General features: G+C 68.8%; 55 protein-coding genes (2 of these 55 running past the window's edge). 24 read left to right on the forward strand and 31 right to left on the reverse strand.

Annotation, left to right across the window (positions count from 1 at the left end):
• Together ACYR7D_RS10440 and ACYR7D_RS10445 are read left to right on the forward strand one after the other, a co-directional pair.
• Positions 1–914: the 3' portion of an MFS transporter gene (locus tag ACYR7D_RS10440; protein WP_459549404.1), read on the forward strand. It extends 349 nt beyond the left edge of the window; 914 of the gene's 1,263 nt are visible here — the last part of the coding sequence; the start codon falls outside the window, past its left edge; its stop codon occupies positions 912–914.
• Positions 907–2,196, forward strand: a complete 1,290-nt coding sequence (locus tag ACYR7D_RS10445) for an ATP-grasp domain-containing protein (protein WP_459549405.1) — start codon at positions 907–909, stop codon at positions 2,194–2,196. Before ACYR7D_RS10440 ends, ACYR7D_RS10445 begins: the two co-directional genes overlap by 8 nt.
• An 85-nt stretch (positions 2,197–2,281) precedes the next feature.
• On the opposite strand, the gene ACYR7D_RS10450 is transcribed toward ACYR7D_RS10445, so the two are convergent.
• From ACYR7D_RS10450 to ACYR7D_RS10480, 7 genes are all read right to left on the reverse strand, one after another.
• Positions 2,282–3,580 carry a D-alanyl-D-alanine carboxypeptidase family protein gene (locus ACYR7D_RS10450; RefSeq protein WP_459549406.1) on the reverse strand — a complete coding sequence of 433 codons (1,299 nt, stop codon included), beginning with the start codon at positions 3,578–3,580 and terminating at the stop codon, positions 2,282–2,284.
• Between the two features lie 87 nt (positions 3,581–3,667).
• On the reverse strand, positions 3,668–4,765 hold the full coding sequence (locus tag ACYR7D_RS10455) for an adenosine deaminase (RefSeq protein ID WP_459549407.1): 1,098 nt from the start codon (positions 4,763–4,765) through the stop codon (positions 3,668–3,670).
• Between the two features lie 73 nt (positions 4,766–4,838).
• On the reverse strand, positions 4,839–6,266 hold the full coding sequence (locus ACYR7D_RS10460; RefSeq protein ID WP_459549408.1) for a thymidine phosphorylase: 1,428 nt from the start codon (positions 6,264–6,266) through the stop codon (positions 4,839–4,841).
• A 75-nt stretch (positions 6,267–6,341) separates the two neighbouring features.
• Positions 6,342–6,491 carry a hypothetical protein gene (locus ACYR7D_RS10465; RefSeq protein WP_459549409.1) on the reverse strand — a complete coding sequence of 50 codons (150 nt, stop codon included), beginning with the start codon at positions 6,489–6,491 and terminating at the stop codon, positions 6,342–6,344.
• Between the two features lie 549 nt (positions 6,492–7,040).
• Positions 7,041–7,463, reverse strand: coding sequence for an Hsp20/alpha crystallin family protein (locus ACYR7D_RS10470; protein ID WP_459549410.1), 423 nt, complete (start codon positions 7,461–7,463; stop codon positions 7,041–7,043).
• Between the two features lie 197 nt (positions 7,464–7,660).
• Complete coding sequence (locus ACYR7D_RS10475; RefSeq protein WP_459549411.1) at positions 7,661–8,662, reverse strand: LLM class flavin-dependent oxidoreductase; 1,002 nt, start codon at positions 8,660–8,662, stop codon at positions 7,661–7,663.
• Positions 8,663–8,727: 65 nt separating this feature from the next.
• Positions 8,728–9,123 (reverse strand): cytidine deaminase, encoded by a 396-nt coding sequence (locus ACYR7D_RS10480; protein ID WP_459549412.1) that lies wholly within the window; start codon positions 9,121–9,123, stop codon positions 8,728–8,730.
• A 657-nt stretch (positions 9,124–9,780) separates the two neighbouring features.
• On the opposite strand from ACYR7D_RS10480, the gene sdhC reads away from it, so the two are divergent.
• The 7 genes from sdhC (at position 9,781) to ACYR7D_RS10515 (ending at position 15,962) form a co-directional block, all read left to right on the forward strand.
• Complete coding sequence (gene sdhC, locus ACYR7D_RS10485; protein ID WP_459549413.1) at positions 9,781–10,179, forward strand: succinate dehydrogenase, cytochrome b556 subunit; 399 nt, start codon at positions 9,781–9,783, stop codon at positions 10,177–10,179.
• A gap of 4 nt (positions 10,180–10,183) precedes the next feature.
• Positions 10,184–10,615: a succinate dehydrogenase hydrophobic membrane anchor subunit gene (locus tag ACYR7D_RS10490; protein WP_459549414.1), complete on the forward strand. Its 432-nt coding sequence runs from the start codon at positions 10,184–10,186 to the stop codon at positions 10,613–10,615.
• A gap of 16 nt (positions 10,616–10,631) precedes the next feature.
• The gene (gene sdhA, locus ACYR7D_RS10495; RefSeq protein ID WP_459549415.1) at positions 10,632–12,488 is read left to right on the forward strand and encodes a succinate dehydrogenase flavoprotein subunit; all 1,857 of its coding nucleotides are present in this window, start codon (positions 10,632–10,634) and stop codon (positions 12,486–12,488) included.
• Entirely contained in the window at positions 12,488–13,267 is a 780-nt protein-coding gene (locus ACYR7D_RS10500) for a succinate dehydrogenase iron-sulfur subunit (protein ID WP_459549416.1), read from the forward strand. Before sdhA ends, ACYR7D_RS10500 begins: the two co-directional genes overlap by 1 nt.
• A gap of 138 nt (positions 13,268–13,405) precedes the next feature.
• Positions 13,406–14,317, forward strand: coding sequence for a metal ABC transporter substrate-binding protein (locus ACYR7D_RS10505; RefSeq protein ID WP_459549417.1), 912 nt, complete (start codon positions 13,406–13,408; stop codon positions 14,315–14,317).
• Positions 14,314–15,048, forward strand: a complete 735-nt coding sequence (locus ACYR7D_RS10510) for a metal ABC transporter ATP-binding protein (protein WP_459549418.1) — start codon at positions 14,314–14,316, stop codon at positions 15,046–15,048. The genes ACYR7D_RS10505 and ACYR7D_RS10510 overlap by 4 nt, the downstream gene beginning before the upstream one ends.
• Before the next feature lie 5 nt (positions 15,049–15,053).
• Positions 15,054–15,962: a metal ABC transporter permease gene (locus ACYR7D_RS10515; protein ID WP_459550111.1), complete on the forward strand. Its 909-nt coding sequence runs from the start codon at positions 15,054–15,056 to the stop codon at positions 15,960–15,962.
• Between the two features lie 9 nt (positions 15,963–15,971).
• Here the strand turns inward: ACYR7D_RS10515 and ACYR7D_RS10520 are convergent, their stop codons facing one another.
• The 7 genes from ACYR7D_RS10520 to ACYR7D_RS10550 all read right to left on the reverse strand — a co-directional run bounded on the left by ACYR7D_RS10520 (position 15,972) and on the right by ACYR7D_RS10550 (position 20,708).
• Positions 15,972–16,643 carry a JAB domain-containing protein gene (locus tag ACYR7D_RS10520; protein ID WP_459549419.1) on the reverse strand — a complete coding sequence of 224 codons (672 nt, stop codon included), beginning with the start codon at positions 16,641–16,643 and terminating at the stop codon, positions 15,972–15,974.
• Positions 16,644–16,744: 101 nt separating this feature from the next.
• Entirely contained in the window at positions 16,745–16,942 is a 198-nt protein-coding gene (locus ACYR7D_RS10525) for a type II toxin-antitoxin system VapB family antitoxin (RefSeq protein ID WP_459549420.1), read from the reverse strand.
• Between the two features lie 192 nt (positions 16,943–17,134).
• Complete coding sequence (locus tag ACYR7D_RS10530) at positions 17,135–18,382, reverse strand: primosomal protein (protein ID WP_459549421.1); 1,248 nt, start codon at positions 18,380–18,382, stop codon at positions 17,135–17,137.
• Between the two features lie 92 nt (positions 18,383–18,474).
• The gene (locus ACYR7D_RS10535; RefSeq protein WP_459549422.1) at positions 18,475–18,822 is read right to left on the reverse strand and encodes a YbaB/EbfC family nucleoid-associated protein; all 348 of its coding nucleotides are present in this window, start codon (positions 18,820–18,822) and stop codon (positions 18,475–18,477) included.
• A gap of 67 nt (positions 18,823–18,889) precedes the next feature.
• The gene (locus tag ACYR7D_RS10540; RefSeq protein ID WP_459549423.1) at positions 18,890–19,240 is read right to left on the reverse strand and encodes a hypothetical protein; all 351 of its coding nucleotides are present in this window, start codon (positions 19,238–19,240) and stop codon (positions 18,890–18,892) included.
• A 55-nt stretch (positions 19,241–19,295) separates the two neighbouring features.
• Complete coding sequence (locus tag ACYR7D_RS10545; RefSeq protein WP_459549424.1) at positions 19,296–20,390, reverse strand: C40 family peptidase; 1,095 nt, start codon at positions 20,388–20,390, stop codon at positions 19,296–19,298.
• 3 nt (positions 20,391–20,393) lie between these two features.
• Complete coding sequence (locus tag ACYR7D_RS10550; RefSeq protein ID WP_459549425.1) at positions 20,394–20,708, reverse strand: type VII secretion target; 315 nt, start codon at positions 20,706–20,708, stop codon at positions 20,394–20,396.
• 150 nt (positions 20,709–20,858) lie between these two features.
• Between ACYR7D_RS10550 and upp the strand changes: the two genes are divergently transcribed.
• On the forward strand, positions 20,859–21,482 hold the full coding sequence (upp, locus tag ACYR7D_RS10555; RefSeq protein WP_459549426.1) for a uracil phosphoribosyltransferase: 624 nt from the start codon (positions 20,859–20,861) through the stop codon (positions 21,480–21,482).
• A 15-nt stretch (positions 21,483–21,497) separates the two neighbouring features.
• On the opposite strand, the gene ACYR7D_RS10560 is transcribed toward upp, so the two are convergent.
• Complete coding sequence (locus ACYR7D_RS10560; RefSeq protein WP_459549427.1) at positions 21,498–22,997, reverse strand: phospho-sugar mutase; 1,500 nt, start codon at positions 22,995–22,997, stop codon at positions 21,498–21,500.
• The gene (locus tag ACYR7D_RS10565; RefSeq protein WP_459549428.1) at positions 22,998–23,777 is read right to left on the reverse strand and encodes a purine-nucleoside phosphorylase; all 780 of its coding nucleotides are present in this window, start codon (positions 23,775–23,777) and stop codon (positions 22,998–23,000) included.
• Positions 23,778–23,807: 30 nt separating this feature from the next.
• Between ACYR7D_RS10565 and ACYR7D_RS10570 the strand changes: the two genes are divergently transcribed.
• Positions 23,808–24,131 carry a hypothetical protein gene (locus tag ACYR7D_RS10570; RefSeq protein ID WP_459549429.1) on the forward strand — a complete coding sequence of 108 codons (324 nt, stop codon included), beginning with the start codon at positions 23,808–23,810 and terminating at the stop codon, positions 24,129–24,131.
• A gap of 195 nt (positions 24,132–24,326) precedes the next feature.
• Positions 24,327–25,502, forward strand: coding sequence for a M20 family metallopeptidase (locus ACYR7D_RS10575; RefSeq protein WP_459550112.1), 1,176 nt, complete (start codon positions 24,327–24,329; stop codon positions 25,500–25,502).
• Positions 25,503–25,541: 39 nt separating this feature from the next.
• Here the strand turns inward: ACYR7D_RS10575 and ACYR7D_RS10580 are convergent, their stop codons facing one another.
• Positions 25,542–26,021, reverse strand: a complete 480-nt coding sequence (locus tag ACYR7D_RS10580) for a gamma-glutamylcyclotransferase (protein WP_459549430.1) — start codon at positions 26,019–26,021, stop codon at positions 25,542–25,544.
• A 187-nt stretch (positions 26,022–26,208) separates the two neighbouring features.
• Here ACYR7D_RS10580 and ACYR7D_RS10585 point away from each other — a divergent pair, with 187 nt between their 5' ends.
• The 4 genes from ACYR7D_RS10585 to ACYR7D_RS10600 all read left to right on the forward strand — a co-directional run bounded on the left by ACYR7D_RS10585 (position 26,209) and on the right by ACYR7D_RS10600 (position 31,345).
• On the forward strand, positions 26,209–27,612 hold the full coding sequence (locus ACYR7D_RS10585; RefSeq protein ID WP_459549431.1) for an NAD(P)H-quinone dehydrogenase: 1,404 nt from the start codon (positions 26,209–26,211) through the stop codon (positions 27,610–27,612).
• A 304-nt stretch (positions 27,613–27,916) separates the two neighbouring features.
• Complete coding sequence (locus ACYR7D_RS10590) at positions 27,917–28,951, forward strand: hypothetical protein (RefSeq protein WP_459549432.1); 1,035 nt, start codon at positions 27,917–27,919, stop codon at positions 28,949–28,951.
• A 73-nt stretch (positions 28,952–29,024) separates the two neighbouring features.
• A complete protein-coding gene (locus ACYR7D_RS10595; protein ID WP_459549433.1) occupies positions 29,025–30,050 on the forward strand; it encodes a hypothetical protein in 1,026 nt (341 codons plus the stop codon).
• A 71-nt stretch (positions 30,051–30,121) separates the two neighbouring features.
• On the forward strand, positions 30,122–31,345 hold the full coding sequence (locus ACYR7D_RS10600; RefSeq protein ID WP_459549434.1) for an aminotransferase-like domain-containing protein: 1,224 nt from the start codon (positions 30,122–30,124) through the stop codon (positions 31,343–31,345).
• Here ACYR7D_RS10600 and glpK read toward each other — a convergent pair.
• A complete protein-coding gene (gene glpK / locus ACYR7D_RS10605; protein WP_459549435.1) occupies positions 31,327–32,823 on the reverse strand; it encodes a glycerol kinase GlpK in 1,497 nt (498 codons plus the stop codon). The two genes, ACYR7D_RS10600 and glpK, sit on opposite strands and share 19 nt — an antisense overlap.
• A gap of 206 nt (positions 32,824–33,029) precedes the next feature.
• Here glpK and glpD point away from each other — a divergent pair, with 206 nt between their 5' ends.
• Positions 33,030–34,766: a glycerol-3-phosphate dehydrogenase gene (gene glpD / locus ACYR7D_RS10610; RefSeq protein WP_459549436.1), complete on the forward strand. Its 1,737-nt coding sequence runs from the start codon at positions 33,030–33,032 to the stop codon at positions 34,764–34,766.
• Between the two features lie 8 nt (positions 34,767–34,774).
• On the opposite strand, the gene ACYR7D_RS10615 is transcribed toward glpD, so the two are convergent.
• The 5 genes from ACYR7D_RS10615 to ACYR7D_RS10635 form a co-directional block, all read right to left on the reverse strand.
• The gene (locus tag ACYR7D_RS10615; protein WP_459549437.1) at positions 34,775–34,969 is read right to left on the reverse strand and encodes a hypothetical protein; all 195 of its coding nucleotides are present in this window, start codon (positions 34,967–34,969) and stop codon (positions 34,775–34,777) included.
• Between the two features lie 113 nt (positions 34,970–35,082).
• Positions 35,083–35,862 (reverse strand): DNA-formamidopyrimidine glycosylase family protein, encoded by a 780-nt coding sequence (locus tag ACYR7D_RS10620; RefSeq protein ID WP_459549438.1) that lies wholly within the window; start codon positions 35,860–35,862, stop codon positions 35,083–35,085.
• A 33-nt stretch (positions 35,863–35,895) separates the two neighbouring features.
• Entirely contained in the window at positions 35,896–40,461 is a 4,566-nt protein-coding gene (locus ACYR7D_RS10625) for an ATP-dependent helicase (protein ID WP_459549439.1), read from the reverse strand.
• A gap of 81 nt (positions 40,462–40,542) precedes the next feature.
• Positions 40,543–40,791, reverse strand: coding sequence for a type II toxin-antitoxin system VapB family antitoxin (gene vapB / locus ACYR7D_RS10630; protein ID WP_459549440.1), 249 nt, complete (start codon positions 40,789–40,791; stop codon positions 40,543–40,545).
• Between the two features lie 363 nt (positions 40,792–41,154).
• Positions 41,155–42,921: a serine/threonine-protein kinase gene (locus ACYR7D_RS10635; RefSeq protein WP_459549441.1), complete on the reverse strand. Its 1,767-nt coding sequence runs from the start codon at positions 42,919–42,921 to the stop codon at positions 41,155–41,157.
• 210 nt (positions 42,922–43,131) lie between these two features.
• On the opposite strand from ACYR7D_RS10635, the gene ACYR7D_RS10640 reads away from it, so the two are divergent.
• Complete coding sequence (locus ACYR7D_RS10640; protein ID WP_459549442.1) at positions 43,132–43,476, forward strand: hypothetical protein; 345 nt, start codon at positions 43,132–43,134, stop codon at positions 43,474–43,476.
• Positions 43,477–43,488: 12 nt separating this feature from the next.
• On the opposite strand, the gene lat is transcribed toward ACYR7D_RS10640, so the two are convergent.
• Together lat and ACYR7D_RS10650 are read right to left on the reverse strand one after the other, a co-directional pair.
• A complete protein-coding gene (gene lat / locus ACYR7D_RS10645; protein ID WP_459549443.1) occupies positions 43,489–44,847 on the reverse strand; it encodes an L-lysine 6-transaminase in 1,359 nt (452 codons plus the stop codon).
• 85 nt (positions 44,848–44,932) lie between these two features.
• Positions 44,933–45,385 (reverse strand): Lrp/AsnC family transcriptional regulator, encoded by a 453-nt coding sequence (locus ACYR7D_RS10650; protein ID WP_459549444.1) that lies wholly within the window; start codon positions 45,383–45,385, stop codon positions 44,933–44,935.
• Positions 45,386–45,566: 181 nt separating this feature from the next.
• Here ACYR7D_RS10650 and amaB point away from each other — a divergent pair, with 181 nt between their 5' ends.
• Positions 45,567–47,033, forward strand: coding sequence for an L-piperidine-6-carboxylate dehydrogenase (gene amaB / locus ACYR7D_RS10655; protein ID WP_459550113.1), 1,467 nt, complete (start codon positions 45,567–45,569; stop codon positions 47,031–47,033).
• 146 nt (positions 47,034–47,179) lie between these two features.
• On the opposite strand, the gene ACYR7D_RS10660 is transcribed toward amaB, so the two are convergent.
• The 3 genes from ACYR7D_RS10660 to ACYR7D_RS10670 all read right to left on the reverse strand — a co-directional run bounded on the left by ACYR7D_RS10660 (position 47,180) and on the right by ACYR7D_RS10670 (position 50,716).
• Positions 47,180–47,545: a hypothetical protein gene (locus ACYR7D_RS10660; RefSeq protein ID WP_459549445.1), complete on the reverse strand. Its 366-nt coding sequence runs from the start codon at positions 47,543–47,545 to the stop codon at positions 47,180–47,182.
• Positions 47,546–47,750: 205 nt separating this feature from the next.
• Entirely contained in the window at positions 47,751–49,538 is a 1,788-nt protein-coding gene (locus ACYR7D_RS10665) for an acetyl/propionyl/methylcrotonyl-CoA carboxylase subunit alpha (RefSeq protein ID WP_459549446.1), read from the reverse strand.
• 317 nt (positions 49,539–49,855) lie between these two features.
• Positions 49,856–50,716, reverse strand: coding sequence for a sulfurtransferase (locus ACYR7D_RS10670; protein WP_459549447.1), 861 nt, complete (start codon positions 50,714–50,716; stop codon positions 49,856–49,858).
• A 168-nt stretch (positions 50,717–50,884) separates the two neighbouring features.
• On the opposite strand from ACYR7D_RS10670, the gene ACYR7D_RS10675 reads away from it, so the two are divergent.
• Positions 50,885–51,856, forward strand: a complete 972-nt coding sequence (locus ACYR7D_RS10675; RefSeq protein ID WP_459549448.1) for a helix-turn-helix transcriptional regulator — start codon at positions 50,885–50,887, stop codon at positions 51,854–51,856.
• Here the strand turns inward: ACYR7D_RS10675 and ACYR7D_RS10680 are convergent.
• The 3 genes from ACYR7D_RS10680 to ACYR7D_RS10690 form a co-directional block, all read right to left on the reverse strand.
• On the reverse strand, positions 51,785–52,429 hold the full coding sequence (locus ACYR7D_RS10680) for a Maf family protein (protein ID WP_459549449.1): 645 nt from the start codon (positions 52,427–52,429) through the stop codon (positions 51,785–51,787). The genes ACYR7D_RS10675 and ACYR7D_RS10680 overlap by 72 nt on opposite strands.
• A gap of 25 nt (positions 52,430–52,454) precedes the next feature.
• Complete coding sequence (locus ACYR7D_RS10685; RefSeq protein ID WP_459549450.1) at positions 52,455–52,787, reverse strand: acyl-CoA carboxylase subunit epsilon; 333 nt, start codon at positions 52,785–52,787, stop codon at positions 52,455–52,457.
• A 111-nt stretch (positions 52,788–52,898) separates the two neighbouring features.
• Positions 52,899–54,539, reverse strand: a complete 1,641-nt coding sequence (locus ACYR7D_RS10690) for an acyl-CoA carboxylase subunit beta (RefSeq protein ID WP_459549451.1) — start codon at positions 54,537–54,539, stop codon at positions 52,899–52,901.
• 259 nt (positions 54,540–54,798) lie between these two features.
• Between ACYR7D_RS10690 and ACYR7D_RS10695 the strand changes: the two genes are divergently transcribed.
• The 4 genes from ACYR7D_RS10695 to ACYR7D_RS10710 all read left to right on the forward strand — a co-directional run.
• Positions 54,799–54,978, forward strand: a complete 180-nt coding sequence (locus ACYR7D_RS10695; RefSeq protein WP_459549452.1) for a hypothetical protein — start codon at positions 54,799–54,801, stop codon at positions 54,976–54,978.
• A 63-nt stretch (positions 54,979–55,041) separates the two neighbouring features.
• Positions 55,042–55,839, forward strand: coding sequence for a biotin--[acetyl-CoA-carboxylase] ligase (locus ACYR7D_RS10700; RefSeq protein ID WP_459549453.1), 798 nt, complete (start codon positions 55,042–55,044; stop codon positions 55,837–55,839).
• A gap of 63 nt (positions 55,840–55,902) precedes the next feature.
• Positions 55,903–56,415 carry a PH domain-containing protein gene (locus ACYR7D_RS10705; protein ID WP_459549454.1) on the forward strand — a complete coding sequence of 171 codons (513 nt, stop codon included), beginning with the start codon at positions 55,903–55,905 and terminating at the stop codon, positions 56,413–56,415.
• Positions 56,416–56,486: 71 nt separating this feature from the next.
• Positions 56,487–56,690 carry the 5' end (the start) of a response regulator transcription factor gene (locus tag ACYR7D_RS10710; protein ID WP_459549455.1) on the forward strand. It continues 474 nt past the right edge of the window, so 204 of the gene's 678 nt are visible here — the first part of the coding sequence; its start codon is at positions 56,487–56,489; its stop codon lies beyond the right edge, outside the window.

A 56,690-nucleotide genomic window follows, 5' to 3' on the forward strand; every position in this document is an offset into this window, starting at 1 on the left:
TGGTGACGTCTCTCAGCGTGGCGGTAACGCAATCCTTTTCCGGACCTGCGGCGGCTCTGGTCACCGGTTCGAGCTATGCGGGCAACGCCGTAACGGTCGTCGCCTTTCACCGTATTTTTCTCAGCAGCGGTGTCACGGTCGCGCCGATCGCGGTGGCGGCATTGGGCGAGAACAATTTCTCGTTGCTGTTCACTCTCTCCGCGGTGGGTTCGCTCGCGACCGCGATCCTGCTGATGTCCCAGCGCTCCCGGCTGCGCGCGACCGAGCGTCTCGCGGCGGCACGGGAGCGGAAAACCGCCGCGACGGCCTTCGCCTTCGGCTCCCCGGCGGATACCGGATACGACGCCTCCCGTACGGCACGTCTCTGGACGATCGTCGGCGTGTTCGGGATCGCCATGGCCGTCTATGTCCAGAGCACGAGCGGAATCCCCCTGGCCGTCGACCAGGTCCCGAACGGCGCGCAACTCTACAGTGTTCTGCTCGTCGTGAATTCCGTTTTCATCATTGCTTTCGAGTTACCGCTCAACTCCATGATGACCAAGGTCAGATGGAACTACGCGCTGGGACTCGGCATCTTCGTCACCGGACTCGGACTCGCCGTATGCGGGGCCGGAACGAGCTGGGGCGTATGTATTTTCGGATTCGTGCTGTTCTCACTGGGGGAAGCCGTTTTCATCCCTCAGGCGAGCGCATCGATAGCCGAGATCTCCACGCATGCGGAGAATCCCCGGTTCCAGGGATACCTGTCGGCGGCCCAGTCGATCGGTTTCGCGGTCGGACCGGGGCTGGGTGCTTTCGGTGTGCTGTACGACAGCGCGCTGTACTGGACGCTCGTCATCCAGGTCTCCTTCGCCGCCGGGTCCATAGCGGTAATAGCAGGAATGAACAAGGATAGGAGTCCGGTCCGTGCCTGATGATTCGGTTCTGATCGTCGATCCGGTGAGCTCGGGGAAGCTGTACGCACCCGTGCTGGAGGAGTACGGGATCAGCACGATCCTGTTGGATACCGACCACGCTCTGGTATCGGGTTTCCGTAGCGCGCCCACTCCCGGCGCGGTGAATTTCGAAGCGGATCTGGGGGCATCCTACGAGTCGCTTCTCCGAATGTGTGCGGAACGGTCGGTGAAATATGTCGTCGCCGGATCCGAGCCCGGCGTCGAATTAAGCGACCGCCTACGCACCGATATTCCGGAATGCCCGGCCAACGATCCGGCTTCGCCTCCGCGGAGATGGGATAAGCAGTACATGTTCGAGGCGCTGGCAGCCGCCGGTGTTCCCAGCCTGACGACCCGGTCCGTCGCCGCCGGCCACAACGACGTTCCGGCGGATGCGATCGCCGAACTGAGCCGGGGCCGGAAGCTGGTCGTCAAACCCGCCCGGGGAGCTGCCTCCGTAGATGTCCGGCTGGTCGCGAACCCTGCCGAACTGACCGAGGCCGTCTCCGCGATCACCGAGGCCTCCGGGTTTTTCGGTGGCCGGTCGGCCGCGTTGATCCAGCAGATGTACCCCGCTCCGCGGGTGGAATACGCCGTGGACACCTTCTCCGAGGCCGGTGACCACGAACTTCTCTGCGTCACCGTCTACGACAAACGGGTCTCCGAGTCCGGGGATTTCGTCTACGAGCGGGGGCGGTGGATCGACCACGACGATCCGGTGGTGAGCGAGCTGGCCGATTACGCCCGGCAGGTGCTCGATGCCCTGGGGGTGCGGATCGGACCCGCGCATATGGAGATCATGTCCGGCCCGCTGGGTCCCCGCCTGATCGATTTCGGTGCCCGGGCGCACGGTATCGGTCATCCGCGGCAGACCTTTCTGCTCACCGGTAGCTCGCAGGTCCACCGGGAATGCGAGTACATCGCGGAGCTGTTCGGGGTGCGTGCGCCACTCGCGCATCGGCCCGGCGGCTATACGTTGTCCCGGCACGGCGCCCTGGTGCTGTTCAGTATCGATCGCCGGGCCCGATATCTCGGCGGCGCGGACGTGGAACTGGCGGAGTTGCCGGGGGTACTGGAGGTCCGGATGGCGGCTCGGCCGGATGAGACGTACCCGGCCACCCGATCCATGATGGATTCGGTGGCCCTGGGTCTCGCGTTCGTCGCGGCGGACAGCGCCGACGAACTGGATTTCCGGTGCGCCGAGGTCCGCAAGAGAGCCGGTGACTTCTTCGTCGCCGACCCGCAGAGCGGATGTGGGTGAGCGCCTCCGGCTCGGGTTCGACCCACCGACCGACTCCGGCGGACGCCCGGCCGGTTTCCCGGCCGGCGTCCCTGGAGAACGGGTCTCAGCGCCCCCGCGTGCGGATATGCCAGGTGCCCACCAGCAGAATCGGCACCAGGACCAGTCCGGCCACCATGAGCAACATCCACAGCTCGTCGAATTCGCCGCTGCCGCGCGGCTGTGCCGAATAGGCGACGGCATCCGATGGGGGAGTCGCCAACTCCGGTGCGCCGGATACGGATTCGGCGCGGTCGCCGGGGATATCGCCGACCTTCGCGGTGGGATCGAGAGCGAAACCGTAGTCGAGCAGCCGGGCCGCCTGCTCCCACGGCCGGATCGGCAGGACGTCGGCCTGCAGCAGAGTGACCGCGAGACGGCGTCCGTCGCGTTCCGCGGCGGCGACGAAGGTCTGCCGGGCATCGTCGGTGAAACCGGTTTTCCCGCCGAGCGCGCCCGGGTAGTTGTAGAGCAGGCCGTTGTCGTTGGCGATCGGGAACCCCGGATGGTCCTGGTCGCCGGGTATGCGCGGATCCGCGGGGTATCCGGGGAAGTCCATCTGTTCGGTACCGATCATCTCCGCGAACAGCGGTATCGACATGGCTTCCCGGAACAGCAGCGACAGATCGTAGGCCGAGGTGCTCATACCGGGGCCGTCCAGGCCGGAGGGCGTGGCCGCGCGGGTGTCGTAGGCGTACAGCGATTTCGCGAGATCGTTCATCTTCGCGACCGCGGCCTCGTCGCCACCGAGCTGGGCGGCGATGGCATGTGCGGCATCGTTGCCGGAGGCCATGATCAAGGCGTGCAGTAGCTGACGGTTGGTGTAGCGGCCGCCCGGACCGATCCCCACCCGGGTGCCCTCCACATCGGCATCGGCCTGGGTGCCGATGACGACCTTCTCCAGATCGAGGGTGCGCAACGCGAGCGTCGCCAGCAGGACCTTGATGGTGCTGGCCGGGCGGTAGCGTCCGTGCGGATCCTTGGTGGCCAGCACCGCGCCGGTGTCCAGATCCGACACCATCCACGCGGTCGCGGAGATATCCGCCGGTACCGCGGGCGCGCCCGTCGGCAGCACCACCCCACACTCGCCGAGGCGTTTACCGCCGATCGGGGAGTCCGGGACCGGTAGCGGCTGGGGTGTGGGTTCGCCCGGCCGGGGGACCTCGGAGGAGTCGATGGCCGGTGGCGGCTGGATCTTCTGCGGGCAATCGTCGGTGACGGGGGTGGCGAACGAGGCCGTGGTGGGTGGCGGGGGCTGCGCGATCGCGGGCCCGCATACGGTGATCGGTCCGGCCGCGAGCAGCGCGGCGGTGAGCACCGAGCCGAAACGACGGGCGGTGCGTTGGTGTAGCTCCCTGTTGTACATCGACGGTGAGCCTAGAATCTTCCGGTTCGCGATGCGCGCCATGGGCTCCCATCGACGGCTCCCGGCCGGCGCCGCCGGGTTCCCGGCTCACCCCAGGAGCACCGCGTACCCCGGTTTGATGATGTCGTCGATGATCCGCAGACGCTCCGGGAACGAGATGAAGGCCGATTTCATGGCGTTGATGGTGAAACGCTCCAGATCGCTCCAGCCGTACCCGAAGGTCTGGTGCAGTTTCAGCATCTCCCGGCTCATGGTGGTATCGCTCATCAGCCGGTTGTCGGTGTTCACGGTGACGCGGAATCGCAGCCGCGCCAGCAGGTCGAAGGGGTGCTTGTCCAGTGAGGGCACCGCTCCGGTCTGCACATTGGACGACGGGCACAACTCCAGCGGCACCCGGGTGTCCCGGACGTATCCGGCGAGCCGGCCCAGCCGAGCTTCCTCGATCGAGCCGGGCACCTCGATATCGTCGACGATGCGAACGCCGTGACCCAGCCGGTCGCAACCACAGAAAGCCAGCGCCTCGTGGATGGAGGGCAGTCCGAAGGCCTCGCCCGCATGAATCGTGAAATGCGCGTTGTTGGCCCGCATGTACTCGAACGCGTCCAGGTGCCGGGTGGGTGGGTGTCCGGCCTCGGCGCCCGCTATATCGAAACCGCACACTCCCTGGTCCCGGAACCGGACCGCCAGTTCGGCGATCTCCCGGGAACGGGCGGCATGGCGCATGGCGGTGAGCAGGCAGCGCACCACGATGGGCCGGCCGTCCGCCGCGGCGGACGCCGCGCCCTCGGCGAATCCGGCCAGGACGTGTTCGACCACTTCGTCCAGGGAAAGGTCCTGTTCCAGGTGCTGTTCGGGCGCGAATCGCACCTCGGCGTAGACGACGCCGTCATCGGCCAGATCCTCCGCGCATTCCCGCGCCACCCGGCGCAGGCCCTCCGGGGTCTGCATCACCGCGACGGTATGGGTGAAGGTCTGCAGATAGCGTTCCAGCGATCCGCTGTCGGCGGCCTCCCGGAACCATCGTGCCAGCGAATCGGCATCGTCGGCGGGGAGCTGGTCGTATCCGCAGTAATGGGCGAGTTCGAGCACCGTGGCGGGGCGCAGACCACCGTCGAGGTGATCGTGCAGCAGAGCCTTGGGCGCCTGGCGCAACGAGGCGAGGTCCAGCGGCATCGGTCCGGTCATACTCCGACGGTATCGCTGAATTTCCGGCGGGTCAGCCGGACGCCTCGAAAGCTTCCTGCTCTTCCGTATCCGCTCACTCCGATTTCCCTCCGGGGTCAGCGACCGGATGCGGACGGAGATGCCCGGCCCCCGGGTGCCCGGCCGGGTATCCGGGCCCCCGTTGTGCCTGCCGCGATGGTGACGTGTGCGTGTGGGTGTGCCGCCGCTCGGCGGCGATCCGGCCCAGGATCAGCGGACCGGGTGCGGGTTCGTTTTCGATGCCGTTGGTGATGGTGAACGCGCCGTGCAGCGCCTCGAAGGCGCGCGGGAAGGCCTCGGGAGTATCGGTGTGCAGGGTGAACAGGGGACGGCCCGCGGTGACCGGCTCACCCGGGCGTGCGTGCCATTCGATACCGGCCGCGGACTGCACCGGGTCGCCCTGCCGGGCCCGGCCGGCGCCCAGCCGCCAGGCGGCGATACCGACGGCGCGCGCGTCGAGACCGGTCAGGGTGCCGGACGCGGGTGCGGACAGGGTCTCGGTGTACGCGGCCGTGGGCAGCGGTGCGTCGGGGTTGCCGCCCTGGGCCTGGATCATCGCCCGCCAGTGGTCCATGGCCCGGCCGTCGGTGAGGGCGTCGACGGGGTCGGTGTCCAACCCGGCCAGACCGGCCATTTCGCGGGCCAACGCCACCGTCAGTTCCACCACATCGTCCGGACCGCCGCCGGCCAGCACTTCCACGGCCTCGGCGACCTCGAGCGCATTGCCCGCGGTACGACCCAGCGGGGTATCCATCGCGGTCAGCAAGGCCACCGTATCCACCCCCGCGTCCGTGCCCAGTTCGACCATGGCGGTGGCGAGATCGTAGGCCTCGTCGCGGGTGCGCATGAAGGCGCCGGAACCGACCTTCACATCGAGGACGAGGGCGGCGGTTCCCTCGGCGATCTTCTTGCTCATGATCGAGCTGGCGATCAGTGGGATGGATTCGACGGTACCGGTGGTGTCACGCAGGGCGTAGAGGCGTTTGTCGGCGGGCGCGAGGTCCGCGCCGGCGGCGCAGATCACCGCTGCGGCGGCCGGATCGCGGAGGATCTCCCGTATCCGCTGCAGCCCGAGGTCGGATCGCCAGCCCGGGATCGACTCCAGCTTGTCCAAGGTTCCCCCGGTATGGCCCAGTCCCCGGCCGGACAGCTGGGGTACGGCCGCTCCGCAGGCGGCGACCAGCGGGGCCAGCGTGAGAGTGATCTTGTCGCCGACACCACCGGTGGAGTGTTTGTCGACGGTCGGCCGGGGCAGATCGGTGAAGTCCAGCCGTCGCCCCGATTCGATCATGGCGCGGGTCCAGCGCGCGGTTTCGCGCCGGTTCATCCCGCGCAGCACGATCGCCATGGCCAGCGCGGCCATCTGCTCGTCGGCCATCTCGCCACTGGTGAAAGCGCTGATGGCCCAGTCGATCTGCTCGTCGGAGAGTTCGCCGCCGTCTCGTTTGGCGGTGATGATCGAGATCGCGTCGTGTGCCGTCACATAGCCCAGTGTCGCAGTGAAGGGGTGCGGCGTCCCGCGGGTCGCTCGGTCCGGTGGTGCGCCGGGAGGAATGGACTATTCGGTGGCGCGAGGTAGCAGGGCCCCGTCCATGACCTCGGTCCACCAGTCGTGCAGGGGGCTGGGGTCGGGCCACCGCAGGTCGGCGGCGTGGTGGTCGGTGACCGCGGTGGGGTCCGGTGTGATGGTCGCTGTTTCGCTCGTCATGGAAACGATCTCCTGTGCCCGAGGCGGGGGCACCCGGATGCGAACGCGACCGGCCGCGAGCACGGTCGCGGCGATGTGCCCACCCTCGAAGATCATCGGCGGGAATGCGGGAGCGGCGGGTGGGCCCGGCGGGAACTGCGTCGACCGGGCCCATCCGTCTCGGAGAGATTCGGAGAATGCGATGAACCACTTGCTGATGGGAGAACAGGCATCACCTCGCTTTCTTCGCTGCCGCGGGATGGCCGGCGACCGTGGTGCCGCCGGGCGGGCCGCGTTCGCGGGGCCGCCCCGGAGCCGGTCGGCGCCCCCGCGTCCGGGGCGGTTCTCGCCGAACGCCGGGCAACGGCCGCCGAGGGCCACCGATCGGATACCACCGTGGCGGTCTCGGCCGCCGGGCGGCGCGCAGAATGGCATCCACCTCTGCGAACAGCTCTTCGAGATCCGGGTCGAGGAGGAGTAGCCGGGCGTCGAGATCCGGCAACTCGCCGACGGCGATTCCGGTCGCTACGGTCATGTGCCGGCCCCCTGTGTCAGCGCCGGTGGGGACGATCAGGCGGTGATGGCCTGACGTTCGTGGTCGTGGCGAGCGATCTCGATCTTGCGCGGCTTGGCCTTCTCCGAGATCGGGATCCTCAGGCGCAGCACGCCGTCCCGGTAGTCGGCACGGATCGCGTCGGTATCGAGGTTGTCGCCCAGGAACAATTGGCGGCTGAACACCCCGCGGGTGCGCTCGGCGGCGATCATCGACCGGCCCGAGTCCAGCTCCGGCCGCGACGCGCGCACGGTTACCACGTTGCGTTCGACATCCAGATCCAGGGAGTCCGGATCGATCCCGGGCAGGTCCAGTTCGACGTAGAACTCGTCCCCCTCGCGCCAGGCGTCCATCGGCATCACTGCCGGACGAGCGGGCGTGCCGAACACTTGCTGAGTCAGGCGATCCAGATCGCGGAAGGGATCGGTGCGCATCAGCATGGTCGCCACCTCCTGTTCACTCCATTCTCTAATCGAAGGGAATCAGATAACTTATGTCATCTGACATAGATAATTTTTAGCACTCTTCCCATGAGAGTGCAAGGCCCGGCAGGAGAAAATCTGTCCATCACAGGTGTGGGGTGGCCGCGCTGCGCGCCGCCACCCCGCATGGGTGTATCCGCTCTGTTCGAGAGCCCCTAATCTCGAAGGGCGCGCAGGGTCTCGAGCCGGTGCTCCACCGTGGGACCCGTGGGCGCCACGATGATCTCGTCGGCGCCGGTTTCCTTCACGAGCTCGTCCAGCCGGTCCAGCACCTGCTCGCGGGTGCCCACCGCCTGCTGGGCGTTGCGCTCGTCGACGAATGCGTTCTCCCCTTCCGACCAGGGATGCTCCTCCGCCTCGGCCAGCGTCGGGATGCGCTCGGGTAGCCGGCCGGTGCGCATCCGTAGCTGGACCAGGCTCTGTGGAAGGGTCCGCCGCCGCGCCTCCTCGGCGGTATCGGCGACCACCGTCGCCACCGCCAGCATCGAATGCGGTTCGCGCAACACCTCCGAAGGCCGGAATTCGCGCCGGTACAGCTCGAACACCAGCGGGGTGGTCCGCCCGCCGGCGAAATGGTGGGCGAAGGCGAACGGCAAACCCATCATGGCGGCCAGCCGGGCACTGAAATCGCTGGACCCGAGCAGCCACATCTCCGGCACGTCACCCTCGCCGGGGATGGCCCGGATACGGTCGCCCTGCCCGCCGCGCAGCGGCGGTATGGTCCCGAAATAGGCCAGCAGTTCCACCACCTGCTTGGGGAAATCCTCCACGGCTTCGGCGGTGGCGCCGCGCCGGATGGTCGCCGAGATGAGCGGATCGGTGCCCGCCGCCCGCCCCAGGCCCAGGTCGATGCGGTCGCCGTACAACGCGACCAGGGTGCCGAACTGTTCGGCCACCACCAGGGCGGCGTGGTTGGGCAGCATCACCCCGCCCGACCCCACCCGGATCCGCTCGGTGGCCGCGGCCACGGCGGCGATCAGCACCGGCGGCGCCGAACTCGCGATTCCCGGCATACCGTGGTGCTCCGCGACCCAGAACCGCTGGAACCCCAGGCGCTCGGCTTCGCGAGCCACGGTGAGGGTGTCGGCGAGCGCCTGCCGGTGCGATCCGTCGGCGGCGACGGCGGCGAGGTCGAGGACGGAGAGGGGAACTGTCATACTCCGACCAACGGATACTCCCGCACCGGGATTCCATCGAGGTGGTAGCCGGTGTGCCGCACCGATCAGGTGCGACCGGCGGCCAGATCGTCCGGGCCGAAGGCGTCACGCAGTAGTTCGCCCAGGGGGATGGGGCCGCCGGGGTGGTCGATCAGCAGTTCCTTGCCGCCGAACTCGTAGAGCACCTGCCGGCAGCGGCCGCAGGGAAGCAGGACCCGGCCCCGGGAATCGCAGACCGATACCGCGGTCAATCGCCCGCCGCCCCGCAACCGGTGGTTGCCCACCAGGACGCATTCCGCGCACAGGCCGAGTCCGTAGGAAACGTTCTCCACATTGCAGCCGGTGGAGATCGTCTCCCCGTCCCAGCCGGCCGCGCCCACCGGGAACCGTGAATAGGGCGCGTAGGCCTGCCGCATCGCCTCGTGAGCGCTGGCGCGCAGCGTGTTCCAGTCGATATCCATTACCTGCTCCCGCCGTCGGGTCCGGGTTCCGGGTGGGCCGCGACGTTCGGGGCCGTCCGGCGTGGTTTTTGATGGTACGGCCGTGCCGGGTGCGGTGACGGTGTGATCCGGTCGGCGGTGCCGGTGGGGGGGAAGCCACTTCCACCCGAGCGATTTCTCGATTACTCTGGAGTAACTTGCGTTCGTGGACTGAGATATTTTGCACACTGCTGTCGCGCACAAGGGTGACCCCGTCATTGAGAGGTCCTGTGCCGGCCGGAAAGCGCGGAGCGCCTCCCGGCGGTGAGCGGAAATTGTCGGATCACTTGTCCGGCAAGGGTTACCAGCGATTTCGCCGACCCCGGGGTGTGCTTCCGGGAGGGGTTCACGAGGGCATGGCGGAGCCGTCGCGCCACCCGTGACGGCCCGACAAAGGTAAACCTAACCTGCTGGAATGCGACGCAACGCACGGCACGCCGAATTAGTTCCCCTCTTGTCGGAGGATTAGAGTCCAGAACAGATCGGTTCAGGTTCGGCGGCGGCGAGCCCATCGACAGCGGCCCCGGAGTCGGCCCCTGTCGGCCGCGGGCTGGTTCGCCACCGGATATCCGGCTCCGCTACACCGGTGCCGGGATCTGTGACCGGGTCCATCAACGATGTTGGAGGCACCGAAACTCTATGGCCACGATAGAAGCTCCGGCTCAGCCGAAGCGCAAAACGCTGTACCGAGGCGACCCCGGAATGTGGTCCTGGGCCCTGCACCGGATCACCGGTGTCACGGTTTTCTTCTTCCTTTTCGTGCACGTCCTGGACACCGCGCTGGTACGGGTCAGCCCGGAAACGTACGACGAGGCGATCGAGATCTACAAGACCCCGATCGTCGCCCTCATGGAGATGGGCCTGGTCTTCTGCGTGTTGTTCCACGCGCTCAACGGCGTGCGGGTGATTCTGGTGGACTTCTGGTCCAAGGGCCCGCGGTATCAGAAGCAGATGCTCTGGGGCATCCTCGGCCTCCTGGTGGTGCTCCTGATTCCCGCGATCGGCCGCATGTTCTACCTACTGCTGACGGAGCACTGAGACCATGACCGCACCCGTTCTCGGCAAGAGCCACGACCGTCCGGCGAGCCTGGATCTGCCTCGCTCCCCCCGCGCGCGCACGGGCGGCAACTTCGAGAAATACGCCTGGCTGTTCATGCGCTTCTCCGGTGTCGCGCTGATCCTGCTGGTCCTCGGCCATATGGCGATCATGCTGCTGCTCGACGGCGGTGTGAAGCGTCTGAATTTCGCCTTCGTCGCCGGTCGCTGGGCCAGTCCGTTCTGGCAGATCTGGGACCTGACCATGCTGTGGCTGGCGCAGCTGCACGGTGGGAACGGCCTGCGCGTCGTGATCGCCGACTACGCCCGCAAGGATTCGACCCGGTTCTGGCTGAACACGCTGCTGGTGCTGTCGATGATCCTGGTCATGGGCGTGGGCACCTACGTCATCTTCACCTTCGACCCCAATATCAGTTAGGAACGGGCCACCTCGCATGAGTGAGCGCAGCGAACGAATCGACGCTATCGGTGAGCGCAGCGAAGGAAGCGCCGCCGCTGGTGAGAGCAGTGAACGAAGCGGTTCGGTGGAGGCCCGGCCTGTTCAGGAGCACCGCTACGACGTCGTGATCGTCGGCGCCGGTGGCGCGGGTATGCGGGCGGCCATCGAGGCCGGCCCCCGGGCGCGTACCGCTGTGCTGACCAAGCTGTACCCCACCCGCAGCCACACCGGCGCGGCCCAGGGCGGTATGTGCGCGGCCCTGGCCAATGTCGAAGAGGACAACTGGGAGTGGCACACCTTCGACACGGTCAAGGGCGGCGACTACCTGGTGGACCAGGATGCCGCGGAGATCATGGCCAAAGAGGCCATCGACGCGGTCCTCGACCTGGAGAAGATGGGCCTGCCGTTCAACCGGACACCCGAGGGCAAGATCGACCAGCGCCGCTTCGGCGGACACACCCGTGACCACGGTAAGGCGCCGGTGCGTCGCGCCTGCTACGCCGCCGACCGTACCGGTCATATGATCCTGCAGACGCTGTACCAGAACTGCGTCAAGCACGATGTGGAGTTCTTCAACGAGTTCTACGTGCTGGACCTGGTGCTGACCGAAACCGACCACGGCCCCGTCGCCACCGGTGTGGTCGCCTACGAGCTGGCCACCGGCGAGCTGCACGTCTTCCACGCCAAGGCCGTCGTCTTCGCCACCGGCGGGTCGGGCCGGATGTACAAGACCACCTCCAACGCGCACACGCTCACCGGTGACGGTATGGCGATCGTGTTCCGCAAGGGCCTGCCGCTCGAGGATATGGAATTCCACCAGTTCCACCCGACGGGCCTGGCCGGGCTGGGCATCCTCATCTCCGAGGCCGTGCGCGGTGAGGGCGGAATCCTGCGCAATGTGGACGGCGAGCGGTTCATGGAACGCTACGCGCCCACCATCAAAGACCTCGCGCCCCGCGATATCGTCGCCCGCTCGATGGTGCTCGAGGTGCTGGAGGGCCGCGGTGCCGGCCCGAACAAGGATTACGTCTACATCGACGTGACCCACCTCGGTGAGGACGTGCTCGAGGAGAAGCTGCCCGATATCACCGAGTTCGCCCGCACCTACCTCGGTGTGGACCCGGTGAAGGAGCTGGTACCGGTCTTCCCGACCTGCCACTACGTGATGGGCGGTATCCCCACCCGGATCCAGGGCGAGGTGCTGCGGAACAACACCGATATCGTGCCCGGACTGTACGCCGCCGGGGAGTGTGCCTGCGTTTCCGTGCACGGCGCGAACCGGCTCGGCACCAACTCGCTGCTCGATATCAATGTGTTCGGCCGCCGCGCCGGTATCGCCGCCGCCGAGTACGCTCAGCGCGCCGATTTCGTCGATATGCCGGAGAAGCCGGCGCAGATGGTGCAGGATTGGCTGGCGCTGATCCTGTCGGAGCACGGCAACGAGCGTGTCGCCGATATCCGCACCGAACTGCAGCGGTCGATGGACAACAACGCCTCGGTGTTCCGCACCGAGGACACCCTCAAGCAGGCCCTCACCGATATCCACGCGCTCAAGGAGCGGTACGCCCGCATCACCGTGCAGGACAAGGGCAAACGCTACAACAGCGATCTGCTCGAGGCCGTGGAACTCGGCTTCCTGCTGGAACTGGCCGAAGTCACCGTGGTCGGCGCGCTCAACCGCAAGGAATCGCGCGGCGGTCATGCTCGCGAGGACTACCCCGATCGCGACGATGTGAACTTCATGCGGCACACGATGGCGTACAAGGAAGGCGAGGATCTGCTGTCGGACATCCGGCTCGACTTCAAGCCGGTGGTGCAGACCCGTTACGAGCCGATGGAGCGTAAGTACTGATGACCGCTGTAGCCGAGAATTCCGCAGCGTCGGCCGCGAACCCGGCGCCGGTGCCCGAGGGTTCGACCATGATCACCGTCAAGGTGGCCCGGTTCAATCCCGAGGACGGCCAGGGGCAGCGCTGGGAATCGTTCCAGGTGCCGGCCCTGCCGACGGACCGTTTCCTGAACCTTCTGATCTACATCAAGTCCTACTTGGACGGCACGCTCACCTTCCGTCGCTCCTGCGCGCACGGTGTGTGCGGTTCGGACGCGATGCGGATCAACGGCGTGAACCGGCTGGCCTGCAAGGTCCTGATGAAGGACATGCTGCCCAAGAACGGCAAGCCGGTCACGATCACCGTCGAGCCCATCCGCGGCCTTCCGGTGGAGAAGGACCTGGTCGTGGACATGGAACCGTTCTTCGACGCGTTCCGGGCGGTGAAACCGTACCTGATCACCTCGGGTAACGAGCCGACCTTCGAGCGGATTCAGAGCCAGGCCGATCGGGCCCGGTTCGACGACACCACCAAATGCATTCTGTGTGCCTGCTGCACCACCTCCTGCCCGGTGTACTGGCACGACGGCAGCTACTTCGGCCCGGCCGCGATCGTGAACGCGCACCGCTTCATCTTCGACAGCCGGGACGAGGGTGCTCGGGAACGGTTGGACATCCTCAACGAGGTGGACGGGGTGTGGCGGTGCCGCACCACCTTCAACTGCACGGACGCGTGCCCTCGTGGTATCGAGGTCACCCAGGCCATTCAGGAAGTGAAACGCGCGCTGCTGTTCGCTCGCTGAGTACCGCTTCCTGCGCAACCGCTCCCGTGCTCGTGCACGGGAGCGGTTTTGTTTTACCGGCCATCCGGTTTTCATAACGCGAACTTGATTATTCGGGTAGCCGAACTTACCATTCGACATGAAAGGCGGTGGTTCGGTATGCGGGTATTTCTCCGGACCGCCGCGATACTCGTGGCCGGTGCCCTCACGCTGAGCGGATGCGCATCGTTCCATCTACCGCGCAACGGCACACCGGTGGTCGTCACCACCTTCACCGTGCTCGCCGATATCGCGTCCAATGTGGCGGGCGAGCACCTCGAGGTGCAGTCGCTGACCAAACCCGGGGCGGAGATCCACGGTTACGAACCGACACCCGGCGATATCAAAAGGGCCGCCAAGGCCGATCTCGTCCTGGACAACGGTATGAACCTGGAGGCCTGGTTCGGCCAGTTCGTGGCCGATATCGAGGCAGAACACGTCACGGTGAGCGAGGGGGTGGCGGCGGTGCCGATCACCTCGGACGCCTACGCGGGAAAACCCAACCCGCACGCCTGGATGTCACCGCTGAACGTGCAGGTCTATGTGGACAATATGGTCGCCGCCTTCACTCGGCTCGCTCCCGAACACGGCGCGGCCTTCCGCCGCAACGGCGAGAACTACAAGGTCCGGCTCCAGCAGGTCCACGACGAACTGGTCGCCGCCCTACGAGAGCTACCGCGGCGTCAGCGGGCCCTGGTGACCTGTGAGGGCGCGTTCTCCTATCTGGCCCGCGACGCCGGACTCTCCGAGGCCTATATCTGGCCGGTGAACGCCGAACAACAGGCCACTCCGCAGCAGATCACCCGGGTGATCGAATACGTCCGCGACAATCAGGTGCCGGCGGTGTTCTGCGAATCCACCGTTTCCGACGCGCCGATGCAGCGGGTGGTGGAGGCCACCGGCGCACGGTTCGGCGGGGTGCTCTATGTGGATTCGTTATCCGCGGTCGACGGTCCGGTCCCCACCTATCTGGAGTTGATCCGGCACGATGCCGAGACCATAGCCGCAGCACTCACCGGGAGCAGGTCATGACAGTCCCCGCGATCGACATCGACGGTGTCACCGTCTACTACGGTGAGGTGCAGGCACTGGACCGTGTCCGGTTGACCGTGGACCCCGGCCGGGTGTGCGCGCTGATCGGTATGAACGGCTCCGGAAAATCCACACTGTTCAAAACCCTGATGGGCCTGGTGACCCCCGAGCGGGGCACAGTGCGGATCGACGGGGCCAAGCCGCTGGTGGCGCGCCGGACCGGAGTGCTCGGTTACGTCCCCCAGAACGAGGCCGTCGACTGGTCGTTCCCCCTCTCCGTCCGCGATGTGGTGACCACCGGGCGGTACGGGCGGATGGGCTTCACCCGCCGCGCGAGCCGCGCCGACCGGGCCGCGGTCGACGAGGCGCTGGAGCGGGTCGACCTGGCCGAGCTGGCGGACCGGCAGATCGGCCGGCTCTCGGGTGGCCAGCGCAAACGCGCCTTCGTCGCCCGCGGTATCGCTCAAGGCGCGAGAATTCTGCTGCTCGACGAGCCGTTCGCCGGAGTGGACAAACGTTCCGAGGCCACCATCACCGGCCTGCTACGCGAACTGGCCGCCGCCGGCGCTACCGTGCTGATCTCCACCCACGATCTGCATGCCCTGCCCGGGCTCGCCGACGAGGCTGTTCTGCTCATGCGCCGGGTACTCGTACACGGCAGCCCCGAGGAGGCGTTGCGGCCGGAGAAGCTCGCGCTGGCCTTCGGACTCGATGTGATAGGGCAGCGGTGAGTGCCGTGGACCTGATCGAAATCCTGCTCGAGCCCCTGCGCTACGCATTCATGGTGCGGGCATTGACCGCCAGTATCGTCGCGGCGATCGTCTGCGGACTGCTGTCCTGCTGGCTGGTGCTGGTCGGATGGTCTCTGATGGGTGACGCGGTTTCACATGCGGTGCTGCCCGGCGTGGTCCTCGCCTATATCGCCGGAGTCCCTTTCGCGGTGGGCGCGGTGGTGTTCGGTTTCCTGGCCGTCGCGCTGATCGGCTTGGTCCGTGACACCAGCCGGGTCAAGGAGGACGCCGCCATCGGCATCGTGTTCACCACGCTGTTCGCCTTCGGCCTGGTCATGATCTCGGTGACGCCCAGCGATACCGATCTGAACCACATCATCTTCGGCAACCTGCTGGGGGTGAGCCAGGAGGAACTGATCCAGATCGCCGGGCTGGCCGCCGTGGTGTTCGTCGCGCTGGTGCTCAAACGGCGTGATTTCACCCTTTACGCTTTCGACCCCACCCACGCCTACGCACTCGGGCTCAATCCCCGCCTGCTGGGCGCGGCCCTGCTCGGCCTGCTGGCACTGACCTCGGTGGTGGCCCTGCAAGCGGTGGGCGTGATTCTCGTCGTGGCGATGCTGATCATCCCCGGCGCCACCGCGTACCTGCTCACCGACCGGTTCGGCCGGATGCTGGTGATCGCCCCGTCGCTCTCGGCCATCTGTGCCGCCACCGGGCTCTATGTGAGCTACTACGCCGATACGGCGCCCGGCGGGACCATCGTGCTGGCCCAGGGGGCGGCCTTCGCCGCAGTCTATCTCTTCGCGCCCCACCAGGGCCTGATCGGTTCCCGGCTGGGCGCCGCCCGCCGCCGGGCCCGCGATACCGACATCGCGGAACTCGCCGAGGACGCCGCCGAACCCCGCCCCTGACCGGCGGGGTCAGGGGTCGGTTTCCTCCAAGGGAGCCGCTCGGCACCAGCGCTCACCGGCGAGCACCACATGATCCAGGAACCGCAATCCGACGGTGCGGGCCGCCACCGCCAACAGTGAGCTGGCTCGGCGATCGTCCGGGCTCGGGGTCGGATCGCCGGAGGGATGATTGTGCGCGACAGCGAAGGCGCGGCCGTCGTGGCGCAGCACCGTGTTCAGGATCTCACGGACCGGTACGGCCACCTCGTCGATGGCGCCCTGCGCCACGAACACCCGCTGCCGCGGCCGGTTGCGCGCATCGCAGACCACTACCAGCAGCCGCTCCACCCGGGCCCCGGCGAACAACGGCCGGGCCGCCCGCGCCACATCGCCGGCTCGTAACAGCGGCTCGCGGGTCTCCGAGCCACCGCGGGCGCGGGCCGCGAGCTGAAAAGCGGCCACGATCGCGGCCGCCTTGGCCGTGCCCACTCCGCAGCGCCGGGCCAGCTCCTCCGGCCGGGCCACGGCCAGCCCGGTCACCCCACCGAACTCGGTGAGCAACCGGACGGCGAGTTCGACGGCGTTCTCGCCGCGCCGTCCCTGCCCCAGTAACAGGGCGAGCAGCTCCCCGTCGCTCAATGCCTCCGGACCCAAGGCACACAGACGTTCCCGTGGCCGCTGCGCCACGGGTAGATCGGTCATCGCTACCGGCATACCTCCCCCTCCGGACTCCGTGGTTCCGGATCATGCCAGCGGATACCGACAGTATTCGCGGTCCGGGTAACCTCGTTCGCGACAGACGGTCAGCCGTCGACGGTCGCCGGCTGCGGGGAGCGGTTCAGAGCCGACGCGGCGAGCCGCTCGAAATGCCGCAGCTGCCGTTCGTGCACCACGATCCGGCGCAGTGCCTCGTGAATGGTGGCCTTGTTCGTCGCCGTGCCCATAATGGCCCCGGCGGCCGCCAGCAGGTCCTGATCCAGATCGATCCGCACTGTCGGCATGCGTCCTCCTTCGTACATCCACGCTGATGCGGCGGTATCGTCTTCACCCCGGACGCGCCGGGTAGTAGGGCTGTATCGACAACACCGTCGGCCAGACAGTTTGCCCAGTCGATGCCGGTCCGACGGCGGAATACACCGCCGTGTGTCCACATCGAGACCTGGCCCGCCCGAACCCGGCGCTTCGGGCGGAGTTCAGCGCACGTTCAGCCGCGATTCGAAATTGCGTTCCAGTTCCCGCCAGGCCCGGGCCTCGGCGTCGAACGGCGGGTTGGGCGCCATGCGGGTGGGGTCCGGGTTGAGCAGATAGGAGACGTACCAGCCCAGCGGGGTGGATTTGGCCAGTGCCTGCTCCACCGCGTCGTCGTCGGCGTAGTCGGCGGCATCGGTGAAAAGCTCCAGCACCAGGTCGAGCTGCTCTGTATCCACCGCCTCCGGGCCCTCGGCCAGGTCGTCCGCCAGACCGGGCAGGACGTAGATGTTCTCCTCGGTCACCTCCACCTCGAGCGAACCGTCGACGGCCGCGGTCTGCACCTCGGCGAAGGTGCTCACCCGGGACAGATCGTGTTCGTGGTCGTCGGCCAGGTAGCGGGCGAGCGCACGCTCACTGGTGAACACCGAAATACTCTTCTTGGCGCCGAGGAAGATCGGCTCGTCGTCGAGATAGCAGCGCAGCGTGAAATATTCGCCGTCGGCGGTGACTATCTTGACCGGGTCGATCCCGACTTCCTCCCAGAAGGTGAGGTCCTCGTCCTCGTCCTCGTCGGCGTTCAGGTCGACCGGTTCGAAATCGCTGTCGTCGTCGGACTCGGCCACATCGTCGGCATCGACCTCGTTCTCCTCGGCGGCCAGCAACTCGGCCTCGGCCAGCGCGACCGCCTCGGCATCCACATCCGGTACGTGCACCACCGAATCGATGGCGTCCAGCACATCGTCCCAGTCCTCGGCGAGGGCCGCCCCGATCCGATCCCAGAGTTCGAGACCCTCGCGGCCCGCGAACATCTGTGTGCCCCCGGACAGCGCGCCGAGCGACGGGTGCGCACCGAAGAACTTCGTCACCGCTTCGAGTTCACAGACCTCGCCGATATTGCGCACCATGGCCAAGGTGTCTTCGAGTTCGGCGACGGTCTCCACATCCGGATCCCCGGCGGCCAGCTCCGGTACACCGACGAGATCGAACGAGTAGTTGTCCTCGGGTTCCAGTTCCGCCGCCGAGAGCCCGGCGACCACCTTCCAGGCCGGATGGTCGACGAGATCGTTGTCGGAGTCGGTACGGATGAAGGCGGCCAGCTCGGCCACGGACTCGAAGCCGTAGAGGGAATCCTCGTGTCCTAGGAATGCCTCCCACTCGTCGTCACCGTCACGCCAGCGCGGTGCCCACAGGGTGACGAGATCGCCGTCGGTCAGACCGAGCTCGATCGGGACGATGTCTCCAGAAGCCATGTGCGGAAGCCTAATGGTCACAGGGGGTGAAGGCCATCCGCAGCCCATCCCCGGTCCCGGCGCGACCGGGGATATCTCGGCCTGCCCCGCGCTCAGGCGCCGTCGGCCCCGCTTCCCATCGGATCCGCGACGCCCCGCGCCGGAGGTGCGAACGATTCGTTCAGTGCGGCAACCACCTTTGAGCGCTGGCCGCCGGCGTCCTCCGCGGCCTGGCGGCAGGCCGCGATGATGAGCTGCGCCGCCTCGGCCGGTGGCAGGGCGGTGATCGCCTCGGTGAGCCGCAACGCCACCAGGGCGCCGTCGCTGTCCACCTCCGCGCTGACCATCCCGTCCTCGGTGACGAACCGGCCGCGGACCTGCTTCAGGCCGTACAGCGCCGCTTCGAGCGCCTCCAGTTTCTGCGTGGCCCCGGCGACCAGGGCGTCCATCTCCGCGCTCATGCTGTGTGTCTCCTAGCTCCCGGTGGTGGGGCGCCGTACCGCACGGCCGGCCGTGTACCCCGGCGTCTCATACCGGCCGCATCCAGCTGGTCGGGCCGGTGTCGGCATCGTCGATGCGGTCCAGCTCGTCCACCGCCTGCTGCCGGGTCGGCAGGCCCAGTTGATCGAGTATCTCCGCGGGCATGCCGTTCTCGGCCAGCAGTTCTCGCCGCTTCGCCTTGGCCGCCACGGTGGAGCGGCGGGTCAGGCGCAGGATTTCGTCGGCGAGAGCCTGGGCGCCGTAACGGTATTCGCTGCGTTCGAAGGTGATCTCCACCGGCATGCCCTGGTCGGTGGCCCGCACCGACAGTGTGCCGGTGCGATTCCTGCTCGCCGCCACGGTGACGTTCGGCACCTCGGGAATCTGCTGCTCACTCATATTTCTGTCCAGTCGTCATGATCGGATACCGGAGCCGCCCCCCGGGCCGGCCGGTTCATTCCGTAGGCCGGTAGAACCCGTAGAACTCCATTCCGCTGTTCTCCGTGCGGATGGAACTGATCTGCACCGGATCGCCGGCCTCCACGAACTGCCCGTTGCCGATCACCATCGCCACGTGACCGTCCCAGATCGCCAGATCGCCGGGCATGAGATCACCGGGGGACACCGGGGTGGCGCCGTTGGCCTGTTCGTGGGCGAGCCGGGGTATCTCCACACCGGCCTCGCCGTAGGCGTACTTGGTCAGGCCGCTGCAGTCCAGCCCGGCGCCCGGAGTGTTGCCGCCCCAGACATACGGTGTGCCCAAGGTCCCCAGGGCGGCCTTCACCGCCGTGGCGGCCTTCTCGTTCGGTGCCTCCACCACACTCCCGTCGGGGAGGGTGATCTTCACACCTTCGCCCTCGCCCGCGGAGGTGGTGGTCCTGCTCTTGCTCGGAGTTCCGGTGGAGGTGCTCGTGGAGGTGCCGCTCGCAGCCGACATGGCGGTGCTCATCATCGAACCGGCCACTCCGGCGACATTGCTGAGACCGGAGGCCACCGTGGAGACCGCCTGCGTGCTCACCGGGGCGGCGTTCGCCGCGGTGGGGGTGGGTGGCGGCGGGGTGAGTTCGTTCATCGAGGCGGTGTGTGTCTGCAGTTCGTTCTGCACCCGCCCCACCACGCCCAGTGCCTGCCCCAGATGGTCTATCGCGGAACCGACCAGGAGCGACAACCCGGCCGGGGTGCCGAGCGTGGGCGCCGCGGCGGCCGCGGTGTTGACGAACGATTGCGCGATAGCGGTGAGATCCTTGTTCCCGGTCTCGACATGCGCCGCGGCCAGCCCCATCACCGTGGCCATTTCGTTGCCGCGGTCGGAGATGGTGGCGGCCGAGGTCTGCGCCCGCAGCGCCTTGGCGGTCGCCGCGTCCGCGCCGGTACCGTCCCACGCGGTGTTCACCTGGTTGATGCCGGAGCGGCCGAGCGCGTGCACCTGGTCGATGGCAGTGGACGCTGCCCGCAGCGAATCACCGGGCCCGCCACGGGCCAGTACTCCGGTGCCGAAGCTGGCGAGCAGATCGAGAATCGGCTTGGCCAGCAGGTTGATATCGATCACCGGTCACTCCCCGGCGGCGCCGCGCAGGGCGGCCGCGGTACCGGTATCGGCCTCGGCGTAACTCACCGCCGCCACCCCCGCGGCGCCGCTCATCGTGCCGAGCACCGCGGAGAGCTGGCCGATCGTGGCCACATGACCCGCGTGGGCGGCGGCGTAGGCCGCCAGGAAATCGCCGCCGATCAAGCCGAATATCGGACCGAGGACGGCGGGTGCGGCGCCCGCCGCGCCGGTTCCCGCCGCCGCGAGCTCGGAGGCCATCACACCCGTGGTGGTGCCGTAGGCCGCGATGCCCTCGGCATCGGCTGAGATGTTCACCATCAGAGGTTCCCCCATCGACTTCGTTAACGGGCAGAGTATGTCATCTACCGGATTCGACGCACCGGCTTCCCGGCCGGTTCCGCGAAATCGGATCCGCGGACACCCCCCGGCGAGACGGCACGCCCGCGGCACCGACCTTATCGTTCCCTCATGCGCACGCATACCCTGGACCATCCGCTCGTGGCGATACTGCTCACCACACTCCGCGACGAACGCACCCCCGACTCCGCTTTCCGGGCAGCGCTACGCGACCTGTCCCGGCTCCTGGTCTACGAGGCGCTACGCGACGCGCCGGTGCGGCATTTCGACATCACCACCCCCGTCGCCCCGACCCGCGGCGTCGGCCTGGCCCGTCCGCCTCTGCTCGTACCGGTACTGCGGGCCGGACTCGGGATGGTGGACGCGGCCACCGATCTGATCCCCCAATCCAAAGTGGGATTCGTCGGTGTCGCCCGCGACGAGCGAACCCACCGCCCGGTGCCCTACCTGGAATCATTGCCCGAGGACCTGTCGGAGACCCCGGTGATGGTGCTGGACCCGATGCTGGCCACCGGCGGATCCATGGTGCACACCCTCGAACTGCTGGCCGGTCGCGGCGCCACCGATATCACCGCGGTCTGTGTGGTGGCGGCACCGGAAGGCATCGCCGCGCTGGCGAATTCGGGGCACCCCGTACGGCTGGTGACCGCGGTGATCGACGACCGGCTCGACGACGACGCCTACATCGTGCCCGGCCTCGGCGACGCCGGTGACCGGCAGTTCGGGCCGCGGTGAACATGCCGTGTCGGGTCAGCCGGCCAGTCCGCGGCAGAAATCGCATACCCGCGAAAGCCGTTCCCGCGCCGCGGCTCCGGCCGCCACGAGCCCGTCCGGGCCGGATACCGGCTCGACCGTCTCGGCATAGCATTTCAGCTTCGGCTCGGTACCCGAGGGACGGATCACCAGGCGTACCCCCGCACCGGTGAAGACCAGGGCGTCGGTGCGCATCCGGCCGCGCACCGCGGACATATCGGTGTACTCCACCGCGATCCCGGCCAGTTCCCGCGGGGGAGCGGCGCGTAACGCGTTCACCACCTCGGCTGCTGCCCGCTGGTCGGGCAGGCGCAGCGAGACCTGGTCGCTCGCGTGCACACCGAAGCGGAGGGCGTAGTCGTCGAGTTCGTCGCCGAGCGTGCGGCCCTCCGCCCGTAGCCGGGCCACCGTATCCGCGGCCAGCACGGCCGCGGAGATACCGTCCTTGTCGCGTACCGCCGCGGGGTCCACGCAGTGACCGAGGGCCTCCTCGTACGCGTAGACCAGCCCGTCCCCGGCCCGGGCCAGCCATTTGAAACCGGTGAGGGTTTCGGCGTAGCGGGCGCCGCGGTCCGGGGCCAGCCGGGAGAGCAGGCGCGAGGAAACGAGAGTGGTGGCGACCAGCGAATCCGGCGGGGCGGTGCGCAGCACCTGATCGGCCAGCAACACACCGGTCTCGTCCCCGCGTAGCATCCGCCACCCGTCGGCCGTGGGTACGCCGAGCGCGCACCGGTCCGCGTCGGGGTCCAGCGCTATCGCGAGATCGGCGTCCACCCGTTCGGCCAGCCGCAGCAGCAGATCCGTGGCGCCGGGCTCCTCGGGGTTCGGGAAGGGCACCGTGGGGAAGTCGGGGTCGGGCGCGAACTGTTCGGCCACCGCGTGGAGATCGGTGAACCCGGCGGCGGTGAGGGCCTGTACGGCGGTCGCGCCGCCGACGCCGTGCAGCGGGGTGAACGCGATCCGGACCGCGGCGCGTTCCCCGGGTCCGCCGATGAGCTGGGGCAGCTGCGCGACCCGCGCCAGATACCGGGAGGGAATATCGCTGTCCGTGAGCGGAACCGGGGTGCGCGGGATCGGTTCGGTCACCGCCGCGATCAGCTTCTCGATCTCGGTGTCCGCCGGCGTCAGCAGCTGGGCGCCGCCGCTCAGGTACACCTTGTAGCCGTTATCGCCCGGTGGATTGTGGGAGGCGGTGATCTGCACCCCGGCCACCGCGTCCAGTTCGCGGACGGCGAAGGCGGTCACCGGCGTCGGCAGCGGTTCCGCAAGCCGGGTCACCGCGAAACCGGCCGCGGCCAGAACCTCGGTCGTGACCAGGGCGAACTCGTCCGATCCGTGCCGGGCGTCCCGGCCGACCACCACCCGGCCACCGCCCAGGCATCGCTCCCGCAACCACGCCGCCAGGCCCGCGGTGGCCCGCGCCACCGTGGTCGCGTTCATACCGTCCGGGCCGGGCGCCAGCGGCCCACGCAGCCCCGCCGTACCGAAGGTCAGCATCTACAGCTGCTCCAGCACACCGCGCAGCAATTTGCCCAGCCGCGGCGCCGCCGCATGGCCTTCGGCCAGGACATCGGCGTGCGCGAGCGGGGCGCCCGTCACCCCGGCCGCCAGATTGGTGACCAGCGAGATACCGAGCAGCCGGACCCCCAGGGCGCGAGCCGCGATGGCCTCCAGCACCGTGGACATACCCACCAGATCGGCGCCGATGGTGGCCAGCATGCGGATTTCGGACGGCGTCTCGTACTGCGGTCCGGTCAGGCCCGCGTAGACGCCCTCGGTGAGGTCGGGGTCCACCCGGCGGGCGAGCAGGCGCAGTCCGGGATCCCAGGCGTCCACCATGTTCACGAACTCGGGCCCGGTCAACGGCGTCGTACCGGTGAGATTGAGATGATCCCGCACCAGGACCGCCTCGCCGACCCGCAGGCCGGGCCGGATCCCGCCCGCGGCGTTGGTGAGGATCACCGTGTCCACCCCCGCGGCCACGGCCGTGCGCACGGGATGCACCACATCCGCGGCGGAGTGTCCCTCGTACAGGTGCTGGCGTCCCATGAGGACGAGCGTGTCCGTGCCCGCCACCGGCACCGAGAGCACCCGGCCGATATGGCCCTCCGCGGTGGGAGCGGCGAAACCGGGTAACTCCGGCATGGGAATGGTGGTGTTCGGCGTTCCGAGCTCGGCGGCGGCGTCCTGCCAGCCCGAGCCCAGCACGATCGCGACCCGGTGCCGGGCCACTGATGTGCGCGCGGCGATCTCCTCGGCGGCCTGTTCGGCAAGCATGGCGGTCAGTGTATGGCCTCATGGGCCGGTATGAACGCCCTACTGACCGGCGACCAGGTCGCGGTGGCCGCGATGACCACCGGGCGCCGGTACGGTGGAGAGGAGGCGCCGGCGGCGGGAATCGTCGACGATATCGTCGCCGCCGACGCACTGCGTGGCGCGGCCGTCGCGCGGGCCACGGAACCGGCCGCCGACCGCACCCCCGGCCTGCCCGGGATCACACGTTCGCCGCATGTCGCGGCGCCGACCGGCCCGGCCGTGGCCGATACCCCGGATGACCTGGCGTTCGCCGGGAATCAGTGTTCGGGGTCCGGCGGGTGGCGCCCGCCGCCCCGCAGGCCGCCGCGCCGATGACACGGGTGCCGCCGCACGCGGCTCCGGTCGTGGTGCGAAACTGGAGGTTACGGCCGTTCCTGGGGTCGGGCGGAACCGCCGGCGTGAACCGCGACCACGGTCGCGGGCGATGCGTGTCGTATACACGCCCACAAGTGGTTCACAGCTGCTCGTTCGACGACAGGAGGACATTCGGTGAGCACAACCGGCCGTTCGGTGCGCGACGGACAGGACGCGGTAACGGCGTGGCTGGCCGAGCACACGGTCGATCTCGTTCAATGGCGCCGGCACATCCACGCCAACCCCGAACTCTCCCGCACCGAATTCGCCACCACCGAATTCGTCGGCACCTGGCTCACCAAGGCAGGCCTGCAGTTCCGGGTGATGCCGAGCGGAACCGGCCTGATCTGCGATATGGGCCCCGAGGACGTCCCGCGGATCGCGCTGCGCGCCGATATGGACGCGCTGCCGTTGCAGGAATTCACCGGCCGGGAATTCGCCTCCACCGTGCCCGGGGTCTCGCACTCCTGCGGTCACGACGCGCACACCAGCATCCTGCTCGGCACCGCACTGGCCCTCGCCGACCTCGAGCTGCCGGTCGGGGTGCGGTTGATCTTCCAGCACGCCGAGGAAGTGATGCCCGGCGGCGCGCTGGACATGGTGGCCGCCGGCGCGATGACCGGGGTGGACCGGATCTTCGCGCTGCACTGTGATCCCCGGCTGGAAGTCGGGCGTGTCGGCGTCCGTGTCGGTGCCATCACCTCCGCCGCGGATACCGTGGAACTGGTCCTGGACTCGCCCGGCGGGCATACCTCCCGCCCCCATCTGACCAGCGATCTGGTCTACGCCATCGGCACTGTCATCACCGGTCTCCCCGGGCTTCTCACTCGCCGGATCGATCCACGGACCAGCACGGTCATGGTGTGGGGCGCGGTGAGTGCCGGTAAAGCCCCCAACGCGATACCACAAACCGGCATGCTCACCGGTACCGTCCGCACCGGCGATCACGCCACCTGGTCGCTACTGGAACCCATGGTGCGCGAGATCGTCGACGGCCTGCTCGCCCCGACCGGCGTCCGCTACCAGCTCGACTACCGGCGTGGAGTGCCACCCGTGGTCAACGACGAATACTCGGTACGGATGCTCGGCGACGCCGTGCGCGCGCTGGGCCCGGACGCGCTCGCCGATACCCCGCAGTCCGGGGGCGGTGAAGATTTCTCCTGGTACCTCGAGGAGGTGCCCGGCGCAATGGCCAGGCTGGGCGTCTGGTCCGGGGAGGGGCCGCAACTCGATCTGCACCAACCCACTTTCGATATCGACGAACGCGCACTGGCGGTGGGCGTGCGGACATTCACCAACATCGTTCTGCAGGCCGCTCGGGAAGCCCGCTGAGTCACCGGGCCGCCGCCGGCGGCCCGGTGCGTCCGCCCCTCAGCTGAAGGTGTTCCCCGGCCCCACGTTGCGACTGTTGCGGGTGCGCAGCGCGTGTACGTAGTCCGCTGGGGCTCCGGCCTTCTCGGCGGCGTCGGCCATCACCCCGAGGTACCGCGCGGAGGGCAGTCCGCCTTCGTAGGCGTCCAGGACGTACAGCCAGGCGAGGATCGGCTCGGTGCCGCTGCCCGGGTTCGGGGTGACCCGCAGCCGGATCTTGCGGTGGATCCCGAAATCCGAGCCCTCCCAGCGGTCCAGGCGCTGCTCGTCTTCGGGGGAGACGTCGTAGAGCACGACGAAGACCCGGGAACCGGGCTCCTCGACGACCGTGGCGAGCGGACCTTCCCAGCCGATGTCGTCCCCACTGAAGGTGAGGCGCCAGCCCTCCAGCCAGCCCGTCCCGAACATGGGGGAGTGCGGGCAGCGCTCGAGCATCTGGGTCGAATCCATATTGGACCCGTAGGCAGCGTAGATCGGCACACCGGCAGCTTAGTTGTGTGGTGACTCTCACCGGTACGGGGCTTGGTAAATCGTGTTCCGAGGGCGCCGACGCGCGGATACGACCGAGCGTCGCCGGGTATGCGGCGCACACTAGGCTTGACGAGGCGAGTGAGGGCCGCGAAGCTGCCGCGCGCCGCGCGCGGGTGATTAAGGAACAGGGGAGAACATGACCCGCATTGCGATCATCGGTGGCGGACCGGCAGGTTATGAGGCGGCATTGGTCGCGGCTCAGCACGGCGCCGAGGTCGTGTTGATCGACTCCGATGGGATCGGCGGGGCGTGCGTGCTCTGGGACTGTGTGCCGTCGAAGACGTTCATCGCTTCCACCGGGGTGCGCACCGATCTGCGGCGCGCCCGCAATCTCGGAGTGACCCTGGATCAGAGTCAGGCCGAGGTGCGGTTGCCCGAGGTCAACGAGCGGGTCAAGGCGCTGGCACTGGCACAGTCGTCCGATATCCGGTCCAAATTGCAGGCCGCGGGGGTTCGGGTACTGCCCGGGCGTGGGCGGCTGGACGGGCCGGGTTCGGGGCGGGCGACGCATCGGGTCGTCGCTCTTTTCCCGGACGGCACCGAGGAGGCACTGGAGGCCGAGGTGGTACTGATAGCCACCGGTGCGTCGCCGCGGGTGCTGCCGGGCGCCGTGCCCGACGGTGAGCGGATCCTGAACTGGCGGCAGCTCTACGACCTCGACGAACTGCCGGAAACCCTGGTGGTGGTGGGGTCCGGTGTCACCGGTGCCGAATTCGTTTCCGCCTACACCGAAATGGGTGTGCGCGTGGTCCTGGTCTCCAGCCGGGACCGGGTGCTGCCCGGCGAGGACGCCGACGCCGCGCTGGTTCTCGAGGACGTGTTCGCCGAGCGGGGGGTGGAACTGGTGAAACACGCGCGCGCGGACAAGGTCGAGCGCACCGGTGATTCGGTGGTGGTCACGCTGGCCGACGGCCGCACGGTGACCGGATCGCATGCGTTGATGACCGTGGGCTCCACCCCCAACACCGACGGCCTCGGTCTCGAGCGAGCCGGTGTGGAGGTCGACCGGGGTGGGTATCTGCGGGTCGACCGGGTTTCGCGGACGGGGGTGCCCGGTATCTACGCGGCCGGTGACTGCACGGGCCTGCTGCCGCTGGCGTCGGTGGCCGCCATGCAGGGGCGGATCGCGATGTATCACGCGCTGGGGGAGGGGGTCAGCCCGATCCGGCTCAAAACGGTGGCCTCCGCGGTCTTCACCCGGCCGGAGATCGCCACGGTGGGCGTGAGTCAGACCGCGATCGACAACGGCGAGGTACCGGCGCGCACGGTGATGCTGCCCCTCAACACCAACCCGCGGGCGAAAATGGCGGGACTGCGGCGTGGTTTCGTCAAGATCTTCTGCCGGCCGGCCACGGGTGTGGTGATCGGTGGTGTGGTGGTCGCCCCCATCGCCTCCGAACTGATCCTGCCCATCGCGCTGGCGGTGCAGAACAACCTCACCGTGAGCGATCTGGCGCAAACTTTTTCGGTGTACCCGTCGCTCACCGGTTCGGTTATGGAAGCGGCCCGGCAGCTCATGCGCCACGACGACCTGGGGTGAAAGGGCGCGGCGTCCGGGGCCGGGGGTCCCGGTGTGTGTCGCTGCCTTTCCCGCGGATGGCACGGTGAGTGTTCCTGCCGGTGGTGAGTTTTCGCCACATTGCCGGAAGTGCTCGAGTATGGTTCACTTCCGGGGCAGAGATGCGATCGGCGGGCGATCGCGAGGTTGAGTGCCGGGGGGTTCGTCCTTTCGGATTCGAACAGCGAACGGCCCTTCGGGCACCCGCTGGGAGCGTATCTCGGATGGACAGAACTGGATATGGTCCGCAGGTGGCGCCGTATCCGGGAAAGGGATAGGGCGAACAGTGAAACATCGTAAGCCGAGCCGGGCGGGCCGGGCGGTAGCGAGCACTTCGCTGCCGTTGGCGACCGCCGCGGCCATGGCCATCTTCGCCTCGCCGGCGGGGGCCGTTCCGGGCGATCAGCCGACCACGCCGACGACACCGAGTACCCCGGCGCCCTCGCAGCCGGGTACGACCCAGCAGCCGGGTGTCACCCCCGAGCAGGAGGGCCCGGAGACCACGCCGAGCCAGCCGGGTGTGCAGAAGGATTCCCCGGAGGGGAACACTCCCACGCCGAGCCAGCCGGGTGTCACGACCCCGGGGCCGGGTCAGAAAGACGAACAGGGCCTGACCGGCCCCACGCAGCCGGGGGTCACCACTCCGCGCGTGGCACCGCTGCCCGTGCCGGGTCAGCCCGATCCGGTGCAGCCCGCGATCACGCCGGATACTCCCGAGGGGCAGCAGCCGCCCGCCCGGCCGGGTGAGGCACCCGCTCCGGCCCCCGAGACCGACGGTGACGCGCAGGCCGGGGCTCCCGATACCGAAACGCTGGTCCAGCCGCAGAGCCCGCAGTGGCAGGCGCCCAGCATCGACGAGGCGCCGGTGGCACCGGTCGTCGAGATGCAGGGTCCCCATATGGAGGTCGGCGCCGCGATCGACGGCGGGTCGCTGGCTCCCGGGCATTTCGCGAACACCCATCACTTCAGCAACCAGGCCGGTTATGTCGGCACGGCGGGTTTCCGCACTCCCACCGGTACGGGCGAGGCCGGTATCTCGGTGGAGTTCGTGGACGAGAACACCATCAACGTGTCCACGTTCACCGGTGGCAACGGGTTGCCGGACAACCGGGTCGATCATGTCATCGATACCACCCCGGTGAACACGGCGAAGGCCGCTGTGGAGCACTGGATCGCCATGCAGCCGGGTGGGGCCGCCGCGCTGGAGGCCGCGGCCTCCATTCCGCCGCCTCCGCCGCTGCTGCCGCCGGGTGACTACCCGGAGCAGGCGATCAATGTCGGTGGCGTCAACACCCAGTGGGGTGGTTCACTCCAGTACTGACGCGGGTGAAATCTTGCCGGGTGGGGCGGTCGGGCACGGCCGCCCCACCCGCGTGTCTCGGAAGGGATGGGCTGTGACCGGCGAGGGCGAAGGTAGGGAACGTGAACCCGGCAAGGCGGATTTCGGACCCCCCACCGGGGATTTCGGGCCGCCCTTGTCCGAGTTCGGTCCGCCGACGGGTGAGCTGCCGGCCTCGGGCTGGCAGCCCGAGGCGCGTCCGGCGAGTTCGGAGCTGACCTGGCGTCCGGCCGGTGCCTCCGCGGTTCCGCCGGAGACCCCGGTGGTTCCGCCGCCTCCTCCGCAGTACCGTGCCCCGGATAGTTCCACGCCGGCTTATCAGCCTGCTCCGACCGATTCCCGGCCGGTGACGCGGCCCATGCCCGGCGCGCCGGATCCGGACGCGACCGTGCGGCATCAGGTGCCGTCGGAGCCGGCGGTGCGGCCCCGGCCCGGGGGAGCGGGCGGGGACGCGACCGGTGGTCCGCCTCTTCCCAGGGCAGGTGGTTTGTCCTGGGACAGCGATCCCATCGCGCAGAAGCTGACCCCGCAGTCGGTGGCCGGCGCGCTGGCGCAGAAGCCGAGCCGCCGGTTCTCGACGAACAAGATCGTTACCGTGGCGGCGGTGGTGGTGGCGCTGATCGCGGTGGTGGTGGCCGTTGTGGTGGTCCGCAGTGGTTCGGACGGGACCGCACCCGTCGCCGACCCCGGCGCTACGCTGGATTGTCCGGCGAGCCGGGAGGGGGCGGTGACCGTGGGCGACGGGGCGGGCGATACGGACAGTGGTCCCGGCGCGATCCTGGGGTTCCAGCATGCGTTCTACGTGGAGCGCAGCGGTGCTCGGGTGCGTGAGTTCGTGGCGCCGGATTCGCCGGCGATCTCGAGCGCGGACACCATTCAGCAGGCCATCGACAAGCAGATTCCAGCGGGTACGCGGCACTGTGTGCAGATCACCGAGCGGGCCGCCGATACCTTCGATGTCGACCTGACCGAGCGTCGGCCGGACGGTACCACCACGGTGTACAAGCAGACCGTCACCACGGTGGACCGGTTGGGGAAGACCGTGCTGTGGATGATCGTGGACCGCCCTCGCGTCTCATGATATGAGATCACAATTTCAGATAATGAACTCTATGGGATGATGGGGTAACTACAGCCATCCCCGGAGGTTCCATGCCCACCCACGAACCGCCGCTGGCCGGCAAGCTGGCGGGCCTCACCAGCTCGGCCATTCGCGACCTGCTGAAACTCACCGCCGCCGCGGATATCGTCAGTCTCGCCGGAGGCCTGCCCGACGCCGAACTCATGCCGGGGGCGCGAATCGCGGCGGCCGCGGACACGGCACTGCGCGACAGCGCTGCCCTCCAGTACACCGAATCACCGGGCTGGGGGCCGCTGCGCGAGGTACTGGCCGCTCGGGAAAGCACCCGGCTCGGCCGGGTGATCCCGGTATCCGAGGTTTTCGTCACCCACGGTTCCCAGCAGGCACTGTCGCTGCTCGCGGAAGTCCTCCTGGATCCCGGCGCGCTGGTGGTGGTGGAGGATCCGGCCTATGTGGGCGCGCTGCAGGTCTTCCGGGCGGCCGGCGCCCGGATCGTGGCGGTGCCACTGGACGGTGAAGGGCTGCGCGTCGATCTGCTCGCGGAGCTGATCGCGGGTGGGCAGCGTCCGGCCGTGGTGCACACGGTGAGCAATTTCCACAACCCGGGCGGGGTGACCATGAGCACCCGGCGGCGGCAGGCCCTCGCCGCGCTGGCCGAACAGCACGGGTTCTGGGTGATCGAGGACGATCCGTACGGAGAGCTGTGGTTCGACCGTCCGGCGCCGGAACCGGTGGCATCGTATTCCCCCGCGGTGATCAGGTTGTCCTCGGCATCGAAGATCATCGCGCCCACCTTGCGGGTGGGCTGGATGATCGCCCCGGAGCGGGTGTGCCGGGCCGTCGAACTGCTGAAGCAGGGGGCAGACCTCTGTGGTTCGGCGCTGGCCCAGCAGATCGCCACCGAGCTGCTGGCCGATACCGGCTGGCTCACGGGCCATATCGATACGGTGCGCGGTATCTACGCGGAGCGCGCCGGCGCCCTGGTCGATGCCGCACGAACCCACTTCGGCGACCGATTGCGCTGCTCCGAGGCATCCGGCGGCATGTTCGTATGGGCCGAGTTCACCGACGGTACCGATACCACCGACCTGCTACCCGGGGCGCTCGCCGCCGGAGTCGCTTTCGTACCGGGCCGGGCCTTCGCGGTGAGCACCCCCTACTCACACGCCCTGCGAATGTGTTTCACCACCGCCGCGCCCGAGCTGCTGGCCGAGGCGATGCGGCGCCTGGCCCTGGCCGCGGCGGCCGCCCCCGGAAGCGATCCGGTGGTCTCCGCTCAGTCGGCCCAGTTGTAGGTGCGTTCCACCGCCTTGTTCCAGTCGCGCAGCCGCGCCTGGCGTTCCTCGGCCGGCATCGTCGGAGACCACGTTTTATCGGCTGCCCAATTGGCGCGGATATCGTCGGTACCCGACCAGTACTCGACCGCCAGGCCCGCGGCGTAGGCGGCACCCAGCGCCGTGGTCTCGTTGACCAGCGGACGCACCACCGGCATATCGAGAATATCGGCCTGGAACTGCATGAGCAGATCGTTGGCGACCATACCGCCGTCGACCTTGAGCGCCATCGACCCCAGCTCCAGCGACTGGGCTTCGGCATCGGCGCGCATGGCATCCATCACCTCACGGGTCTGGAAAGCGGTCGATTCCAGCACGGCGCGGGCGAGATGAGCCCTGGTGACGAATCGGGTCAGCCCGGCGATCACCCCGCGGGCATCCGGTCGCCAGCGCGGGGCGAACAGCCCGGAGAACGCCGGGACGATATAGGCACCGCCGCTGTCGTCCACGGTGCGGGCGAGGTCTTCGATCTCCGGGGCCGCCGCGATGATGCCGAGATTGTCGCGGAACCACTGCACCAGCGCCCCCGTCACCGCGATCGACCCCTCGAGCGCGTACACCGGATCCTGCTCGCCGAGCCGGTAGCAGACGGTGGTGAGCAGGCCGTGCTCACTGAACACGGGAGTGCTGCCGGTGTTCAGCAGCATGAAATTACCGGTGCCGTAGGTGTTCTTCGCATCGCCCGGGGAAAGGCAGGCCTGGCCGAATGTGGCGGCCTGCTGGTCGCCGAGAATGCCCGCCACCGGAACCCCCGCCAGCGGTCCCGCCGTGATCCGCGCATAGATCTCCGAGGAACTCCGGATCTCCGGCAGCATCGCCGTGGGTACACCGATCTCCGCGCAGATCCGCTCGTCCCACCGCAGCGTGCGCAGATCCATGAGCAGGGTGCGGGAGGCATTGGTGACATCGGTGATGTGGCGGCCGGTCAGATTCCACAGCACCCAGCTGTCGACGGTGCCGAAACACAGTTCACCGGCCTCGGCCCGCTCCCGGGCGCCCGGCACGGTGTCCAGGATCCAGCGCACCTTCGGCCCGGAGAAATAGGTGGACAGCGGGAGCCCGGTGCGGTCGGCGTAGCGGTCCGCCCCGTGCGTGCCGGCGAGCTCGGTGCACAATCGGTCGGTGCGGGTGTCCTGCCAGACGATGGCGTTGTGGATCGGCCTGCCGGTCGCCCGCTCCCACACCACGGTCGTCTCGCGCTGATTGGTCACTCCCACCGCGGCGATATCACCGGCGGTGACCCCGGCTTCGTCGAGAACCGCGCCGAGGACGAATTCCGTATTGCGCCACAGAGTCAGCGGATCGTGTTCCACCCAGCCCGGTTTCGGGAAGATCTGGTCGTGCTCGCGCTGGGCGATGCCCGCGATCCGTCCCTGCCGGTCGAACAGAATGCACCTGCTCGACGTCGTGCCCTGGTCGATGGCGGCCACATAGCGCATGGCAGGAGGCTAACGTAATCCGGCGCGCCGGTGACGTGTGTCGCGTGAGCGGCCACTCCCGCCCATGGCCAGTAGGGTGGAGACCGAACTCCCGAACCCACAGCCGGCCTTGTCGAACGCGTACTCCAGGAGTCGAAGCCGATGATGCGATACCTCCGCCGCTTCGGCCTCCGCGGGCCGCATGCACCTGCTCCGAAGGAGGAACAGTGACCATACAGCCGGGATCGCAGTTCCTCGGGCCGGACCAGCGGCGCGCGGCATGGGAGCGTCTGGGTAAGGACCATTTCGATGTGGTCGTGGTGGGCGGAGGTGTCGTCGGTGCCGGTATCGCCCTCGACGCCGCCACCCGCGGATTGCGGGTGGCGCTGGTGGAGGCGCGGGATCTGGCCTCGGGAACCTCGAGCCGCTCGTCGAAGATGTTCCACGGCGGCCTGCGATATCTGGAACAGCTCGAGTTCGGCCTGGTGCGCGAGGCGTTGAAGGAGCGCGAACTCTCGATGTCGCGGCTCGCGCCGCATCTGGTCAAACCGTTGCGTTTCCTGTATCCGCTCACCCATCGCGCCTGGGAGCGCCCCTACGTGGCGGCGGGGTTGTTCCTCTACGACACCATGGGCGGTGCGAAAACGGTCCCCGGCCAGCGGCACCTGACCAAACACGGTGCTCTGCGGCTGGCACCGGGATTGCGCCGCAATTCGCTGATCGGCGGTATCAGCTACTACGACACGGTGGTCGACGATGCCCGGCACACCATGACCGTCGCGCGTACCGCCGCCCACTACGGGGCAGTGATCCGCACATCGACCCAGGTCGTCGGTTTCCTGCGCGAAGCCGATCGGGTGGTCGGTGCCCGTGTACGCGACAGCGAGGACGGTCGCACCGCCGAGGTCCGCGGACATGTGGTGATCAACGCGGCCGGCGTGTGGACCGACGAGGTGCAGGCGCTGGCGCAGCAGCGGGGCCGCTTCCACGTGCGGGCGTCCAAAGGTGTGCACATCGTGGTCCCCCGTGACCGGATCGTCAGCGATGCCGCGATCATCCTCCGGACCGCCACCTCGGTGCTGTTCGTCATCCCGTGGGGCGCGCACTGGATCATCGGTACCACCGACAGCGACTGGAACCTCGACCTGGCTCATCCCGCGGCCACCAAGGCCGATATCGACTACCTGCTGGCACGGGTCAACGAGGTGCTGGTCACCCCGCTGACCCCCGAGGATATCGACGGCGTCTACGCGGGTCTGCGGCCGCTGCTGGCGGGAGAGAGCGACGAGACCTCCAAACTGTCGCGGGAGCACGCCGTGGCGCGGATCGCGCCCGGGCTGGTGGCCATCGCCGGCGGGAAATACACCACCTACCGGGTGATGGCCTACGACGCCGTGGACGAGGCCGCGCAGGACATCCCGGCCCGCGTATCACCCTCTATCACCGAAAAGGTGCCGCTGCTCGGCGCGGACGGTTATTTCGCGCTGATCAACCAGACCGTGCAGCTGGCCGAGGAGTACGGCCTGCATCCCTACCGGGTGAAACATCTGCTCGACCGCTACGGTTCGCTGATCGACGAGGTCATGGCACTGGCCGTGGACCGGCCCGAACTACGGCAGCCCATCACCGCCGCCCCCTCGTACCTGAAGGTGGAGGCCGTGTACGCGGTCGCCGCAGAGGGTGCGCTGCACCTGGACGATGTGCTCGCCCGGCGTACCCGTATCTCCATCGAGTACCCGCATCGCGGCGCCGAATGCGCCGACGAGGTGGCCCGGCTCATCGCCCCGGTACTGGGATGGGACGACGCCGAAACGGACCGCGAGATCCGGACCTATCTGGCCCGGGTGGATGCCGAGGTGCGGTCCCAGACCCAGCCGGACGACGCCTCCGCGGACGCGCTGCGGGTGGCCGCTCCGGAACCGCGGCCGGAAATCCTGGAACCGGCGGTACCCATCGAGCCCTGAGAAGAGCCTCAGTGGGAAGCCGGAGGCGACGGGGGCGGTGCGGTGGTGAGGGCCGGTCCGAGGGGCGCCGGCGCCGGTCCCGGTGCCGGTGAGACCGCCGGGTGCAGCAGGAAGTAGCAGAACACCGCGGTGGCCACGACCGCCAGCACCGCGGACAGCAGTTTGCCGGTGACGGCGGCCAGGTGGACGGTTCGGGTGTTCATGGGACCTGCTTCCAGTGCGGTACCCGTGTGTCGTCGAAGAGCGGCCGATCATTACCACGCCGATGGCGACCGTCACAGTAGCGGCGGTGGCCGGTCTGCGTCGGCTCACCCGTTCACGCAGGTGGGACCTGGCATACCGGGCAGAAGTAGATTCCGCGTTCCGCCCGGCTCACCCGGTCGTGCGCGGGCGCGGTCTCGCCCAGCAGTTCCACCCGTAGCGCGGTGCCGCAGCGCTGGCAGGGCCGCCGGGCGCGGCCGTAGGCCAACGGTCGCCACGGCGGCTGATGCGCGGCCCGGTACAGCACGCGATGCGCCTCGTGCACGAGCGAGAGCAGATCCTCCACCTCGGCGACCGGCCGGGCCGGATGTATCTTCCGCAGATAGCAGATCTCGCTGCGATAGATATTGCCGATCCCGGCGAGATTGCGCTGATCGAGCAGAGCCAGCCCGATGGGCAGTCGCGGGTCCCGGGTCAAGTGCTCCACGGCGGCGGCGGGATCCCAGTCCGGGCCCAGGAGGTCGGGGCCGAGATGATCGATCGCCCGGTGCTCCTCGGCGCGCCGCAGAACCTCCACGACTCCCAGATCGAACCCCACGGCTTCCACCTCAGCGGTGCCCAGGACCACTCGCGCGGTGACCCGCGGTTTGGTCCAGCGTTGACCGCGATGGAACACCCGCCAGCTGCCCTCCATCTTCAGATGGGTGTGAATGCTGACCGTCCCGGTGCGGATGAACAGGTGCTTGCCGTAGCTGCCCACACTGTCCACCAGCTGGCCGCGCAGGTCCACCGTGGCGTAGCGAGGCACCCGGAAATCGCTGCGGGTGAGCGTCGCGCCGGCGAGCGCGGCCCGCAAGCGTCCCGCGGCCCGGAATACGACATCACCCTCGGGCACGACCGCTCCGTGCGTACGTGGGCCCGGTCCGGCTCATCGGCGACCTCGCAGGCGCAGCCCCTGCGGGGTGGCGGTGAAACCGGTCTCGGTCAGGAAGGTGGCGAAAGTGTTCCCGTGTACCGATTCACCGTCGACCCGATCGATGACCAGCGAATCGACCCGCCCGTGGTGCACGAGATCGGCGAGGGCCCGGGCCGCGGCGTGCCGAGCGGTGGGTTCCTCGGTGCAGGTGAGCAGGGTCTTCCCGCCCCGTTCCAGATAGAGCACCAGTTCGCCGTCGACCAGGACCACCAGCGCCCCCGCCTTGCGGCCGGGACGGTGACCGGCACCGCCCGCGGTCTTGGGCCAGGGCAGGGCCGCGCCGTACGGGTTGGCGGGATCGCAGGCCGCGAGCGCCAGCGCCGTGCCCGGGGGTCGGTGATCGCCCTCGAACGAGCGCAACCGGTCCACCACATCGGTGGTGGAGAACTGGGCGCCGCCCAGGGAATCGACGAAATAACCGCGTCGGCAGCGGCCCCGGTCCTCGGATTCGCTGAGCACCCGGTACATGAGCGCGAAACCGCCGGGCACACCCTCGCTCCGGACGGACCCCTTGGTGAGTACCCCGTAGCGCTCCAGCAGCAGATCGGCGGTGAAATGCGCGCGCACCGTGTTGTCGGTCGCGCGTTCGGGCAGCAGCGACCAGCGGCCGGCCACCGTCGGCGGTCCCGAGCGGGTGGGCATGGCCGGGCGAGGCAGATAGGTGCGGCTCCGAGGCGCTCGTCGCGGGGTCCGGTGCGCGGCGGGTGCCCGGGTCGAACCGGACAGCCGGGCCCGGACGGGAGCGAAGGTATCGCCCGACACCAGACCGGCCCAGACCAGATCCCACAGTGCGGCGGCGACCCGGGCATCGTCCAGTAGGCCCGTCGTATCGGCCAGTTGCCGGAAGAAATAAGCGCCTTCACTGTGCCGGGTCGGCAACGCCTCGGCTCCGTGTGCCGGTTCCGCGCCGAGTCGTTCCGCCGGGGCGGGCGGCGGCCACGTGGTGGGATCGGCGCCCAGCGCCGTGAGCAGGGCGAGATGGACGTCGGTGAATTCCGGTTCGTCGGCCGGTGGCAGCGTGAGGGGGGCCTGGTCCGCGGGGTGCAGGGCTATCCAGCCGTCTTTGGTGTTGATGGCGCCGTGCCCGGACCAGCGCACCTCACCCGTGGCCATGAGTTCGTCGAGCAGGGCGGGTGAGTAGTCGCGCACCCGGGCCGGCAGCACCAGCGACTCCCACGCCGAGGCGGGGACGGGCACGCCGGCGAGCTGGTCCACCACCGTCGCCACGCCGTCGAGGCCGCGTAGCTCACCCGCGCCGCTGCCCAGATGCTGCCAATCGGGCAGGAACCGGCCGAAGGCCGCGGTGGACACCGGTTCGATCTCGTGCCGGGCGGCGGCCAGGCTACGGCGGCGCAACCGCCGCAGCACCTGGGTATCGCACCATTCCGAACCGCCCGCGCCGGGGGTGAACTCGCCTTCCACCACCCGCTTCTCGGCGGCCAGCCGGTGCAGCGCGGTGGCGACCACGGCGGTACCCAGGCCGAATCGCCGGGCCGTCGATTCGGTGTCGAACGGCCCGTGGGTGCGGGCATAGCGGGCCACCAGATCCCCGAGGGGATCGGCGACCGGTTCGATGAAGGCGGCCGGGGTGCCGATCGGCAGGGGAACGCCCAGCGCGTCGCGCAGCCGGGCGGCGTCCTCGACGGCCGCCCACCACACCCGGCCCGCGTAGCTCACCTCCAGCGCGCGGCGGGCCCCGGCGAGTTCGGTGAACCAGTCCGCGGGGTCGGCCGTGCAGCGTTGCCGGGCCTCCGCCGGGGTGAGCGGGCCGAGCAGTCGTAGTAGATCCGCCAGGCCCTCCGCGTCGCGGGCCCGGCGTTCGGGGGTGAGACGCTGCAGTTCCAGTTCGGTCTGCTCGATAACCCGGGCATCGAGCAGTTCCCGTAGCTCCACCCGGCCCAGCAGTTCGGCCAGTAGACCCGAATCCAGGGAGAGCGCGGCGGCCCGGCGTTCGGCGAGCGGGCTGTCGGCGTCGTACATGAACTGGCCGATGTAATCGAACAGCAGCGCGTTGGCGAAGGGCGACGGAGTGGCGGTCTCCACCTCGACCAGCCGGATCTGCCGCCGCGCCACCCGGCCCAGCAGCTCCCGCAGTGCCGGGAGGTCGTAGACATCGCGCAGACATTCGCGCACCGTCTCCAGCAGAATCGGGAAATCGGGGTACTTCCGTGCCACGTCGAGCAGCTGGGCCGACCGTTGCCGCTGCTGCCACAGGGGGGCGCGCCGCCCGGGATCGCGGCGCGGCAGCAGCAGCGCCCGGGCCGCGCATTCCCGGAACCGGGAGGCGAACAGCGCCGAACCGCCCACCTGCTCGGTGACGAGGTCGTCGATCTCGTCGGGTTCGAAGACGAACAGCTCCGCACCCGGGGGATCGTCGGTGGTGTCGGGGAGCCGGACCACGATGCCGTCGTCGGAGGCGTTCGGCGCCGCGTCCACCCTGAACCGGTCGCGCAACCGGGCGCCGACGGCCAGCGCCCACGCGGCGTGCACCGGCATTCCGTACGGCGAGTGCAGGACCAGCCGCCAGTCGCCGAGTTCGTCGCGGAACCGCTCGACCACCAGGGTGCGATCGGTGGGCAGCCGGCCGGTGGCGGCCCGCTGCTCGTCCAGCAGCGCGCGGAGATTGGTGGTGGCGTTCTCGTCGAGCCCCGCGGCGGCCGTACGCCGCTCGAGCTCCCGCGCCTCGGAATCCGACCCGGCCCGGCGCACGAACTCCCCCAGCGCGGCTCCCAGCTCGGCCGGACGCCCGAGCGAATCACCGTGCCAGAAGGGCAGCCGGCCCGGCTGCCCGAAAGCGGGGGACACCAGGACACGGTCGTAGGTGATGTCCTCGATCCGCCAGCTGGTGGCGCCGAGCGCGAAAACATCGCCGACCCGCGATTCGTAGACCATCTCCTCGTCGAGTTCACCGACCCGCGAAGCCTTCTCGCCCACCATGTACACCGCGAACATACCGCGGTCGGGGATGGCGCCACCGGAGGTCACCGCCAGCCGCTGCGCCCCGGGGCGGCCGGTGAGCGTTCCGGCGTCGCGATCCCACACCAGACGCGGTCGCAGTTCGGCGAATTCGTCGGACGGATAGCGTCCGGCCAGCAGGTCGAGGACGGCTTCGTAGGAGGACCGGGGCAGCGCGGCATAGCTTCCGGTGCCGCGCACGGTATCGAACCAGGCGTCGATGTCCAGTGGTTCCAGCGCGCACGCGGCCACCGTCTGCTGGGCGAGGATGTCCAGCGGATGCGCGGGTATCCGCAATGCCTCGATCTGCCCCGAGAGCATCCGCTGCGCGGCCACCGCGCAGCGCACCACATCGGTGCGGTGTTTGGGGAAGAGCACCCCGCGCGAGATCTCGCCCACCTGATGACCGGCCCGCCCGATCCGCTGCAGCCCGCTCGCCACCGAAGGTGGCGCCTCGACCTGGACCACCAGGTCCACCGCCCCCATATCGATCCCCAGTTCGAGGCTGCTGGTCGCCACCACGCAGCGCAACCGCCCGCTTTTGAGATCGTCCTCGATCAACGCCCGCTGTTCCTTGCTCACCGATCCGTGATGGGCCCGGGCCAGCAGCGCCTCGGCCCCGTGGCTCACCTCGGTGGAGGGGCCAACCTGGGCCGGTGGGGCGTGGGCGGTTTCCACGGCCGCACCCAGTCGCGCGGCGTAGGTTTCGTTCAGGCGCGCGGTGAGCCGCTCGGCGAGCCGCCGCGAATTGGCGAAGACGATGGACGAACGGTGCGCGAGCACCAGATCGACGATCGCCTCGTCCACATGTGGCCACAGCGAACCGGGCTGATCCGAATCGCCCGGTTCGGTCATATCGGGGATCGGGACCCGCACCGACAGCTCGAACGTTTTGGGTGCGGGCGGGCAGACGATGGTGACGGGCGCCTGTCCCACCAGGAAGCGGCCCACTTCCTCGGGCGGCCGGACCGTCGCCGAGAGGCCGATACGCTGCGCCGGTCGTTCGGTGAGGGCATCCAGCCGGGCCAGGGAGAGTGCCAGGTGCGAACCCCGTTTCGAACCGGCGATGGCATGGACCTCGTCCACGATCACCGTCCGTACGCCGCGCAGTGTCTCCCGCGCGGCCGAGGTGAGCATCAGGAACAGCGATTCCGGGGTGGTGATCAGGATATCCGGCGGGGTCCGCTGTAACCGGCGGCGTTCCCGGGCGGTGGTGTCCCCGGAGCGCACGCCCACGCTGATCTCCGGCGCCGGCAGCCCGAGCCGGCGCGCCGTCTGCCGCACCCCCACCAGCGGCGCCCGCAGATTTCGCTCCACATCCACGGCCAGTGCCTTGAGCGGGGAGATGTAGAGCACCGAGGTACCGCCCTCCGACCGATCGCCGGAGGCCAGCCGGTCGATGGCCCACAGGAAGGCCGAAAGCGTTTTCCCGGAGCCGGTCGGCGCGATCACCAGGGTGTGCTCGCCTGCCGCGATCGCCCGCCATGCCCCGAGCTGGGCGGCGGTCGGCGCCGGGAACGCACCGTCGAACCACTGCTGGGTGGCGGCGGAGAACTCGGTCACGGACCCCAGTGTGCACCGCCGCACCGACAGGCCGCCGTATCCGGCGCCGCTCGGGGCCGCGCGCCGGATACGACGACCCGGTCAGGCCCGGGTGCCGTCCACCATCTCCGGGCCGGCCACCTCCGGTTCGATCAGATCGGGGGCAGGGGTGTCACGAATCAGTTCGGCGAGGCGGACGAGGTCCGCGGTGGTCAGCTTGCCGACCGGCCGGAATTCCCGGTCAAGCCGGCGGCGCAGGAATTCGCTACGCGAAACTCCCAGCCCACGAGCTTGCCGGTCGATCTCGTCGATAACTGCGCCGGGCACAGCACGGATCAGGATATCTGTCACCTCGATCACCTCCTGCTGGCAGCGGGGCACGATAGCCGGGAGCCGGCGGATCGAGCCGGCAACCGGAGACAGTCCGGTTTTTCTCTGCTGCGACAGTGCCTGGTGTTCGAAAACTCGGTGTTCGTGGAACGCGATGCGAGCTCCCGCGGGGCCACCGCGGCGAGGCGGGCGGCACACTTTCCGGCCGGCGAACCGCTCACCCCGGTGGGCAGGCGGGCCGGACGGTCCGACCACTGTGGACGCGCTGGTGCTCGCGGGCTCGGAGCGACGCACCGGAGAGACTGCCCAACTGCTCGGCTCGGACATCGCACCACTACCGAGATTACGCGATTCCGCCGCCGCCCGGCGTGGTGGCCGATCGGGCTATTGCACGCCGAGCGGAACCGAGGTGCCGAACGAGAGCGGGAAATCGCGGAAGGTCATGCTCGCCGGTACGGCCCCGGCCGGTATTTCGTACACCAGGTGGGTGCCCAGCGACTCACCCGGTTGCAGGGTGCGCGGCGCCGCCGCGGCGGCGGCACGCTGCGCGGTGGCGGTCACATCCGGGGCGAATTTCCCGCCGGCCGTATCGTGCAGTTCCTGGCCGAGCGGCATATAGGTCTTCGGAGTATCGGCGATATTGCGAACGGTGAAGCTGACCACGACGAATGTGCCTTCCGCGCGTTCGAGGCCGATGGTCGCCATATCGGAGTCCACGTTCAGCACCGTGAACTCGAAAGCGCCGTCGCGCACCGGGTCGCCGGGAGCGGCCGCGGGGCCGTTCGCCGGGGTGTCCGCGGGGGTGAAGATCCGGATGGAGCCGGCTCCTTCGACCAGCGCCGCCACGCATCCGCCGATGAGCAGCAGCGGTATGCCCACCAGCACGACCAGCCACAACAGCACTTTCGGTATCCGGCTTCCGCGTCTGGGCGACGGCGTCGCCGTCCGCCTCCGCGGCGCTCGCCGCCCGGATGCCACGAGCGGGCGCGGGTAGTGGGCGCCGGAGCGGCCCGGCGCGGCAGGGCCAGGACCGGGTACCGCGCCCCCGGGGCCGTGCCCGGCCGCCGCCCCGGGGTGCCCGGCCGGTACCCCGGTTTCCAGCCGGGTGTACGCGCGGGTCGGCGGGTACACCGGTACCGGCGCCCGGGTGGGCGACGGTCCTGGGCTCCCCGGGGCGTAATCGGTATAGGCGCGCGTCCCGGGTGTCTCCGCGACCTCGTACCGCCGGGTGGCGGGCCGCTCCGGCGGTCCGGGTGTTTCGTAACGGCGGGTACCGGGATGATCGGTGTCCAGCCCGTAGTGCCTGGTTCCCGGGTGTTCGCCGGCCGCCCCGGCGACGGCGGCGGTCGCGGCGCGCGCGAACTCCCCGGCACTGGGGTACCGGTCCCCGGGTTCCTTCGCCAGTGCCCGGGTGATCGCCCGGTCCAGTTCCGCGGGGATCCCCGGGACCGCTGCGCGCACGCTGGGCGGGGTGGTCGTCAGATGGTCGTGCATCTGCCGCGCCGGGTCGGTATCGCCGAACGGCCGGGCGCCCGTCAGCGCCTCGTAGAGCACACAGCCCAGCGAATACACATCGGCGCGAGCGTCGGTGCGGCCGGTGAACCGTTCCGGCGCCATATAGGCCCAGGTGCCGACGGCCAGCCCCGAAGCGGTGAGCGCGGTGCTGCCCGCGCCGTGCGCGATCCCGAAGTCGATCAGATAGACGAAACCGTCGCGCCGGACGACGATATTGGACGGTTTCACGTCGCGGTGCACCAGTCCCGCGCGGTGCGCGGCATCGAGCGCGGCTGCGGTCTGCGCGATGATATCCACGGCGCGCGCGGGCGGCAGCGCCCCGTCGTGGCGCAGGATACGGCTCAGATCGTCGCCCTCGACGTATTCCATCTCGATGAACAGCCGGCCGTCGAGTTCACCGTGCGCGTGGATCGGCACGATATGGCTGTCCCGCAGGCGGGAGGCGAGTTCGGCTTCGCGTTCGAAGCGGGTGCGGTAGGTCGGATCGGCGGCGAGTTCGGCGGGCAGCAGTTTCAGCGCGACCCGCCTGCCGGGCCGCCCACCGGCCGGATCGGTGTGGGCGAGCCACACCTGGCCCATCCCGCCCTGCCCGAGCAACCGTTCGAGCCGGTAGCGGCCCAAGCGCTGCTCGGCCATCACGCATCCTTCCTGTCACCGCGGGCCCGGCCGGGCGGGCGGTGATCCGAAGCCCCGGGGCACGGACTGTACTCCGACCCTAATCGTGCCCGGCGGCCCGGCACAGTGTGAGCTCACCGACCGGGCCGCCGGTCGGTGTCTCGTCACCGCGCAACGGTTCCGCGTCCCTCCGCCGGGCGGGGTGGGCCGGCCCTGTGCGAAGGTGACCGCATGGAACCGATCGAGATCAACGCGGGCTCTTGGTATCTGCGCGCCCTGCGGGCCGACGACCGGATCGACGACCGGCCCGCGCTGGCCTCCGGGGGGATCGACGATCCGGACTATGTGGCTCGCCGCACCGCCCAGTGGGGCGAGGAATCCCACTTCTCCTGGGCGGTGTGCGAACCGACGACAGCGGAACTGGTGGCCGAGATCGGGGTCACCCCGGCCCCGGATGGGACGGCGCGGATCGAGGGCTGGGCACGGCCGGGCCAGGGGGCCGCGCTGGAGGCGGCCCTGGTGGCGGTGCGCCGGTTCGCCGAAGACGCTCTGGAGCTGCGCCCCGAGCCCGCCTGATCCGGGCCGGGGTCAGCGCAGGTCCGTCAGGACCCGGTCGAGGGCGGCTACCGCCGCGGTGAGTTCCTCGGGTTCCACGGTGAGCGGCGGGCGGAACCGGATGCCGCGTGTTCCGGTGCCGATCAACAGCACCCGTTCACGGTCGCGCAGCGCGGTGAGTACCGCGTCCCGGAAAACGGTGTCGGGAAGGGTGATCGCACACATCAGGCCGCGACCCCGGGGTTCGGTGACCGCCGGATGCCGGGCGGCGAGGTCGTGTAGCAAGGTGAGCAGATGGTCGCCCACGACCGCGGCTCGTTCGATCAGCCCATCGCGTTCGATGACCTCGAGGATGCGGCTGGTCCGCACCATATCGGCCAGATTGCCGCCCCAGGTGGAATTGATCCGCGACGGGATCGTGAAGACATTGTCGGCCATCTCGTCCACCCGGCCACCGGCCATGATTCCGCATACCTGCGTCTTCTTCCCGAAGGCCACCACATCCGGTTCGAGGCCGAGTTGCTGGTAGGCCCAGGCGCTTCCGGTGGCACCGACACCGGTCTGCACCTCGTCGACGATGAACAGCGCGTCGTTGTCATGGCACAGCCGCTGCATCGCCCGCAGGAATTCCGGCCGCATATGCCGGTCGCCGCCCTCACCCTGGATCGGTTCGGCGATGAAGCAGGCGATGCCGTTGGGCCAGCTGGTGAAGGCGCGCGCGGCCTGGTCGAGTGCCCGTTGTTCGGCCCGCTCGATATCGGTGTCCGCACCGAGCCAGGGGGTTTCGATCCGGGGCCAGTCGAAGGCCGGGAAGCGGTCGGTTTTCACCGGGTCGGTATTGGTCAGCGACAGGGTGTAGCCGGTGCGCCCGTGGAACGCTCCGGTCAGGTGGAGTACGCCCCCTTCGCGACCCGGTCGCGTTGTGCGCCCGTGTATCTCGTTGTGCCGGCTCTTCCAGTCGAACGCGGTTTTGAGGGCGTTCTCCACCGCGAGGGCACCGCCGTCGATGAAGAACAGATGTGGCAGGCGGGGATCGCCGAGCACGCGCACGAAGGTGGCCACGAACCGCGCCATCTCGGCGGTGTAGATATCGGAATTGCTGGGCTTGTTCAGTGCGGCCGTGGTCAATTCGGACCGGAAGACGGCGTCTCCGGCCAGTGCCGGATGGTTCATGCCGAGGGCGCTGGAGGCGAAGAAGCCGAACATGTCGAGGTAGTCGGTGCCGTCGCGCGCGTCGACCAGATGACGGCCGGATGAGGCGTGCAGATCGAGCACCAGATCGAAACCGTCGGCAAGCATGCTCGCCGACAGCGTTTCCAGTACGCGGGCCGGGGGGATGCGGCCGGAGGCCGTGCCATCGCCCGTGCCGAATAGTTCAAGTTCGACGGTCACATCCCGACGGTACGGGAGCGAGCTCCGGCTTGCCAGGAAATATTTCTGGCAAGTCGGCAGATATTCGAAGTTGTTACGATATTGACTACTTTTCGTAGAATGTCTGCAGGATGATGGTGCTCCGGGTGCGTACGTTCGCCGTCGCCCGGATCTGCTGGAGCAACTGTTCCAGATGGCGGGGTGAGGCCACCCGCACGAGCAGCATGTAGCTCTCGTCGCCGGCCACCGAATGGCAGGCCTCGATCCCCGGCACGTTCTGCAGCAGGGCCGGTGCGTCGTCCGGCTGGGAAGGGTCGAGAGGAGTGATCGCGACAAATGCCGACAACAGCTGCCCGAGCGCCTCGGGATCGACCTTCGCGGTATAACCGCGAATCACACCGCGCGCCTCGAGTCTGCGTACCCGCGACTGCACAGCGGATACCGAAAGGCTCGCCTTCTCGGCCAGATTGGACAGTGTCGCCCGTCCATCGGCCATCAGTTCCCGGATCAGCAGGCGATCGATCTCGTCCAGGGCTGGTTTTGCCGGTGTTTCCGCCACCAACGCAGGCTAACGTAGCGGACACAGCGCCGGAACTCTGTTGTGAACGTTCATTCTCCGGCTACCGCATTCGCACAGCGTATTTCGTCCGGACGAACCCCAGGAGCTCTCGATGACCGAGATCGACACCGAAGACCGGACCGTCCGATTCGCCGATCGGATCGACGGCCTGCTGCATGCGATGGACCTCGAATACCCGGCCGCCGGCGATATGCCCGTCCGCTGCCCGATCAACGGCGAGACCCTGTTCGGGCTGCGTGCGCACACCGCCGCCGAAATCGACACCGCGATCGCCGATGCGGCCGCCGCCTTCACTGCGTGGCGGCTGGTTCCGGCGCCGCGCCGCGCGGCCGTGATCCGGGAACTGGCGGGTCTGCTGCGCCGGCACCAGGACGAATTGGCCGAACTGGTCACCCTGGAGGTCGGCAAGATACCCGCCGAGGCCCGCGGTGAGGTCCAGGAGATGATCGATATCTGCGAATTCGCCGTGGGACTCTCCCGGCAGCTCTACGGCTACACGATGGCCTCGGAGCGGCCCGGGCACCGCCTCATGGAGACCTGGCACCCCCTCGGGGTGGTCGGCGTGATCTCCGCGTTCAACTTCCCGGTGGCGGTATGGGCCTGGAACACGGCCATCGCTCTGGTCTGTGGTGACACGGTGGTGTGGAAACCCTCGGACCGTACGCCGCTGACCGCGCTGGCCTGCCACGGCCTGCTGCGCCGGGCGGTCCGGGCTGCGGGGGCCGACGAACGGATCCACCAGCTGATACCGGGCTCGGCCGCCGCCGGTGCCCGGCTCGCCGACGACGCGCGTATCGCGTTGGTCAGCGCTACGGGGTCGGTGGCGATGGGGCGGCAGGTCGCGCCCCGCGTCGCCGCTCGCTTCGGTCGCTGCCTGCTCGAACTGGGCGGGAACAACGGTGCCGTCGTCACCCCCTCCGCGGACCTGGATCTCGCGGCGCGGGCCGTCGTGTTCGCTGCCGTGGGTACCGCGGGCCAGCGCTGCACCACACTGCGGCGGCTCATCGTGCATCACCGGATCGTGGACGAACTGCTGGAGCGCCTGGTGCGCGTCTATGGGCAGCTGCGCGTGGGCAACCCGTTCGAACCGGGGGTGCAGGTGGGTCCGCTCTGCGACCCCGCCGCGGCGGTCGCCGCGCAGGACGCGCTCCGGCGGGCCACCGCCGACGGCGGCGAGGTGCTCTGCGGCGGTGACCCGGTGCGGCCCGCGGGGGTGGGGCCGGACGCGCACTACCTCCGCCCGGCGATCGTCCGGATGCCGGCCCAGACCGATATCGTGCGGGAGGAGACGTTCGCCCCGATCCTGTACGTGCTCACCTACGAGGATTTCGATACCGCACTCGCCCTGCACAACGGTGTCCCGCAAGGGTTGTCCTCGGCGATCTTCACGACCGATCAGCGGGAGGCCGAGCGTTTCCTCGCGGCCGACGGGTCGGATTGCGGTATCGCCAACGTCAATATCGGTACCTCCGGCGCGGAGATAGGCGGCGCGTTCGGTGGCGAGAAACATACCGGTGGCGGCCGGGAGTCCGGTTCGGACGCGTGGAAGGCGTATATGCGGCGGGCCACGAACACGATCAACTACTCCAGCGAGCTACCGCTGGCCCAGGGCATCCGGTTCGACTGAACCGCGCCCGCCGGACCCGGCGTACGTGGTCCGCCTCCGTGACCGCGGCGCGGAACCGGTGGGCCGAGCCGCCACGGGTCTCCTGCTGTGTACCGGGCCCGCCGACGCTGCTCATGCGGGTGGGCGGCTGCCTGCGATGCCGGATATCAGCAGGTCTCCGCGGCGATCGGGCTCAATTCGGGAAAGAACGTGGTGACCGCGCGGTGGCCGATCTCCATACCCCGGGCGAGGATGCCGGGATCGGTTTCGACGCTGCTGATATCGGGTGCTCCGGCGGGCGGGTGGATCTGGTGCGCCGCCGGTCCCATCTCGGCGATCACCCCGTCCTCGAGCGCCTGCTGGCCGGGCCGCTCTTTCCACGCGCGGTGGGCGCCCGGGGCCCGGAAACGCATATAGGTGCCGCCTACGAGGTCGTGCAGGCGCGGCGGGAGCGGACGGCGTTCGTCGGCGCGGCGGGTGCGCAGGATCAGCGCATGGGTGGCCCCGGCCTTCAGCGCGCTGCGAACCGGCACCGTTTCCGACCAGCCGATGACCGTCGGATCGGCTACCGGATGCGAAACAGTCGCGGATCACCTCCGCGACCGCCGGTGATACTGGATTCACCAGGTCACCATATGCCGGAGCGGATGGCGATCATCGATCGCGCATCCGCTCCGGTGTTCGGCTGTTGTCGGCCCGGCCGCCGCGGATCCGTTCGTGGCGGCGCCGCGAACGGACCTACTTGATCTCGGCCAGTACGGTGCCCTGGGTGATGGCGGCACCGGGCGCCACGTTCAGGCCCGTCACCACACCCGCCTTGTGCGCGTTCACCGGGTTCTCCATCTTCATGGCCTCGAGCACCGCGATCAGATCGCCCGCTTCGACGGTCTGGCCTTCCTCGACGGCGACCTTCACCACGGTGCCCTGCATCGGCGCGGTGACCGCGTCACCGGAAGCGGCACCACCGCCCGCACCGCCTCGTTTACGCGGCTTCGGCTTCTTGCGCACGCCACCGGCCGCGGGCGCGCCCGCGCCGACCGAGAACTGGCCCGGCAGCGATACCTCGACCCGGCGGCCGCCGACCTCGACCACGACCTTCTGCCGCGGCAGGTCCTCGTCGTCCGCGGCGGCACCGCCACCGTCGAACGGTTCGACGGTGTTCTTCCACTCGGTTTCGATCCACTTGGTGTAGACATCGAACGATTCACCGTCGCCGACGAAGGCGGGGTCCTCGACGATCGCCCGGTGGAACGGGATCACCGTGGCCAGGCCCTCCACGCGGAACTCGGCGAGCGCGCGCCGCGCCCGCTCCAGCGCCTGGGTGCGGTTCTCCCCGGTGACGATCAGCTTGGCGAGCATGGAATCGAACTGGCCGCCGATGACACTGCCGGCCACCACGCCGGAGTCCACGCGCACGCCCGGGCCGGTCGGCTCGGAGTACACGGTGACCGGGCCGGGGGCGGGCAGGAAGTTGCGGCCCGCGTCCTCGCCGTTGATCCGGAACTCGAAGGAGTGCCCGCGCGGGGTCGGATCCTCGGTGATCTCGAGCTTCTCGCCGTTGGCGATCCGGAACTGCTGGCGCACCAGGTCGATACCGGAGGTCTCCTCGGTAACCGGGTGTTCGACCTGCAGGCGGGTGTTGACCTCGAGGAAGGAGACGGTCTCACCCTGCACCAGGTATTCCACGGTGCCGGCACCGTAGTAGCCGGCCTCCTTGCAGATCCGCTTGGCGGAGGCGTGGATCTCGGCGCGCACCGCGTCGGACAGGAACGGGGCCGGGGCCTCCTCGACCAGCTTCTGGAAGCGGCGCTGCAGCGAGCAGTCGCGGGTGCCCGCGACGATCACGTTGCCGTGCTTGTCGGCCAGGACCTGAGCCTCGACGTGGCGGGCCTTGTCCAGGTACTGCTCGACGAAGCATTCGCCGCGGCCGAAGGCGGCGACCGCCTCGCGGGTGGCCGATTCGAACAGTTCGGGGATCTCCTCGATGGAGTGGGCGACCTTCATCCCACGTCCGCCGCCGCCGAAGGCCGCCTTGATCGCGACCGGCACGCCGTACTTCTTCGCGAACTCCACGACCTCGTTCGCGTCTTTCACCGGGTCCTTGGTGCCCGCGGCCATGGGCGCCTCGGCGCGCTCGGCGATATGGCGGGCGGTGACCTTGTCACCCAGATCGCGGATGGACTGCGGAGACGGGCCGATCCAGATGAGCCCGGCGTCGATGACGGCCTGGGCGAAGTCGGCGTTCTCGGAGAGGAAACCGTAACCGGGGTGGATGGCGTCCGCGCCGGACTTGGCGGCGGCGTCCAGGATCTTGTCGAAGACCAGGTACGACTCGGCCGAGGTCTGCCCGCCCAAGGCGAAGGCCTCGTCGGCGAGCTCGACGAAGGGCGCGTCGGCATCGGGTTCCGCGTAAACCGCGACACTGCCGAGACCGGCGTCCTTGGCCGCCCGGATAACGCGCACGGCAATCTCGCCTCGGTTAGCTACGAGTACCTTCGTGATCCGCGCGCTGGCATGGCTGGGCACTGAGCCTCCTGTTGCAATCTCTCTGGGTCGCTGTGCGGGATGGGCCGTGCTTCGGCTCCGCTCCCGCGGATCGGGGTCGCCGGTCCGGTCGGAAAGGATCGGATCGCTTCGTGGGCTCCGCTTCCGTGGGTTCGGATCCGCTGCGCGGGCTCCGCGCCCGTGGTCGACACTTTCTCTCGGGGGAGTGTAGGCAGTCTGCCAACAAAGGCGGAACCCGGATAGCCCTACCGGAGAGTAGGTAACAGATCACACTCCCTTCCGACCGGCGGGTGTGGTAGCCGTCCGTACACCGGAAGTCGTTTCGTCCGAGGGTGTTCTCAACGCGCCCCGGTGGCGATCGGCATACGCACCGAATTCCCCCATTCCGTCCAGGAACCGTCGTAGTTGCGCACCGATTCGCAGCCGAGGAGATAGGACAGCACGAACCAGGTGTGGCTGGACCGTTCGCCGGCGCCGCTGTAGACGATCAGCGGCCCCGCGTCCGAGAGGTCGCCGTACACCTCCTCCAGTTCGGCCCGCGGCCGGAAGCGGCCGTCGGGTCCGAGGGCACGGGTCCAGGGAATGTTGACCGCGGTCGGGATATGACCGCCACGCAGCGCTCCGGTGGTGCCGGGCTCGCCGGGGAATCCCGCGTACTCCTGCGGCGAGCGCACATCCACCAGCGGTGCGCCCAGGCGCTCCAGAACCTCTTCGCGGAACGCCCGCACGGTCGAATCGTCGCGTTCGACCTGCGGATAAGAGCTGCGGGCCGGCTCCGGGGTTTCGAATACGGTATCGCGCGATTCGGCGATCCAGGCGTCGCGGCCGCCGTCCAGCAGCCGGACGTCGGCGTGGCCGAACATGGTGAAAACCCACAGTGCGTGTGCGGCATGCGAGTTACCGTCGTTGCCGTACAACACGACGGTGTCGTCGCGTTCGATGCCCTGGGAGCGCATGAGTTCGGTGAATCGATCACCGTCGATATAGTCACGGGTCACCGGGTCGTCGAGATCGCTGCGCCAGTCGAGCTTGCTGGCCCCGGGAACATGGCCTATGCCGTAGAGGAGGACGTCGGCATTACATTCGATGATCTTCAAACCGGGCGTGCCGAGGTTTGCCGACAGCCATTCCGTGGTTACCAAACGGTGTGGGCAAGCATAGGAGCCGAAGGCGGCACAGGGGTCCGGGGCGACGGGCACGTTCAGGATCCTTCAGAGGAGACGGGCAGTGCTGACGACAGGTTCGGGGCGCACTGTGGATAGTAAGTGTGACTTGACGTGAACTTGTTGCAGAGCACAGAGTCGGTGCAATGGGCGTTTTAGGCGCACATATCTCCGATAAAGTCTCCCGGAAGGAGGGGGTGAGCTATGTCTGATTCTTGGCCGCGGCGGCGCCTGCTCGCGATCCTCCGCAGCGCGAACGAACCCCTCGACGCCCAGCAACTGGCTCAGATGACCGGTCAGCACGTCACGACGGTGCGGTTCCATCTCGATATTCTCACCCGGGAATCGCTGGTCCGGCAGTTCCAGCAGCCGCCGCGTGGTCGCGGCCGGCCGCGGATCGGCTACCGGGCGGTGCAGCGCACCATCGGATACCAGGACCTGGCCCAGGTGCTGGCCGACCAGCTGGGACCGGACCCGGACCGGCAGGCGGCGGCGGGCCTGGCCGCGGGCCGGGCGTGGGGCGGCAAACTGGATACGGCCGGGGAGCCGATCGAGTCGGTGCGCGATGCGAAGGAGCGGATCGTCTCGCTGATGTCGGAACTGGGTTTCGCCCCCGAACGCGACGGCCGGGAGAGCGCCGCGCGTGATCCGGAGGACGGTACGGTGATCCGGCTGACGGCCTGCCCGCTGCGCGATCTGGCGCGTACCCACACCGAGGTGGTCTGCGGGGTGCATCGGGGGCTGCTCGCCGCGCTGCTGGAGCGCAACGGCGCGGCCGGCAGGGTGGAGGCCGAGCTGGCGCCGTTCGTGGCGGAGGATGTCTGTGAGGTGCGGTTGCGTCGCACGGCTTCCGGGCCGGGTAGTCCGCCCACGGAACCCCCGCTCACCGCCGCGGCGCGCGTACAGCCGGAACCGGGCCGCATCGATCCGGCGGCGGGCCGGGCCGCGCGGATGTCGCGGGCGTCCGGGCAAACGGTACCGCCGGGCAGCCAGCTGCCGCCCGCTTCCGCGGCCGTGGACGAGGAACCGCTTCCGGCGACCACCGGGCCGCTGGTGCCGTCCGCTCGTCAGCAGGGAGGGCGGCTCTTCCGGACCACGCAGCCCTCAGGCGTGACCGGCCCACAGAGCGGCGATCCCGACACCCACTTCCTGGAGCAGCCGGCGCAGCAGTGGTAGGCCGATACCCACCACGCTGGAGGGATCGCCGTCGATCCGGTCGACGAACCAGCCGCCCAGTCCGTCGAGGGTGAACGCGCCCGCCACCTGCAGCGGTTCACCCGTGGCGATATAGGCGTCCAGTTCGGCCGGATCGGGCTTGCCGAAGTGCACCGTGGTGGCGCTGCAGTCGGTCGCCTCGGCGGTGACGGCGCCGTCTCGCACGCGGAGCACACAGTGGCCGGTCATCAGATCCGCGTGGTGACCCGCCATGGCCTGCCAACGGGCCTGCGCCACCTCGGGGGTATGGGGTTTGCCCTGGAGGACGCCGTCGATCAGCAGCATCGAATCGCATCCGACCACCACCAGGTCGGTGCCGGGCCCGGGTGTTTCACCGGCCAGGGCACCGGCGACGGCCCGGGCCTTGGCCCGGGCCAGTTCGACGACCACCTTCCGGGGCCCGGTGCCGGCGGGGAGCGCGGCCGCTACCGCGTCCTCGTCCACATCCGATACCCGGACCAAGGGTTCGATACCGGCGGCGCGCAGCACCGACCGGCGGGCGGGTGACGCGGACGCGAGAACCAGCCGGGTCACGTGTGGAGATCTCCTGGGTTCGATGTCAGAAGCGCAGATGCGAGAGCTGCGGATAGGAATACGGCGAGAAGGGGGAGCTACCGCGATGCAGCAGGGTGGGCCGGCCCCACAGGTCCTGCGGCCCGGGATCGGCGGGCGCCGAGGCCGCCGCGGCGGCAGCGGTGAAGACACAGACCAGCGCGGCGATCTCGGCGTCCGTCGGCGCGCCCTTCTCGATCACGAGGAACGGTTGCTGATCCCCGGTCGTCGCGGCGGCGGTGCTCGCGCCTGCCTCGTCCGCGGTATCGGCCGCCAGATCGCCGGTGGCGAGGTCCAGTTCGGCTGCGGCCAATACTTCTTCTTCTGCCACAATCGTCACAGTGCCAGGTCCTCTCTCTTGCCTCGATCGGGCGCGCGTGGCCGGGACCGATCGTCTCTCACCGAGCGCGTACCCGAAATCGGGGTGCGGCCTACTGAGCGTATCGCCGGATCACAGTGGGATGTTGCCGTGTTTCTTCGGGGGCATGGTCACTATCTTCCGTTCCAGCAGCCGCAGCGCGGACACGATCTGGCCGCGAGTATGCGACGGCGGAATGACCGCGTCCACGTAACCGCGCTCCGCGGCGACGTACGGATTGACCAGAGTGTCCTCGTACTCGTTCTGCAGTTCCAGGCGGAGTTTGTCCACGTCGGCGCCCTCGCGGGCGGCTTCGGCCAGCTTCTTGCGGTACACGAAACCGACCGCACCGGAAGCGCCCATCACGGCGATCTGGGCGGTGGGCCAGGCCAGGTTCACATCGGCACCCATATGCTTGGAACCCATGACGTCGTAGGCGCCGCCGTAGGCCTTGCGGGTGATGATCGTGATTTTGCCCACAGTGGCCTCGCCGTAGGCGTAGAGAAGCTTGGCGCCGCGCCGGATGATGCCGTTGTACTCCTGGTCGGTACCGGGCAGGAAGCCGGGCACATCCACGAGGGTGATGATCGGGATATTGAAGGCATCGCAGGTGCGCACGAAGCGCGCGGCCTTCTCCGAGGCATCGATATCGAGGCAGCCGGCGAACTGGGTCGGCTGGTTGGCGACGATCCCGACACTACGGCCGTCGACCCGGCCGAAACCGATGATGATGTTCATCGCGCGCTCGGCCTGGACCTCGAGGAACTCGTCGTCGTCGAGCAGCCGCCGGATGACCTCGTGCATATCGTAGGGCTGATTCGGCGAATCCGGGATCAGCGTATCGAGTTCGAGATCCTCTTCGGTGAGCGAATCCTCGAGCGCGCCGGTGATCGGGTCCGAGGCCGGGTACCGCGGCGCCTCCGCCCGGTTGTTGCTGGGCAGGTAGGACAGCAGATCTTTGACGTAGTCGAGCGCGTCCTGTTCGCCGGAGGCGACGTAGTGCGCCGTTCCCGACTTCGCCATATGGGTGTGGGCGCCGCCCAGCTCCTCCATGGTGACCTCTTCACCGGTGACCGTCTTGATGACGTCCGGTCCGGTGATGAACATCTGGCTGGTCTGATCGACCATCACCACGAAATCGGTCAGCGCGGGGGAGTACACGTGGCCGCCCGCGGCCGCGCCCATGATGAGCGAGATCTGCGGGATCACCCCGGAGGCCTGGATATTGCGGTGGAAGATCTCGCCGTAGAGGCCGAGCGAGACGACGCCCTCCTGGATGCGCGCGCCCGCGCCGTCGTTGATGCCGATCAGCGGGCGGCCGGTCTTGAGTGCCAGGTCCATGACCTTGACGATCTTCTCGCCGTACACCTCGCCGAGGCTGCCGCCGAAAACCGTGGAGTCCTGGCTGAAGATGCAGACCTCGCGGCCGTCGATGGTACCGTAGCCGGTCACCACGCCGTCGCCGAGCGGGCGCTGCTTGTCCAGGCCGAAGTTGACGCTGCGGTGCCGGGCCAGGGCGTCGAGTTCGACGAAGGAGTCCTCGTCGAGCAGGGCGAGGATGCGTTCGCGGGCGGTCATCTTGCCCTTGGCGTGCACCTTGTCGACCACGGCCTCACCCATCGGGTGCTTGGCCTCTTCGAGTCGATTCCGCAGGTCAGCCAGTTTGCCGGCGGTGGTGTGGATATCGGGCGCACCTGCCGAATCCGGCGTGGGCTGCTGCTGGACACTCGTCATGGCTCGGAGTGTAACCAGAGCGGTACCGCCCTGTTAACCCACATCTGGCTACTGATGAGTAGATCGCTGTGGAGAAAACCCCAGGTGGGTCAGTCGTCGCTGGTCCATATGTGTACCACGAATCGCGGTGGTGACCATTCCCAACGATGGCGGGTGTGGGGTTCGCGCGGCACCGGCAATCAAATCGCTTTCGCATCGACTGCGTGCGCAATACCCTTGCGGCAGGCCACTTCGGAAGTGGAGAGGGGAGGGGCCTGCTATGTGGCATTGGACAACTCGCACAGGTGAGTTTCCGGAAGCCGTCGCGTTCACCCGCCGGGCAGCCGAGCCCGAGCCGGCGATCACCGAAACCCGGGCCGGTGCCGAACAGGCCGAGATCACGGACTCCGAGCACGCCGATGGTGGCGTAGATCTCATGTGCTACGAGCTGGCCGGATAGCCGGACGGTACCGGCGGGCGCCCCGCCGGGGGTGCCCGCCGGTACCGTCAGTACCCTGCCCTGGTGCAGAGGCCACCGTTGGACGTCGAACATCTACGACGATCGCTGACCGCTCGCCCGGAGCTCTCACTGTTCACGGGAGTGGACGTCGTCGAATCGACCGGTTCCACCAACGCGGATCTGATCGCACGTGCCGCCGATCCGGAAGTGGACGGCGCGGTACTGCTGGCGGAAGCGCAGGAGCGCGGTCGCGGCCGACTGGCGCGGGCCTGGGCGAGTCCCCCGCGCGCCCAGATATCGCTGTCGGTGCTGCTCCGGCCCGAGGGGGCCGAACCCGCGGCGCTGGGCTGGCTCCCCCTGCTCACCGGTATCGCGGTGGTGGATGCGCTGCGCTCGACCGCGCGGGTGCCCGCGGCCCTGAAATGGCCCAACGACGTGCAGATCGAGGGCCGTAAAACAGCCGGAATCCTCGCCGAGGTGGCCGGCGGCCCCCGGCCCGCCGTCGTCGTGGGTGTCGGCCTGAACGTGAGCCTCACCGCCGATGAACTACCGGTCCCGCATGCCACCTCGCTCACCCTGGCCGGCGCCGCCGAGACCGACCGCACGACCCTGGTGCTCGCCCTGCTCACCGAGTTCGCCCGCCGCTACACCACCTGGCGTGATTCGGGCTGGGACAGCGCTGTCCTGGCCCCCGCCTACCGTGACCGCTGCGCCACCCTGGGCTCCCGGGTGCGTGCCGAACTCCCCGGCGGAAGAACCCGCACGGGTATCGCCCGCGATATCGATTCGCAGGGCCGGCTCCTCATAGACGACGAGCCGGTGGCCGCCGCCGATATCACCCACCTCCGCCCCACCGACTGAAAGGCCCGCTCTTTCGGCAGCGCAAATGCACCTCTGCGCATTTTCGCGGGGTAAAGTGCGGCAATGGGTTATCCGGAGGAAGTGCTGGCGCCCGACGAAGAGCTGATCCTGCACACCCACCCGCATTGGAAGATGCTGCTGGGGCCCATCGCCACGCTCGTCCTCACGACAGCTGTGGCCGGTTTCCTCGGTGGGCTCGTATGGCGTGCCGTGGACCCGGGCATCAGATCGGTGCTGTTGATCGTGATCCTGGTCGTCTGGCTGGCCGTGCTGGCCTGGCGTTGTGTGGGCCCGATCCTGAGCTGGAAGACGACACATTTCATCGTCACCGATCGGCGAGTGCTCGTCCGTGAGGGCATCGTGACCCATAGCGGGATCGATATTCCGATGAGCCGGATCTCGAGTGTGCAGTTCCGGCACGGGCTGATCGACCGCATGTTCGGCACCGGTGAGCTGATCATCGGCTCCTCATCCGAGGAGCCCCTCGAGTACGCCGATATCCCCCGGGTCGAGCAGATCCATGCCCTGCTGTACCACCAGGTTTTCGAGGCCTCACCGCGGCACGGCGTGTACTGAACGCGCCACCCGCGCGGGTGTCCGGTCGCGAGCCCCGAGGCGGCGGGCCCGCGGACCGTAATCTGGTCGCTATGACCGCCGTACTGCTGGGCGAAGACGACGAGGCCATTGCCGCGCCGCTCTCACGAGCCCTGGGCCGCGAGGGATACACGGTAACCGTGGAGAGTTTCGGTCCCGCCGTATTGGACCGGGCGCTGGAGGGACACCATGATCTGTTGATCCTCGACCTCGGACTGCCGGGAATGGACGGGTTGGAGGTGTGCCGTCAGGTACGC

The organism is Nocardia sp. X0981, assembly GCF_977089955.1.

What these genes read in the sequence shown, in the direction of transcription:
- ACYR7D_RS10450 (WP_459549406.1), bottom strand. Translation starts at nt 3,580, where the DNA reads ATGTACAACAGGGAGCTACACCAACGCACCGCCCGTCGTTTCGGCTCG.
- ACYR7D_RS10455 (WP_459549407.1), bottom strand. Translation starts at nt 4,765, where the DNA reads ATGACCGGACCGATGCCGCTGGACCTCGCCTCGTTGCGCCAGGCGCCC.
- ACYR7D_RS10465 (WP_459549409.1), bottom strand. Translation starts at nt 6,491, where the DNA reads ATGACGAGCGAAACAGCGACCATCACACCGGACCCCACCGCGGTCACC.
- ACYR7D_RS10470 (WP_459549410.1), bottom strand. Translation starts at nt 7,463, where the DNA reads ATGCTGATGCGCACCGATCCCTTCCGCGATCTGGATCGCCTGACTCAG.
- ACYR7D_RS10475 (WP_459549411.1), bottom strand. Translation starts at nt 8,662, where the DNA reads ATGACAGTTCCCCTCTCCGTCCTCGACCTCGCCGCCGTCGCCGCCGAC.
- ACYR7D_RS10480 (WP_459549412.1), bottom strand. Translation starts at nt 9,123, where the DNA reads ATGGATATCGACTGGAACACGCTGCGCGCCAGCGCTCACGAGGCGATG.
- sdhC (WP_459549413.1), top strand. Translation starts at nt 9,781, where the DNA reads ATGGCCACGATAGAAGCTCCGGCTCAGCCGAAGCGCAAAACGCTGTAC.
- ACYR7D_RS10490 (WP_459549414.1), top strand. Translation starts at nt 10,184, where the DNA reads ATGACCGCACCCGTTCTCGGCAAGAGCCACGACCGTCCGGCGAGCCTG.
- sdhA (WP_459549415.1), top strand. Translation starts at nt 10,632, where the DNA reads ATGAGTGAGCGCAGCGAACGAATCGACGCTATCGGTGAGCGCAGCGAA.
- ACYR7D_RS10500 (WP_459549416.1), top strand. Translation starts at nt 12,488, where the DNA reads ATGACCGCTGTAGCCGAGAATTCCGCAGCGTCGGCCGCGAACCCGGCG.
- ACYR7D_RS10505 (WP_459549417.1), top strand. Translation starts at nt 13,406, where the DNA reads ATGCGGGTATTTCTCCGGACCGCCGCGATACTCGTGGCCGGTGCCCTC.
- ACYR7D_RS10510 (WP_459549418.1), top strand. Translation starts at nt 14,314, where the DNA reads ATGACAGTCCCCGCGATCGACATCGACGGTGTCACCGTCTACTACGGT.
- ACYR7D_RS10520 (WP_459549419.1), bottom strand. Translation starts at nt 16,643, where the DNA reads ATGACCGATCTACCCGTGGCGCAGCGGCCACGGGAACGTCTGTGTGCC.
- ACYR7D_RS10525 (WP_459549420.1), bottom strand. Translation starts at nt 16,942, where the DNA reads ATGCCGACAGTGCGGATCGATCTGGATCAGGACCTGCTGGCGGCCGCC.
- ACYR7D_RS10530 (WP_459549421.1), bottom strand. Translation starts at nt 18,382, where the DNA reads ATGGCTTCTGGAGACATCGTCCCGATCGAGCTCGGTCTGACCGACGGC.
- ACYR7D_RS10535 (WP_459549422.1), bottom strand. Translation starts at nt 18,822, where the DNA reads ATGAGCGCGGAGATGGACGCCCTGGTCGCCGGGGCCACGCAGAAACTG.
- ACYR7D_RS10540 (WP_459549423.1), bottom strand. Translation starts at nt 19,240, where the DNA reads ATGAGTGAGCAGCAGATTCCCGAGGTGCCGAACGTCACCGTGGCGGCG.
- ACYR7D_RS10550 (WP_459549425.1), bottom strand. Translation starts at nt 20,708, where the DNA reads ATGGTGAACATCTCAGCCGATGCCGAGGGCATCGCGGCCTACGGCACC.
- upp (WP_459549426.1), top strand. Translation starts at nt 20,859, where the DNA reads ATGCGCACGCATACCCTGGACCATCCGCTCGTGGCGATACTGCTCACC.
- ACYR7D_RS10560 (WP_459549427.1), bottom strand. Translation starts at nt 22,997, where the DNA reads ATGCTGACCTTCGGTACGGCGGGGCTGCGTGGGCCGCTGGCGCCCGGC.
- ACYR7D_RS10565 (WP_459549428.1), bottom strand. Translation starts at nt 23,777, where the DNA reads ATGCTTGCCGAACAGGCCGCCGAGGAGATCGCCGCGCGCACATCAGTG.
- ACYR7D_RS10570 (WP_459549429.1), top strand. Translation starts at nt 23,808, where the DNA reads ATGAACGCCCTACTGACCGGCGACCAGGTCGCGGTGGCCGCGATGACC.
- ACYR7D_RS10585 (WP_459549431.1), top strand. Translation starts at nt 26,209, where the DNA reads ATGACCCGCATTGCGATCATCGGTGGCGGACCGGCAGGTTATGAGGCG.
- ACYR7D_RS10600 (WP_459549434.1), top strand. Translation starts at nt 30,122, where the DNA reads ATGCCCACCCACGAACCGCCGCTGGCCGGCAAGCTGGCGGGCCTCACC.
- glpK (WP_459549435.1), bottom strand. Translation starts at nt 32,823, where the DNA reads ATGCGCTATGTGGCCGCCATCGACCAGGGCACGACGTCGAGCAGGTGC.
- ACYR7D_RS10615 (WP_459549437.1), bottom strand. Translation starts at nt 34,969, where the DNA reads ATGAACACCCGAACCGTCCACCTGGCCGCCGTCACCGGCAAACTGCTG.
- ACYR7D_RS10635 (WP_459549441.1), bottom strand. Translation starts at nt 42,921, where the DNA reads ATGGCCGAGCAGCGCTTGGGCCGCTACCGGCTCGAACGGTTGCTCGGG.
- ACYR7D_RS10640 (WP_459549442.1), top strand. Translation starts at nt 43,132, where the DNA reads ATGGAACCGATCGAGATCAACGCGGGCTCTTGGTATCTGCGCGCCCTG.
- amaB (WP_459550113.1), top strand. Translation starts at nt 45,567, where the DNA reads ATGGACCTCGAATACCCGGCCGCCGGCGATATGCCCGTCCGCTGCCCG.
- ACYR7D_RS10675 (WP_459549448.1), top strand. Translation starts at nt 50,885, where the DNA reads ATGTCTGATTCTTGGCCGCGGCGGCGCCTGCTCGCGATCCTCCGCAGC.
- ACYR7D_RS10690 (WP_459549451.1), bottom strand. Translation starts at nt 54,539, where the DNA reads ATGACGAGTGTCCAGCAGCAGCCCACGCCGGATTCGGCAGGTGCGCCC.
- ACYR7D_RS10695 (WP_459549452.1), top strand. Translation starts at nt 54,799, where the DNA reads ATGTGGCATTGGACAACTCGCACAGGTGAGTTTCCGGAAGCCGTCGCG.
- ACYR7D_RS10705 (WP_459549454.1), top strand. Translation starts at nt 55,903, where the DNA reads ATGGGTTATCCGGAGGAAGTGCTGGCGCCCGACGAAGAGCTGATCCTG.